Origin of the sequence: Salinivibrio proteolyticus (assembly GCF_001996165.1) — a bacterium.
Lineage (GTDB): Bacteria > Pseudomonadota > Gammaproteobacteria > Enterobacterales > Vibrionaceae > Salinivibrio > Salinivibrio proteolyticus.
Genome location: NZ_MUFP01000022.1, coordinates 1 through 46,472 on the forward strand (window position 1 = coordinate 1; position 46,472 = coordinate 46,472).

At 49.0% G+C, this 46,472-nt stretch carries 46 protein-coding genes; 25 read left to right on the forward strand and 21 right to left on the reverse strand.

Annotation, left to right across the window (positions count from 1 at the left end):
• Window positions 1-301 (forward strand): hypothetical protein (locus BZJ19_RS17140; RefSeq protein ID WP_201249201.1); only part of this gene is annotated, 301 nt, incomplete at its 5' end.
• A 105-nt stretch (window positions 302-406) separates the two neighbouring features.
• Window positions 407-1,189, forward strand: coding sequence for a hypothetical protein (locus BZJ19_RS14535; protein ID WP_077676170.1), 783 nt, complete (start codon window positions 407-409; stop codon window positions 1,187-1,189).
• A 558-nt stretch (window positions 1,190-1,747) separates the two neighbouring features.
• On the opposite strand, the gene BZJ19_RS14545 is transcribed toward BZJ19_RS14535, so the two are convergent.
• Window positions 1,748-2,647 (reverse strand): LysR family transcriptional regulator, encoded by a 900-nt coding sequence (locus tag BZJ19_RS14545; protein ID WP_077676172.1) that lies wholly within the window; start codon window positions 2,645-2,647, stop codon window positions 1,748-1,750.
• A gap of 129 nt (window positions 2,648-2,776) precedes the next feature.
• Between BZJ19_RS14545 and BZJ19_RS14550 the strand changes: the two genes are divergently transcribed.
• The 4 genes from BZJ19_RS14550 (at window position 2,777) to pcp (ending at window position 5,901) form a co-directional block, all read left to right on the forward strand.
• Window positions 2,777-3,208: a CidA/LrgA family protein gene (locus tag BZJ19_RS14550; protein ID WP_077676173.1), complete on the forward strand. Its 432-nt coding sequence runs from the start codon at window positions 2,777-2,779 to the stop codon at window positions 3,206-3,208.
• Window positions 3,209-3,214: 6 nt separating this feature from the next.
• Window positions 3,215-3,922 (forward strand): LrgB family protein, encoded by a 708-nt coding sequence (locus BZJ19_RS14555; RefSeq protein WP_077579365.1) that lies wholly within the window; start codon window positions 3,215-3,217, stop codon window positions 3,920-3,922.
• A gap of 120 nt (window positions 3,923-4,042) precedes the next feature.
• Window positions 4,043-5,182 carry a peptide-methionine (R)-S-oxide reductase MsrB gene (gene msrB / locus BZJ19_RS14560; RefSeq protein WP_077676174.1) on the forward strand — a complete coding sequence of 380 codons (1,140 nt, stop codon included), beginning with the start codon at window positions 4,043-4,045 and terminating at the stop codon, window positions 5,180-5,182.
• Window positions 5,183-5,256: 74 nt separating this feature from the next.
• Window positions 5,257-5,901, forward strand: a complete 645-nt coding sequence (gene pcp / locus BZJ19_RS14565; protein WP_077676175.1) for a pyroglutamyl-peptidase I — start codon at window positions 5,257-5,259, stop codon at window positions 5,899-5,901.
• Between the two features lie 93 nt (window positions 5,902-5,994).
• Here the strand turns inward: pcp and BZJ19_RS14570 are convergent, their stop codons facing one another.
• From BZJ19_RS14570 to BZJ19_RS14580, 3 genes are all read right to left on the reverse strand, one after another.
• Window positions 5,995-6,726 carry a glutamine amidotransferase-related protein gene (locus BZJ19_RS14570; protein WP_046075948.1) on the reverse strand — a complete coding sequence of 244 codons (732 nt, stop codon included), beginning with the start codon at window positions 6,724-6,726 and terminating at the stop codon, window positions 5,995-5,997.
• Between the two features lie 65 nt (window positions 6,727-6,791).
• Window positions 6,792-7,529 carry a lipoate--protein ligase family protein gene (locus tag BZJ19_RS14575; RefSeq protein ID WP_077676176.1) on the reverse strand — a complete coding sequence of 246 codons (738 nt, stop codon included), beginning with the start codon at window positions 7,527-7,529 and terminating at the stop codon, window positions 6,792-6,794.
• 37 nt (window positions 7,530-7,566) lie between these two features.
• Window positions 7,567-7,950, reverse strand: a complete 384-nt coding sequence (locus tag BZJ19_RS14580) for a cytochrome b562 (RefSeq protein WP_069589925.1) — start codon at window positions 7,948-7,950, stop codon at window positions 7,567-7,569.
• A gap of 166 nt (window positions 7,951-8,116) precedes the next feature.
• Here BZJ19_RS14580 and BZJ19_RS14585 point away from each other — a divergent pair, with 166 nt between their 5' ends.
• On the forward strand, window positions 8,117-8,884 hold the full coding sequence (locus BZJ19_RS14585; RefSeq protein WP_077676177.1) for a siderophore-interacting protein: 768 nt from the start codon (window positions 8,117-8,119) through the stop codon (window positions 8,882-8,884).
• A gap of 106 nt (window positions 8,885-8,990) precedes the next feature.
• Here the strand turns inward: BZJ19_RS14585 and BZJ19_RS14590 are convergent, their stop codons facing one another.
• The 8 genes from BZJ19_RS14590 to BZJ19_RS14625 all read right to left on the reverse strand — a co-directional run bounded on the left by BZJ19_RS14590 (window position 8,991) and on the right by BZJ19_RS14625 (window position 18,087).
• Window positions 8,991-11,150, reverse strand: coding sequence for a S9 family peptidase (locus BZJ19_RS14590; protein WP_077676178.1), 2,160 nt, complete (start codon window positions 11,148-11,150; stop codon window positions 8,991-8,993).
• A gap of 204 nt (window positions 11,151-11,354) precedes the next feature.
• Window positions 11,355-12,113: a DUF3307 domain-containing protein gene (locus tag BZJ19_RS14595; RefSeq protein WP_077676179.1), complete on the reverse strand. Its 759-nt coding sequence runs from the start codon at window positions 12,111-12,113 to the stop codon at window positions 11,355-11,357.
• Window positions 12,110-12,757 carry a hypothetical protein gene (locus BZJ19_RS14600; RefSeq protein WP_077676180.1) on the reverse strand — a complete coding sequence of 216 codons (648 nt, stop codon included), beginning with the start codon at window positions 12,755-12,757 and terminating at the stop codon, window positions 12,110-12,112. Before BZJ19_RS14600 ends, BZJ19_RS14595 begins: the two co-directional genes overlap by 4 nt.
• Window positions 12,758-12,890: 133 nt before the next feature.
• Window positions 12,891-14,033: an MFS transporter gene (locus BZJ19_RS14605; RefSeq protein WP_077676181.1), complete on the reverse strand. Its 1,143-nt coding sequence runs from the start codon at window positions 14,031-14,033 to the stop codon at window positions 12,891-12,893.
• On the reverse strand, window positions 14,026-15,573 hold the full coding sequence (locus BZJ19_RS14610; RefSeq protein WP_077676182.1) for an ABC-F family ATP-binding cassette domain-containing protein: 1,548 nt from the start codon (window positions 15,571-15,573) through the stop codon (window positions 14,026-14,028). Before BZJ19_RS14610 ends, BZJ19_RS14605 begins: the two co-directional genes overlap by 8 nt.
• Before the next feature lie 367 nt (window positions 15,574-15,940).
• Window positions 15,941-17,113, reverse strand: a complete 1,173-nt coding sequence (locus BZJ19_RS14615; RefSeq protein ID WP_077676183.1) for a GGDEF domain-containing protein — start codon at window positions 17,111-17,113, stop codon at window positions 15,941-15,943.
• Window positions 17,114-17,264: 151 nt separating this feature from the next.
• The gene (gene ppiC / locus BZJ19_RS14620; RefSeq protein WP_077676184.1) at window positions 17,265-17,546 is read right to left on the reverse strand and encodes a peptidylprolyl isomerase PpiC; all 282 of its coding nucleotides are present in this window, start codon (window positions 17,544-17,546) and stop codon (window positions 17,265-17,267) included.
• 73 nt (window positions 17,547-17,619) lie between these two features.
• Complete coding sequence (locus BZJ19_RS14625; RefSeq protein WP_102136145.1) at window positions 17,620-18,087, reverse strand: HIT family protein; 468 nt, start codon at window positions 18,085-18,087, stop codon at window positions 17,620-17,622.
• A 507-nt stretch (window positions 18,088-18,594) separates the two neighbouring features.
• On the opposite strand from BZJ19_RS14625, the gene BZJ19_RS14630 reads away from it, so the two are divergent.
• Genes BZJ19_RS14630 through BZJ19_RS14645 form a run of 4 tightly spaced genes read left to right on the forward strand, consistent with a single transcriptional unit; the run spans window position 18,595 to window position 22,008 of the window.
• Entirely contained in the window at window positions 18,595-19,617 is a 1,023-nt protein-coding gene (locus BZJ19_RS14630) for a TRAP transporter substrate-binding protein (protein ID WP_069588397.1), read from the forward strand.
• Window positions 19,618-19,674: 57 nt separating this feature from the next.
• Window positions 19,675-20,250 (forward strand): TRAP transporter small permease, encoded by a 576-nt coding sequence (locus BZJ19_RS14635; RefSeq protein ID WP_069588399.1) that lies wholly within the window; start codon window positions 19,675-19,677, stop codon window positions 20,248-20,250.
• Between the two features lie 12 nt (window positions 20,251-20,262).
• A complete protein-coding gene (locus BZJ19_RS14640; protein WP_069588401.1) occupies window positions 20,263-21,546 on the forward strand; it encodes a TRAP transporter large permease in 1,284 nt (427 codons plus the stop codon).
• A gap of 21 nt (window positions 21,547-21,567) precedes the next feature.
• A complete protein-coding gene (locus tag BZJ19_RS14645; RefSeq protein ID WP_077457664.1) occupies window positions 21,568-22,008 on the forward strand; it encodes a universal stress protein in 441 nt (146 codons plus the stop codon).
• Window positions 22,009-22,111: 103 nt separating this feature from the next.
• Here the strand turns inward: BZJ19_RS14645 and nhaD are convergent, their stop codons facing one another.
• A complete protein-coding gene (gene nhaD, locus BZJ19_RS14650; RefSeq protein ID WP_077676186.1) occupies window positions 22,112-23,542 on the reverse strand; it encodes a sodium:proton antiporter NhaD in 1,431 nt (476 codons plus the stop codon).
• A gap of 507 nt (window positions 23,543-24,049) precedes the next feature.
• Between nhaD and BZJ19_RS14655 the strand changes: the two genes are divergently transcribed.
• From BZJ19_RS14655 to BZJ19_RS14670, 4 genes are all read left to right on the forward strand, one after another.
• Complete coding sequence (locus tag BZJ19_RS14655; RefSeq protein WP_077676187.1) at window positions 24,050-25,018, forward strand: ABC transporter substrate binding protein; 969 nt, start codon at window positions 24,050-24,052, stop codon at window positions 25,016-25,018.
• A 25-nt stretch (window positions 25,019-25,043) separates the two neighbouring features.
• Window positions 25,044-25,955 carry an ABC transporter permease gene (locus tag BZJ19_RS14660; RefSeq protein ID WP_077676188.1) on the forward strand — a complete coding sequence of 304 codons (912 nt, stop codon included), beginning with the start codon at window positions 25,044-25,046 and terminating at the stop codon, window positions 25,953-25,955.
• A complete protein-coding gene (locus BZJ19_RS14665) occupies window positions 25,952-26,746 on the forward strand; it encodes an ABC transporter ATP-binding protein (protein WP_077676189.1) in 795 nt (264 codons plus the stop codon). The genes BZJ19_RS14660 and BZJ19_RS14665 overlap by 4 nt, the downstream gene beginning before the upstream one ends.
• A 149-nt stretch (window positions 26,747-26,895) precedes the next feature.
• Window positions 26,896-27,813: an EamA family transporter gene (locus BZJ19_RS14670; protein ID WP_077676190.1), complete on the forward strand. Its 918-nt coding sequence runs from the start codon at window positions 26,896-26,898 to the stop codon at window positions 27,811-27,813.
• Here BZJ19_RS14670 and viaA read toward each other — a convergent pair.
• Together viaA and BZJ19_RS14680 are read right to left on the reverse strand one after the other, a co-directional pair.
• Window positions 27,807-29,276: an ATPase RavA stimulator ViaA gene (gene viaA, locus BZJ19_RS14675; protein WP_077676191.1), complete on the reverse strand. Its 1,470-nt coding sequence runs from the start codon at window positions 29,274-29,276 to the stop codon at window positions 27,807-27,809. The two genes, BZJ19_RS14670 and viaA, sit on opposite strands and share 7 nt — an antisense overlap.
• A complete protein-coding gene (locus BZJ19_RS14680; protein WP_102136146.1) occupies window positions 29,269-30,942 on the reverse strand; it encodes an AAA family ATPase in 1,674 nt (557 codons plus the stop codon). Before BZJ19_RS14680 ends, viaA begins: the two co-directional genes overlap by 8 nt.
• 367 nt (window positions 30,943-31,309) lie before the next feature.
• On the opposite strand from BZJ19_RS14680, the gene BZJ19_RS14685 reads away from it, so the two are divergent.
• Window positions 31,310-32,149 carry a phosphate ABC transporter substrate-binding protein gene (locus BZJ19_RS14685; protein ID WP_077676193.1) on the forward strand — a complete coding sequence of 280 codons (840 nt, stop codon included), beginning with the start codon at window positions 31,310-31,312 and terminating at the stop codon, window positions 32,147-32,149.
• 8 nt (window positions 32,150-32,157) lie between these two features.
• Here the strand turns inward: BZJ19_RS14685 and BZJ19_RS14690 are convergent, their stop codons facing one another.
• Window positions 32,158-32,997 (reverse strand): sulfurtransferase, encoded by an 840-nt coding sequence (locus BZJ19_RS14690; protein ID WP_077676194.1) that lies wholly within the window; start codon window positions 32,995-32,997, stop codon window positions 32,158-32,160.
• 138 nt (window positions 32,998-33,135) lie between these two features.
• On the opposite strand from BZJ19_RS14690, the gene BZJ19_RS14695 reads away from it, so the two are divergent.
• Entirely contained in the window at window positions 33,136-34,110 is a 975-nt protein-coding gene (locus BZJ19_RS14695) for a lipid A deacylase LpxR family protein (protein ID WP_077676195.1), read from the forward strand.
• Here the strand turns inward: BZJ19_RS14695 and BZJ19_RS14700 are convergent.
• Complete coding sequence (locus BZJ19_RS14700; protein WP_077676196.1) at window positions 34,107-34,982, reverse strand: DMT family transporter; 876 nt, start codon at window positions 34,980-34,982, stop codon at window positions 34,107-34,109. The two genes, BZJ19_RS14695 and BZJ19_RS14700, sit on opposite strands and share 4 nt — an antisense overlap.
• Window positions 34,983-35,141: 159 nt before the next feature.
• On the opposite strand from BZJ19_RS14700, the gene BZJ19_RS14705 reads away from it, so the two are divergent.
• The 5 genes from BZJ19_RS14705 to BZJ19_RS14725 all read left to right on the forward strand — a co-directional run bounded on the left by BZJ19_RS14705 (window position 35,142) and on the right by BZJ19_RS14725 (window position 40,774).
• Window positions 35,142-35,681, forward strand: coding sequence for a hydrolase (locus BZJ19_RS14705; RefSeq protein ID WP_077676197.1), 540 nt, complete (start codon window positions 35,142-35,144; stop codon window positions 35,679-35,681).
• Between the two features lie 165 nt (window positions 35,682-35,846).
• Window positions 35,847-36,842 (forward strand): ABC transporter substrate-binding protein, encoded by a 996-nt coding sequence (locus BZJ19_RS14710; RefSeq protein ID WP_077676198.1) that lies wholly within the window; start codon window positions 35,847-35,849, stop codon window positions 36,840-36,842.
• A gap of 62 nt (window positions 36,843-36,904) precedes the next feature.
• Window positions 36,905-37,801: an ABC transporter permease gene (locus BZJ19_RS14715; RefSeq protein ID WP_077457908.1), complete on the forward strand. Its 897-nt coding sequence runs from the start codon at window positions 36,905-36,907 to the stop codon at window positions 37,799-37,801.
• Complete coding sequence (locus BZJ19_RS14720) at window positions 37,794-39,020, forward strand: quaternary amine ABC transporter ATP-binding protein (RefSeq protein ID WP_077676199.1); 1,227 nt, start codon at window positions 37,794-37,796, stop codon at window positions 39,018-39,020. The genes BZJ19_RS14715 and BZJ19_RS14720 overlap by 8 nt, the downstream gene beginning before the upstream one ends.
• 155 nt (window positions 39,021-39,175) lie before the next feature.
• Entirely contained in the window at window positions 39,176-40,774 is a 1,599-nt protein-coding gene (locus tag BZJ19_RS14725; RefSeq protein ID WP_077676200.1) for a methyl-accepting chemotaxis protein, read from the forward strand.
• Window positions 40,775-40,823: 49 nt separating this feature from the next.
• Here BZJ19_RS14725 and metC read toward each other — a convergent pair whose 3' ends face one another.
• The gene (metC, locus tag BZJ19_RS14730) at window positions 40,824-42,020 is read right to left on the reverse strand and encodes a cystathionine beta-lyase (protein WP_077676201.1); all 1,197 of its coding nucleotides are present in this window, start codon (window positions 42,018-42,020) and stop codon (window positions 40,824-40,826) included.
• Window positions 42,021-42,288: 268 nt separating this feature from the next.
• Between metC and BZJ19_RS17195 the strand changes: the two genes are divergently transcribed.
• Entirely contained in the window at window positions 42,289-42,462 is a 174-nt protein-coding gene (locus BZJ19_RS17195; RefSeq protein ID WP_167370411.1) for a hypothetical protein, read from the forward strand.
• A gap of 337 nt (window positions 42,463-42,799) precedes the next feature.
• Here BZJ19_RS17195 and BZJ19_RS14740 read toward each other — a convergent pair whose 3' ends face one another.
• Complete coding sequence (locus tag BZJ19_RS14740; RefSeq protein ID WP_077676202.1) at window positions 42,800-43,294, reverse strand: NfeD family protein; 495 nt, start codon at window positions 43,292-43,294, stop codon at window positions 42,800-42,802.
• Between the two features lies 1 nt (window position 43,295).
• Window positions 43,296-44,243 carry an SPFH domain-containing protein gene (locus BZJ19_RS14745; RefSeq protein ID WP_077676203.1) on the reverse strand — a complete coding sequence of 316 codons (948 nt, stop codon included), beginning with the start codon at window positions 44,241-44,243 and terminating at the stop codon, window positions 43,296-43,298.
• 549 nt (window positions 44,244-44,792) lie between these two features.
• On the opposite strand from BZJ19_RS14745, the gene cspE reads away from it, so the two are divergent.
• Together cspE and BZJ19_RS14755 are read left to right on the forward strand one after the other, a co-directional pair.
• Window positions 44,793-44,999, forward strand: a complete 207-nt coding sequence (gene cspE / locus BZJ19_RS14750; protein WP_069589811.1) for a transcription antiterminator/RNA stability regulator CspE — start codon at window positions 44,793-44,795, stop codon at window positions 44,997-44,999.
• A 165-nt stretch (window positions 45,000-45,164) separates the two neighbouring features.
• Window positions 45,165-46,163, forward strand: coding sequence for a response regulator (locus BZJ19_RS14755; protein ID WP_077676204.1), 999 nt, complete (start codon window positions 45,165-45,167; stop codon window positions 46,161-46,163).
• Between the two features lie 97 nt (window positions 46,164-46,260).
• Here BZJ19_RS14755 and BZJ19_RS17295 read toward each other — a convergent pair.
• The coding region (locus tag BZJ19_RS17295) for a hypothetical protein (protein ID WP_235608250.1) at window positions 46,261-46,472 on the reverse strand (212 nt) is incomplete at its 5' end.

Here is a 46,472-nt window from a genome sequence, read left to right on the forward strand (position 1 = left end):
GATCAGTGTTTTAGAGAAGGGGTTTGCAGCAGCTGCAATCAGGCGAACAATTGTGTCAAAGCACCCTCAAAAATCAAATGTGAGCCAAAAGAAACTAGTACAAGCTTTAAGAAAATCAGTAGATCTGCAAGTAAAAAGTAGAATACAGCCCATAGTTTTTGAGTTTGATGCAAATACTACAAGACTTAAAGTAGTCGATCGCTCATTCATTTTGTGGTTATCACATCAAGATAAAGATGAACTATATGAGTATGCAGACCTAACAGATGAGTTAAAAACTCAAATAGTCACCGATATATAATAAGTCGATGAACTATTAAAAATCAAATAATCTCATCGACTTGATTGATTTTAGATTATTTAATATTACCTGTTAGTCAAGCGTTAAATTACTTTAGGAGAATGAGTGAAATTTTCAATTAGCATATTGGCTATTTGTTTACTATTGTCTGTATTTAATCATCCAAACTCCCTAGAAGATTTAGAGTTTGAAATTGCTCTATATGGATTTCTATTATCGTTTGCATTAGATTATTTGGTTAAGTACTGTTCGATTTCAACTTTAGGTAAGCTAGACAATAGAAATGTCCATATTAAATATAATTTGTTATGGATATTTGTCTCTCATGGTTACTTTTTGTCACAAGTTTTCAAAGACAGTATTAGATATAGAAGCAGAGTATTTCGTGTTAAACAAGAGAAGATCGCTAGAGCGAAGTTTATACAGAAAGCCAACCTGTACAACTTGTGGACATCTTCTGTCATATTAGTTGCGATAGCATCTTTATCTATGACAGAAGTTTTTAGAGACTATGAAAGTTTTAAAGTGGTAATTACTTGGTTTGTTATCTTTCGCACTCTATCTAGAAGTATTGAAATAGTGTATGCCTTTAGCAAAGATGTTATCAAGGGAGAGGAGAAAACTTCATCAGCCCTAACAAAGTATAATCGTATCCAACTTGCGTTAAGCAGTTACATTGAAAATATTGTTAACTATGGTGTCGTATATTATTTCTTTAACATGACCTCAATAAGTAACGCAGTTCTGGTATCGATTAGTCGTTCAACAATATCCAATGTAGACCCTAGTACATGTTTATTAGATCAAGCCCTAGCATACGGGCAGGTGCTTACGACATTGAGCCTAGTTGTCTTATCACTTGCTATTTACGTTAGTCGGAAAAAGTAATTTAATGAAATGTTATTTCTTCCTGAGCACTGAGAACGAAGAATATAAAATTGTTGGCATCCTTTCTTTTAACATCTGGAGTTCACGGATTATTTTTTCTTTGATTAGAGCTATCTCGTAAAGGTATGTGATAATATAAACTCTATCTTCAAGGAGTTGGTGACAGTGCAACTTAAGAAGATAAAGACACCTCATGAAACGAAAAAGCCTCTGGGTCGTCACATCCCCTATGGTGGGAGGAGTCGCCAAAGGCCGTATGTTCTGTTCAACAATRTTGTTCTACAGCGAATGCTAGATCATTTAGTGCTTGGCTTGCAAGGAATGACAAATAATATACAGAACAGCCCAACTAATCTGTTCAGTTTTAGGGATAAGGTAAAGTAATTCAAGTGTGCAACTGGCAATTTAGTGTGAATTGCGTTGTATAACAATCAAATATGTCTTCAATCACTAAATTTTGGCGAGTTTTTCATCCCACATCACGTCGTCTCTAAGCATCGAATTTAAGATCACCACTATATTGCGCACTACGAGGCGTTGTAGATCAAAACGCTGCGTCTATCGATGCACCTCTGTCGACTGACACAACTGCATCCAAGCTTCGGCGGTGCGTGAGACATAGCGCTCGCCGTGCCAGACTAAGCCGAGTTGCCATTCAATCGCTGGGCTTATCGGTTTCACCAGCAATAACTCACTGTCTTCCAAGCTGGCGCTGAGGCGTTGGCATAAGGGCGCGGGTAAGAACGCCACCCCTGCACCACTTTTCACCAAGGCGGCTAAAAAATCCCACTGACTGCTACGCGCGGCAATGGTGGGCTGATAACCGTGCTCTTCACAGCGGGCAATAATCCGGTCGCTTAAGGTAAATTCAGCGCTATACAGATAAAACGGCTCGTCTTTGACTGCCTGCCATGTCAGGCTTTTTTGCTCGCGCCACGCGGCTTGGTTAGGCARCACTGCATAAATGGGGTGAGTTTGTAAGGGTAAGCTTTGCAAGCACTCAGGCTGGGTGTCGGTGAGCATGGTGATTGCCACATCAATCTCACCATTGATCAGGGCTTGTTCAGTGCGCCGTCCACCGTATTCGACAATACTGAGCGCCACATTTGGGTAGCGTTGTCGGTACTCACGCAACACGTTGGCATACAGCGGCCCTATCATCGGCGGCATCCCCAATCTAAGCTGCCCGCGCGCCAGTTGGTTGAGATCGTCGAGCTCGGTATTTAGCTGCTCGAACTCGGCAATAATGCTCTGCGCACGCTGATACACCACCTCACCAGCATCGGTTAACCAAAATCGCCTTCCCTCTCGGTGCAACAACGGCTGACCCACATCTTGCTCAAGATTACGCACCATTTTACTGATTGTCGGTTGCGTCACATGCAACGACGCCGATGCGGCAGTAAAGCTCTGCTTTTCCACTAAGGCAATAAAATAGCGCAACGCACGAATATCCATAAACGACCCTTAAAAGCTGTCTGTTAACCATGCCATTTTGGCATAGTTTAAATAAAAAAAAGTCACTTTATTCACTCTCTGCCAAGACGTAAACTATGAGCAATCTCACAGATTCTTGGCACGCTTTCGATGCAATTGATTAAAAACGCCTTACTTACCTTACTGCAAGTCTTTGTCTTAGCAGGCATTTGGTTCTTGTCTGATTGGTTGGTCACAACCTGTGCTATTCCACTACCGGCCAACCTCACCGGTATGTTGCTGTTGTTAGGTGCATTAATGTTGAAAATTGTCCGTGCCGATTGGTTACGTCGCGGGGCAGCGTGGCTGTTAGCGGAGATGTTGCTGTTTTTTGTGCCGGCGGTAGTGGCGGTGGTCAATTACCAAGATTTATTGCTGCAAGAAGGCGGTAAGATCATGGTTGTACTGATTTTAAGTACCGCGATGGTGATTGCGTCAACCGCTTGGGTGGTCGATAAAGTGTATCGTTTTGAGGTTAAAATGGCGCGCCGCCGCAGTAATCATCATCACACGCATCATCCTGATCTAAAACCGGAGTGCTAAGCCATGATGTCTTTACCTGCTTGGCTTCACGCCTCGTTATTAAGCGTTACCTGCTTTTTGATGACCCTTGGCTTTTATTACATGAGCAAATGGCTGTATCGCCGTCATCCTTCAATTCTGGTAATGCCATTGCTGCTCGCGCCCTTGCTGATTGTGGCAGTGGTGGTTGGGTTTAATATCCCGTATCAAGACTACATGGCGCAATCGTACTGGCTGCTGTGGCTGCTGGGCCCAGCGACTGTGGCGTTTGCGATCCCCGTGTATGATAACCGCGCGCTCATCCGCCGCCATTGGTTGTCGCTATCGATAGGCGTCACAGTGTCTGTGCTGGTCGCCATTACCAGTACCGTGGTGCTAGCGCGGGTGTTTGAGCTGTCTGAGCTGCTGCAACGCAGTTTGGCGATGCGCTCAATCACCACCCCTTTTGCTGTAGAAGCCACCAAAGCAATTGGCGGGCAAAGCGATCTCACTGCGCTGTTTGTGGTTCTCACTGGGGTGATTGGCATGGCGATTGGTGAAAGTATTCTGACCGTGATTGCGATTCGCTCGCGCTTAGGTCGCGGCGCAAGTTTAGGGGCGTCGGCACACGGAGCGGGCACCGCTAAAGCCTATCAGATAGGCCATGCCGAAGGGGTGGTGTCGAGTGTGGTAATGATGATTGCGGGCATGGTCACTGTGCTGCTTGCGCCTATATTGGGTCAGCTGCTTTGGTAGGTGATCGCTAAGGGCTTTTCTGCGCTACGTTATCTGTAACAACAGAAAAGTGGGAGTGGATGAAAGTTTCTGCTTGATGCGCAGGTCTTGATCCTCACCAACCCTAATAACGAGGCGATCATGAAACAGCACAAATCAATGTGGCGAGTTATCGCGTTCACAGCGTTCAGTTTGCTATCGATAGCAAGTTATGCGGCGGTGAAAGACACTGCCACCACATCGCAAGGCTACCAAAAAGCGACCCTTGCTGGCGGCTGCTTTTGGTGTACAGAATCTGATCTTGAAAAGCTCAACGGCGTGATTGATGTGGTGTCTGGCTACTCAGGCGGTGAGCTTGAAAATCCCACCTATAAAGAGGTCTCGTCCGGCACCAGTGGCCACATTGAGGTGATTGATGTCACCTATGACCCTAACGTCGTGGATTACGAACAGGTGCTCGATCAGTTTTTCCGTCATATCGACCCCACCGATGACCAAGGCTCGTTCGTTGACCGTGGCCCGCAATATCGTCCCGCGATCTTTTATCGCTCTGAAACACAAAAGCAAATTGCCGCGGATTTTATGGCGGAAATTGAAGCGTTAGGCGTGTTCAAAAAGCCGCTGAAAACCGAGCTGATCCCGTTCGAGAAATTCTGGCCAGCAGAAAGCTATCATCAGGATTACTACAAAAACCACAGCATTCGCTATAGCTACTACCGCTATGCCTCAGGGCGTGACCAGTATCTGGACGAGATTTTTGGTGACGATCGCAAAGACAACCCCGTCACCTTGCGTGAGATGATTGATGGGCAAAAAGCGGAAGAGATGACAGCAACGAACACCCGCTACTCGCGCCCCTCGGATGAGAAAATCCGCGCGATGTTGTCAGACATTGAATACGAAGTCACGCAAGAAGACGGTACCGAACCCGCATTCCGCAATCGATATTGGGACAACAAGCAAGCGGGGATTTATGTGGATATCGTTTCGGGCGAGCCGCTGTTCTCCTCCACTCATAAGTACAAATCCGGTACCGGCTGGCCGAGCTTCACACAGCCCATTAATGAGCAGTATGTGGTTACCAAGCCGGATAACTCCCTGTTCTACACGCGCACCGAGGTCCGCAGCAAGGTCGCCGATTCGCACCTTGGCCATGTGTTTGAGGATGGTCCCGCCCCCACCGGCTTGCGCTATTGCATGAACTCAGCCGCGATGCGCTTTGTGCCGGTCGATAAAATGGCCGAGGCGGGTTATGAGGATTATCTTTATCTGTTTGAATAACGCAACCAGTGCGTGATTGGCTTGTAAACCTGCGGTAGAGTAAAGCTCTACCGCTTTTTTACGCGAGGCATTGGATGCACACGATATTGATCACTGGATTTGAACCGTTCGGCGGCGAGAGTGACAACCCGTCTTGGCAAGTGGCAAAAGCATTAGAAGGCTGGCAGCCTAATGAGGAGTGCATCGTTAAAGCTGTGCGCCTGCCCTGCACCTTTGATGAAAGCTTACCAACGTTACACAGCGCGCTAGAATCGCTCAGTCCGGTGATGGTGATTGCTCTTGGCCAAGCCGGTGGTCGCGCTGAGATAAGCTTGGAGAAGGTAGCGATCAATTATCAGGACGCGCCTATTCCCGACAACGCCGGTAAGCAGCCGCATGGTACGCCGGTGGTGTCATCTGGGCCCAATGCCTATTTCTCTACCTTGCCGCTCAACCGTTTAGTGAACGCATTAAACGAAGCGCATCATCCAGCCAGTGTTTCTTACACCGCGGGCACCTTTGTGTGTAATCACGTGTTCTATGGCTTGATGCATGCGCTGGCTCATCACACCGAGGTACGCGCCGGCTTTATTCATATTCCCTACAGCCCAGCACAAGCGTGCAAACACCGCGCCCCGAGCATGCCGGTAAGTGATGTGATGGCAGCGATGAAGATAGCCATCGAGTTGAGTTTATTGGATGATGATGTCACCGCCGTGTGTGAAGGCATGTTGCACTAACGCGCAGTAGATGGCGCTCAGACGATGACGCTCCAACAATGGCGCTTAGTAGGTGGAGCACAGTGGCGGTTACCGTGCTCCTAACCCAGTCACTTAAAACAGCCACTCAGTGACGAGATCGTTGTCAGTTAGCACGCTATCGAGAAAGGCAAACAAGTGCGCATTCATCGGTGCCGTATCAAAGGCGCGAATGGAGGCAGGGTCTTGAATAAAGCGCTTGTTAGCGGCCTCACCCTCTGGATAGGCGGCGTGCAGTAAGCCTTCAACCGCCAGCGGCGTCAATTCAAGATGACATTGAAAGCCATACACCCGTGGTCCGTACTTCACGATCTGTCGCGGACAGCCTTCGCTGCTTGCCAATACACGACTATTTGGTGTCAGCCCCGGCATATCATTGTGCCAATGACCCACAATTTCTTGCGGCGCGAAGTGTGGAATGTGCTCGTCGATATGGCCATCTTCGCTTAACTGGATGGGGAAGTAGCCAATCTCGGGCTCAGGACTTTTCTGATACGGTGCGCCCAAGGCTTCACCAATAAGTTGCGCCCCAAGGCAAATGCCTAATACCGCACTGCCTTGTTCGATACACTGCTTAATCAGCGCTTGCTCGCGCTGGCTATCAAAATGCGGGCATTCAGATTGTGGCGTATCTGGACTTTGCGGCCCGCCGAGTACCACCAGCAGATCAATGCCTTCACCACTTTCTGGCAACGGCTCGCCCCGATACAAATGACTGGTGGTCACATGATAGGCACGCTCGTCACACCAATCTAAAATGGCACCTGGGCCTTCAAACGCCTCGTGAATAACAAGATGGACGCGCATTCCTCACTCCTTGGGATTTGTTTTACGCATGATTGTGCTAAAGCATACTATATTGAGCGTCGGCCTCAAGCCTTGCCCACCACGAGTGGCGGCCTTGCTATAAACGCTTGAGTTAGCAACTGAAACAGCTGTTCGGTTGCCGGCAGTTCATCTAGGTGCGCGGCTAATGGAGTATGCACCTTAGCCTCAATGCGATCAGGGTGACCACAAAGCTGATTACACAGCGATACAGGGGCAACAATATGTTGGCAATCCGCATCAATCAGCAGACACGCTTGCGCCAGCATTACGGTTTGTTTGGCTGAGCCTGCTCCCGTGCCTAAATGCAGAATACGCTGGGCGGTTCCCACCACTTTTTTGCCGGAAATATTGAGGTTGTAGTCACCATCACAATACGAACCGGGCGTGTCGCCTACCGTCGTTGCAATGCCTAACTGATGGAAAAAAGACTGTAAAATCGTGCAAAAATACTGGTAAGCCGTCTGGATATGATAAGGCGTGTTAGCGGGCCACACCGTCAGATAAGACACGTTAATCACCCCTGGCAATTGCGGCACCGGTGCCCCGCCTGTTCGGCGGCTCTGCACGTGCCAACCTAACGCTGATAGAGCGCGGCGCAACTCAGGCGTTTGTGGCCATTTTTGGCCCGCCGGCAGTACCAAGGTTTGCGCATCTGGCTGCCAAAGCAGTAATGCCTCGTTGAGTTCGCCCTGCTCTACTCGTTGGATCAGCGCCTGCTCTTTCTCAAATGCAGACGCCACCGACAGCGAGGGATAACGCAAAATCGTTTTTTGAGTCGCCATCGTGCACTCGCTATCGTCACGTTAACTGATTGCGCGATTAACCGAACAAACGCTGCCAAATGCTTGGGTTGCGTTTATCGTGGTACTCTTCACGCAAGGCATCAATTTGGCGCAAACCTTGTTGGGCCTTATCGAGGTCACCTTCGCTCAGCGCGGCATCAATTTCCTCTACTGTCACCGCCAGCTTATCGAACCCTTCCATGAAGGTCTCTGCTTTTTCCGGTGGATAGCTACCCGCTTTAGCTTGCGCGATCAGGGTTTCTAATTTCGCAACCGGGGCTTGCATGGCTTCGATACTTTGTGCGCTCGCCGCCTCTTTAAAGGTCATTTTCATTTCTTTCATGATCGGCTTGAGCTCAGAGGCCGAGACGTTCAACGACAGCAGCACCGCCATCGCGCCCGTGAGTATGACTTTCTTCATTTTTGCTCCATGTGATTGTTTTTTAGTAATAATAATGCGTCTCTATCTTACTCACTTCTCGGAGTATTGCCTAGCGTAGAAGCGTAAAACAATGTAAAGCACTTACACATCCCGCATCCGAATGGTATGATTAATTGTAAATGATAATGATTTTAAGTTAGATAATATGAAACAGCCGAACTATCACCTCACTCACGTTATTGATACCCAAACCGTCACACCCAATATGCAACGCTTAACCTTACAAAGCGACGCTTTCGCGGACTTCCCAACGGAGTGTGAAGGCGGCTATATCAAGTTGCTATTTGATAAAGCGGGAAGCACAGATCTGAGCGGATTAGCAGAGGGCGAGCGCCCTGTGATGCGTACCTACACCATTCGCCGTTTTATGCCTGACCAGCAGCAAATTGAAGTGGATATGGTTCGCCATCAAATCGAGCAAGCCGATTGTGGCTTTGCCGCGCGTTGGGCACTGAATGCCCAAGTAGGTGATACCATTAATATTGCCGGCCCAGGAACGATTGCGCCAATTAATCGCGACGCGGATTGGTTCTTTATGGCGGCCGACATGACTGCATTACCCGCGCTATCAGCCAAGATCAAAACCTTGCCTCGCGATGCCAAAGGTTATGCGGTGGTTCAGCTCGATGCCGAGGAAGATGCCCAACCACTCGACGCTCCCGCTGGCATGGAGATTATTTGGCTAACCACACCGACATTGGCCGAAACGGTAAAAGCACAGCCTTGGTTAGCGGGGCAAGTGTCCGTGTGGTGTGCCTGTGAATTTGAAAGTATGCGCGCACTGCGCCAATATTTCCGCAATGACCGTGATGTTGAGCGTGAGTTTATCTACATCAGCAGCTATTGGAAAAATGGCGTGACCGAAGAAGGCCACAAAGTGATCAAGCGTGAAGATGCGGAGAACAATCAGTAAACCTGACCACTTTTTACCTGCAGTGAGCGTGCTTATCGCGTCTCTACCCGTATAAAAAAGCGCCGATAACGGCGCTTTTTTCGATCTTCAACGTTTAGTCGTCAACTTAGTTACCCTGCTTGTCGAGCAAATCGAAGAAGAAGGCATACTCTAATGCATCTTCTTTAATCCGCTTAAAGCGCCCCGATGCGCCGCCGTGGCCGGCTTCCATGTCGGTTTTAAACACCAACGTATGGTTGTCGGTTTTGAACTCACGTAGTTTCGCGACCCATTTCATTGGCTCAAAGTACTGCACTTGTGAGTCATGCAGGCCTGTGGTGACCAACAAGTTGGGGTAATCTTGCGCGGTGACGTTGTCGTATGGTGAATAGCTGAGCATGTATTCATAATAGGTTTTGTCATTCGGGTTGCCCCACTCGTCATACTCGTTGGTGGTCAGTGGAATCGACTCATCCAACATGGTGGTGACGATATCGACAAACGGCACATGCGCGGCCACTCCTAGATACAACTCTGGTGCTTGGTTGATGATCGCTCCCATTAACAAGCCACCTGCTGAGCCGCCGACGGCAAACACCTTATCTTTATCGCCATAGCCTTGCGCAGTCAGCGCTTTGGTCACATCAATAAAGTCGTTAAAGGTATTCTTTTTGGTAAGCTTTTTACCATCGTCATACCAAGGGCGCCCTAGCATTTCAGAGCCACGAATATGGGCAATAGCAAAGACAAAACCGCGATCTAGCAGGCTTAAACGCGTGGTAGAGAACATGGGATCCATGGTCGCGCCGTAGGAGCCATAGCCGTATTGATAGAGCGGGTTGGTGCCATCTTTTTTGAAGCGATCTTTACGGTACACCAAAGACACAGGCACTTGCGCGCCATCGCGTGCGGTGATCATCAACCGCTCGGATTGGTAGTTGTCCGGGTTGAAATCGCCCAGCACTTGGTTTTGTTTGAGCATTTCACGCTCGCCCGACGCCAAGTCAAACTCATAATACGTGCCCGGTGTGGTTAAGCTGGTGTAATACACACGCACCGAAGAATTGTCCATTTCCGCATTACCGGTCAGGTAAGACGCATAGGCCGAGTCATTAAACCTAAGCTGATATTCCTCCCCAGTGGTGAGGTTACGCACCGTGGTACGCGGCAAGCCATTTTCGCGCTGCTCGTAGACCAAGTGGTTATCAAATAGCGTAAAATCAACCAACTGCACCTTATCGTTTGGTGCGATTACATCTTGCCATTGGCTGCGATCGTCACGCTCGCTTTGGTGTACCTTCATCAAGCGGAAGTTGACTGCTTGGTAGTTGGTATAGATGTAATACCACTCGCCACGCTTCGCCACTTCATATTCGATGCCAGTTTCTCGTGGATAAAACGCTTGGGCGGTGGCATTCGGATCATTGGCATCCACGAGCGATACGCCGCTGGTTTCAGTGCTAGAGTGCCAAATAAAGATTTGCTCACCGTCTTTGCTTTTGCTCAAGCCGGTGTAGTAGCTGGTATCCGTTTCTTCGTAAATTAACGCATCAGTGGATTGCGGGGTGCCCAAACGGTGGCGATACACCTGATACCCCAGCAAGGTTTGCGGGTCTTTTTTGATGTAGTAGAAGGCTTGGTTATCGTTCTGCCACACAATACTGCTCGAGGCGCCTTCAATCTTATCATCGAGGTACTCACCGGTGGTGAGGTCTTTGACTTGAATGGTATAAACGCGGCGGCTGAGGGTATCTTCCCCATAGGCTAATAGGTTTTCGTTTGGACTGACACTGAGTTGGCCAATGCTGTAAAACTCATGCCCTTTCGCGAGCGCATTGACATCCAAAATTACCGTTTTGTCGGTGCCGGCAAAGTCTTTCGCACGCACGTAAGTGCGGTACTCATTATCACCTTCCACTTCACTGGAATAGAAATAACTGCCCTTTTTAACCGGGACCGAGGCATCGTCCTTGACGATACGCCCCTTGATTTCATCGAATAGCTTGGCCTGCATTGGCTCAGTGTGCGCGAGCACCTGATCGGCATAGGCGTTTTCTTGATTAAGATGGGCGATCACGTCAGGATCTTGGCGTGCATCATCACGCATCCAATAGTAGTTATCCACGCGCGTGTCGCCGTGAATGGTCATTTCATGAGGGATTTTTTTCGCGACAGGCGCACTCAGTTCGCCTGGGCTGGAAGCTTTCACGTGTGACTCTCCTTGAAAACTGCACCCTGAGAGCAAAGACACCGCCAGTGCTCCGGTGAGTAAAATGTGTCGGGACATACTTTTCCTTCAGGTTTATTTAGCCATAACAGTAATTTAACAAGCAAGCATCCTATTACTGACCTGAGGGTATTAAGCAAGTTCCAATAAACAATATTCTTTTTATCGTTCGCCAAACGATTGACTGACGCATCGTTTCTTACTACCAGTCCATATTATAAGCCTAAAACAGCTAATTCTTATCTTTTAGCTATAAAAGGCTAATCATAACAAAGTGAGGCTTTGTGTGATCACAACGCCCACTAATGTCGTGATCACTACCGACAATAACGAACCAATTAAAACGTATTCGGTTAGGCTGCGATCGGCAGAACGCGTCAGCTCACCAAAGCGGAAAATCGACTTGGCTGCCAGCACAAAACCGACAGCGGTATAGCTGCCAAGCAAGGTAAAGGTCAGGATCAGAATACGCTCTAAATAGCCAATCAACGCCCCCGCAGCCACGAGACCATGATAATCGTGTTGATGATCAGAGGGTGAGTCCAACGTGACCGTAAAGCGCTGTAACACATGACCAATCAATACTGATGTCGGCTTTAAGATCAATAAATAGCCCGTGCCAATCACGACGATCTCGCTAAACAGAGGCATCTCGGTCAGCCCAACCCAAGGTGGCTGCGCCACAAAACTCAGTGCAATTAGCCCTAATACCAAAAGCTGTATGCCTTGGCTCACCGTGAAACGGGCCAGTGATGACTGCGCGACGAGTTGGCCATCAAGCACTGCCACCACACACTTGGTCACCATGCCAACCAGCAATACACCCAATAGCGGCGAAACGTGCTGGGTCCAAAACACCGCAGGCACCAGTAAACATAAACCGTAGAGGAGCGGTGCAACCACCCAATCCAGTATTCGCGCGCGTGGTGTCGATTTCGCCCACCAATTCGCAGGCTGTAGATAGAAATCATAAATAAGATGGGTCAGTAACAAGGGAACCAGCAAAGAAAGGAAGGCCATCATACTTGCGCCCCCACAGCTTGCTGAAACTCGGCCAACAATGCCTCGATAAGCCCCCAGCCCGCCGCTTTAAGGGACTTACTCACGGTTGCATTCGCGACTCCAAGTGCGGCCGCTAACTCACCATACGCAAGTGGTTGATCGCGCTGTAATAAAGGCAGCATCATTTCGCATTGACGAGATGTCGCATCGCTGAGTTGCCGGTCAAGATAACGGATCAACAACGCAAATCTGTCTTCAAGATCGGCATTGGCGCAAAAAAAGGCCAGCCGCTGGTTTTTCATTGCTTTTAAGCCGCGGCCAGATAGTACAAACGCTTGTCCCATTGACTCTGACACCGCCTCACGCAAATCCGCTTGCTCGGCAATCGCAAAGCTGATGCGACAATCAAACGGTTTTCCCAGTGCTTTGATGGCGACACGATACATCACGACATAGTGAAGCGCGTTCGCTACATCATGGATCACAGATTGAAACTCATCACCGCGTATAATGCTGTGCTGATTGGCGCAATGCGCTTGTGAAATATGGGCTTGTATGGTTTTGATTTGCGCCAGTACTCGCTCATACTCATCTCGATTTAAGGCGGTTGAATCCACCAGATCGCCACTGATAACCGCAATGGGTGCCTTGCTTTCTGTCGCCATTATTCATCCTTGTTAACCAACCCCGCCAAATTTAGCCTTTTTTGGCAAAAAATACAAATTTACCCATAAATAGCAAAAAGGTAGACAGTGAGACTGGTGTAGTACCAGCCTCACGTTGCCACATTTTAAAGAGCTATTTAAACACAGGGCGCAATGCCACGATTGCAGTTAAAAATAGGCAGGTAGACAACAGTGCCACCCAACTCGAACCATATGTATAAGCCAACCCTGCGAGGCCGGACCAAATAGCCACACCTAAATGCATCATACTCATGCCCATAGCCATCAGAGCACCCCGATGTTGAACCGATAGCTCAGCGATATAACTTTGCAACGCTGGAGAGCCTACGCCACCAGCTAGCGACCAACAAATCAATACAGGGATGAACAGCACAATATTGGCAGCAGGCAGAGAAAACACCCAGACACTACTGAGCAAACACACCACAAGTGCAGCACGCATAGATACACGTCCATTACCCAAGCGTCTAACAACTCTGGACATGAGTAAATTACCAATAACACTCACAATACCTAGGCCAGCATATGTCACTCCGACCCAAGCAATATCCAATTCAGTCGCGTCACGTAAACGTTGTCCCAGTAAGTTGAATACGCCAATACCTCCTCCCAAGCCAACTCCCATCGCGACTAACGCACCAAGCGTTCCAGGTACTTGCAGAAGATGCACAAAACCCAACGGTTCTGGGGTACTCTTACGTCTTGCATAATGGCTATGACGATGTGTACAAAGCAGACATCCAAGCACCAAAGCCATAACACCCAACGCAATGAATGCGAACCGCCACGAAATCAAGTCCGTCAATAAAGCACCAATAGCGGGACTCGTGATCATTCCTAATGTTAACCCTGCTTGCACAAAGGCAATATGCTTCATCGCTCGATCATGAGGTTGATCCCCTGCAATAGCAAAGGCGATGGGAAGCATCCCTGCGCTCGCTAATCCGGTAATTACTCGTGTTACCAAGCCGATATCGAACTGATTCACTAGCCCAGTGGAGATTGACGCTACCCCAAACAGGAAACAAGCGGGTCTCATTATGCTCATTCGACCGTATCGGTCTGAAAGTCGCCCTAGATATGGCGCAACAATTGCGATACTAACGCTATACGCCGTGACAAAAAGCGTGACACGCTCTGGTGGTACGCCCAAATCGTGTCCGATAGGCTGAAGAATAGGGCCTAGTAACAACTCATCAGCCCCGACTAAAAACGCAGTACAAAAGAGCAGTGCCAATATAAACTTACTAGCCATTGCATTTCTCCAGCTTCGCCATATCGATCACCTTATCCGGCCAATGCTCAATAAATTGTGGCTCGTGAGAAACCACAATTACGGTGCCTGCATACGCTTTAAGGGCGTGCTGCAACGCCATTTTTGCATCGGCATCAAGATGTGTAGTGGGCTCATCCAACACCAGTACATTGGTTGCCATCACGGCTAAACAACAAAGCTTTACTTTGGTTTGCTCACCCCCACTGAGTGTATGCAATGGCCGCACCGCCTTGTTACCACTAAGACCAAATTCGGCCAGCTTCTGGCGCGCGGTTTTATCTGTAAGCATTTGACCCACTCCACAAACGGCCTGAACCGGAGAGCTTTCCGGAAAGCGCCATTGTAAGCCTTGCTCAAAATATCCCCACTGTATACCGTTTGCCGTGTCAATGTGGCCCCGTAGTGCAGGGAGATCCCCCAATAAGGTTTTTAACAATGTCGATTTGCCCAAGCCATTGAAGCCAATAATCGCGACTTTTTCGCCCCGTTGAATCTGAAGTGACAACGGCGGCAAAAGCGGCGTTCGATAGCCAATCTGCAACCCCTTGGCGGCCAATACATGTTGCGACCGTAATGGTTTGTATTGGAACGCAAAGCTTACCGGCTCACGCATCTGTTTTTTTTCAATCGGCACCATTTTCGCAAGCTGTTTCTTGCGCCCTTTGGCAATACGCGCATTCACACCTGCGCCGTTCTTGCGAATATACGTGGCCAACTTATCCATTTTTTTCTGCTGAGCGACGTATTGTTTGTGCTGTGTTTCACTTTGCTGCGCCTTTTGTGCCATCGCTTGCTGATACGATCCTTTGTATTTGCGTATCTTGCTCTGGTCGATATCAACAATCGCCGTCGTGATCGAATCAAGGAAAGCCTCATCATGCGACACCACCATAAAGGTACCCGTATAGTGATTAAGGAAGTCTGCCAACCAAGCAACATGCTCAGCGTCTAGGAAGTTCGTCGGCTCGTCGAGTAACATCACTTCGGCTTGTTCAAGCAGTAATTTTGCCAACATCACTTTATGCCGTTGACCGCCACTCAACTGACCCATTGCAGTTTGCATGCCCAACGGGGCGATACCAAGCCCAGCCGCTACCTGTTCAATACGATGAGAGATACGGTAAAAATCTTGTGCCTCTAATTGGCTTTGCAGTCGTGCCGCTTTGGCAAGCACCGCGTCTGACGTGTCCGCCGACATCGATGCGTAGATAGCATTTAACGCTCGCTCAACCTCAACAAGATCGCGATATGCCAACGCCATAAAGTCATAGATAGACAGTATTGGGTCGATCGTTAAATGCTGGTCTAAATAACCGACTTGGATATTCGGTTGCCAAACAATCTCGCCACTATCCGGCAGCAGCTCCCCTTGTAGCATTTTCAACAGGGTACTTTTCCCCACACCGTTCGCACCCGTCACGCCAACATGTTCACCATGATGAAGCACCACGCTCGCACCTTGGTACAACACTTTTTCCTCAATTTGAAAACAGATGTTTTCAATCACTAATAAACTCATGTTTCTTTTCCATAAAAAAAGGCCGGTAACAAGTACCGGCCTTTCGTCATCATTAAAATGAATGCATTCTGCTGTGATTAGAATGCAAAAAGGCCGGTGATGGAGCATCACCGGCCTTACTCTCTATCGCGTCTTTACATCAGATACTGAGAACCCTACGCAGATGGCGTATGACAATACCTGATGAAGATTTGATGTTAAGCTCCGAGCAACACTTCATCGTGTATTTGCGCGAAGCCCAGCCTTCTTACGAAGTTCTTAAATAGGATATAAGCCATAATAGAGAGTCGAATATCAACATGAGCGACGAAGAGTAATAAACCGAGCAGGCGAAGTCAATCCTATACACAGCCTTGATACACTCATATCAAGCGATATTAGGTATATGTTCTGCGTCATGAGGGACGCTTTCCAGTGCCGAGACGTACACTTTAAAGGTATTTTTTCCATCATGCTTCGCCTGATAAAGCGCATCATCGGCTTGGGCCAACAAACCGTCTATATCCATCGCCTCGGAAGTCGTCGTCACTCCTATGCTGCCTGACAACCTTATTTCAAGTTCAGCGCGACTGTTTTGAACGGCGCGGAGCAATTCGGCCGATATTTGCTGCGCACGAGCACCGTCGCAGTAAGGTAGCACGACCGCAAACTCTTCTCCTCCTAAGCGTCCGACAATACCATGGTCATCAATCACTTGTTCGAACACATCAGCACACTGAATCAATACTTTATCACCAACAGAATGGCCAAATGAGTCATTAATGGTTTTAAAGTCATCCAAGTCGATCATCAATACACTGAGAGGGAAAGCGGCAGTCTCAACGCGCCGTTTCGCTTTAGCCAAAAACGCACGTCGATTTAACAGCCCCGTTAAACTGTCTCGGGTCGCCTCACGATGAAGCTTTTCGTGAACGCGCTCTAATTTATACAAGAAGATAATCAGGGTATTGATCACGCTGTAAGCGATGCCCGATAAAATCAGTCCCGCTTGCAACAGTGACGTGCCAAGCAGCTGCGTAAACAGATCAGGATAGAAGTGTGTAAACGACGCCCTGCCTATGTAAGCCACACTGAATCCGCCCATTACCATTATTAGCCAACGCTTTAAACGCTGACCGCCGGTGTTTGTACTCCTCACAATGGTTCGCGTCATCAAAGCAAGCTGCATACTGACAATTAAACTGGCGTAAACCACGCGGCTCCCGATATCATCAAGATGCGATGCCATCAATACCACCGAGAGCACGACGGGCAGCGCCAACTGCCAACGCGGTATATCGCGGGCAAAGACTTGCCCCAGCGCCCAATGGCTGCCAGAAAAGGCTACCATCACACACGCATTGTAAAAGACGATCCCCAGATAAGGGTGAAGGTGTGGTCGGGCAAATAAGAAAAGATTGCTAAACCCATGGATAAACAAAGACACCGCCCATCCATTAATCCCGGGCTCTTTACGGTTTTGCACCAACAAAAACGCGGCAAGCAACCATTGAATCGCTGTGAGCGTGATCAGTAATGTAGGTGCATCAAGTTCAAACATAAGGTGGACATTATTCAAGGCATGATTTTACTGTACCACTTTCTCAGTGGCGGCTTGGGGCAATCGATGTGCGCAATATCAATTTCTATGCGTTAACTTTTATGACAGTTTCAGTCACCTAGCGCTTATCGCAAGGGTTAACGCACAAGGATTAGTTGCGATATAACACTTTAATAATATGCCAACCAAATTTGGTTTTTATTGGCCCAAGAGGACGCAATAATTCGCCATTGAATACCGCTTTGTCGAAAGAGGGAGCCATATCGCCGCGACGAAATTCGCCCAGATCACCACCGCGTTTTCCCGATGGGCATTGCGAGTATTTTTTCGCCAACGTTTGAAAGTTCGCACCTTGTTTAAGCTGAGCGAGAATTGTTGCCGCTTGCGTTTTATCTTTCACCAGTATGTGCAACGCCGCTGCTTTCTTGGCCATGATGCCACCCTATTTGCCACAAAAGCCCGCGATTATACCGAATCCAGTCATTAAAGGGGACTGAATTTTACCTCTATGAGCCGTCCATATGCTTACCGTGCATTCGCCACCTTCGTTGCCACTCCGCTAACTGCTGAACACGTTTCTTACCACCCAATGGGTTAATAAATCGCGTCATCAGTCGCCAGTAAAAATGCAGACTGTCTCCTTTGCGTCGCGGGATCATATGAATATGAACATGAGGAATGTGTTGCCCAGCGTCGCGGCCATTATTCACCACCAAGGTGTAATCACTCACATCATCCATCACGTCAAACATCCGCTTGCCGATTTGATGCGCAAATTGAAACAACTCGGTATGTTCTTGCGCACAGAGTTGCTCAAGGTGCGAGGCGTGACTGCGGCTCAAAATCAAGATATGGCCTTCGGTGATGGGATAGATATCGAGAATTGCCTTAAATCCGTGGCGCTCTGCCACACTGAAATGTTCAAGTTGATTGCTGTGGATCTCGCACATGATGCACGACTTATTGTTTAGCAAAACTGGCTCCTGTTACGTCGTGAAGTGGCTCAACATCACGTGCATAAACCAAGCTAAAAAAACAGCACTAATTTATTAGTGCTGAAATCATTTACGTTCAAAAATCAATCTTGTCGGCAGTTATTCATTTGGCATTGCGGCTATATTTTTTGTTTGAAAAATTACCGCCACGGTATCCGCCTTACTCTCACACCACCATAAATCTCTGAATAAATCTGGTTTTCTTCGGTTATTCGCTGTGATTTTGCGCTGAAATTTTCTCTTGTAGTGTAAAAACAAGATCTCAGTCACAGTGCAAACACGCCAAAATTCATCTGACTTTAATAATTACAGCTCTGACGTTTAAGCTGGTGAAATAGTCTGCCTGATGGTCAAAAAAATCGGCAGATGCTTCCACGGGTATAGGAGAGACAGGCACAAAGTGCCAACTCGTCAAGTGAGAAAAAGAGCTTAATCACACTCTCGTTAACCACGAGTGAAAGCTAAACCACATATCGGAGGGACACGATGTCCATTTATAGCCATCTTAAGCAATTGACTGCGGTTTCATGCGTTGCTGCTGCGCTTGGCTTTTCAGCCCTAGCCAGCGCCGATACTTGGCGCTATGCGCACGAAGAGTATGAAGGTGACGTACAAGACGTGTATGCACACAAGTTTAAGGAATACATCGAAGATAACTCTGAACACTCTTTGCAAATCTATCGCTTCGGCGAGCTGGGTGAGTCTGATGACATCATGGAGCAAACCCAAGCCGGTATTCTTCAATTTGTTAACCAATCACCGGGCTTTACTGGCTCATTGATCCCAGAGGCACAAATTTTCTTCATCCCTTATCTGATGCCAACCAACATGGAAACCGTGATTGAGTTCTTCCGTCAGAGCAAGGCAGTGAATGAGGATTTCCCGAAACTGTATGAAGAGCAAGGCCTTGAGCTACTCAAGATGTACCCTGAAGGCGAAATGGTGATGACGGCGGACGAGCCTGTGACTGAGCCAGCCGATCTGAAAGGTAAGAAGATCCGCGTCATGACTAACCCATTGCTTTCATCAACCTATGAAGCCTTTGGCGCGACACCAACGCCACTGCCATGGGGTGAAGTATACGGCGCACTCCAAACCAATATGATCCAAGGCCAGGAAAACCCGATTTTCTGGATTGAATCAGGCGGCTTGTACGAAGTATCGCCGAACCTGATCTTCACACACCACGGTTGGTTTACCACTGCCTCCATGGCAAACAAAGACTTCTTTGATGGGTTGTCGAAAGACGATCAAGCCATGATCCGCGACGCAGCTGATTATGCCTTCAATGAAACGGTGAAACATATCCGTGGCCTTGCTGAGAAGTCATTGGAGAAAATTCAGGCGTCGAGTGACGACGTGACTGTCACACGCCTGACGGATGAGCAAATCGCTAAGTTCAAAGCACGTGCACCTCAGGTTGAAGAAACCTTCTATGAAATGACCGGCGAAAGCGGCAAAGCCCTTCTTAATCAATTTAAGAAAGATCTCGAAGCCGTTACTAACTAGTTGTCAGTTGTTCAGGCACCGCGCCTTGCGGTGCCTGTTTATTTTGAGGAATACGTAATGACCGATTCCGACTCTCTCACTTATCACTCAGAGCTTCCCGGCCTTCTTGGTAAATTGGACACCCTGATCTGCAAAATCGAGTCTTTTATGCTCGCCGCAGGCGTGCTCTTAATGGCGCTCAATACCTGCGTGAACGTTGTGGCGCGTTTTGGCTTTGGTCAAGGGCTGTTCTTTTCCGGTGAGATAAACCGCATTCTGATCATTCTGATCACGTTCGCGGGGATTGGCTATGCCGCTCGTCATGGTCGACATATTCGTATGTCTGCCCTTTACGATACCCTGCCGTTTAAGGGACGTAAGATCCTAATGATCACTATCGCGTTAGTAACTGGTTTGATTATGCTGGTTCTCGCATATTTTTCTTATCAATACATCGTTTCGGTATACGACCGAGGCCGTATTTTGCCCGCCCTCGGTTTTGAAATTTGGTGGATCTATATCTGGGTTCCCCTTGGATTTGTCATCACAGGGATCCAATACGGGCTAACCGTTTATAAAAATCTAACCGCTCCAGATGTTTACCTCTCCGCCGGCGTGCTTGACGGTTACGCTGAGACTGAAAGTGAAGTTTAAATAGGCACTCTTATGGCCCTGACTTTAATGTTCATCATGATCGTCTTGCTCGTGCTTGGCTTTCCGATGATGATTCCCCTTACGGCTGCCGCCTTAACTGGTTTTTACATGATGTTTGGTGGCGTCGGTCAAATGGATACCTTTATCCAACAAGTGTTAGGCGGCATCCGCCCAGCGTCTTTGATTGCTGTACCCATGTTTATCCTTGCTGCAGACATTATGACTCGTGGTCAATCGGCTTCACGCTTGATTGATATGGTCATGACGTTTATCGGCCATATTCGTGGCGGCTTAGCCATCAGTACGGCGACCTCGTGTACGCTGTTCGGCGCCGTTTCGGGTTCCACCCAAGCGACCGTGGTCGCGGTGGGTTCAGCTTTACGTCCTAAATTATTGCGCGCCGGATACAGCGACTCTTTCTCACTCGCGCTGATTATTAACTCGAGTGACATCGCCTTTTTGATCCCGCCAAGTATCGGGATGATCATCTATGGGGTGATCTCCGAAACCTCGATTGCCGAGCTATTCATCGCGGGGATTGGCCCTGGTTTGATGATTCTGTGCTTTTTCTCTTTGTACTGCCTCTATTACGCGACGGTCAATAAAGTGCCGACTGAGCCAAAGGCCACATGGAAAGAGCGTATGCAGGCTACCCGGAAAGCACTTTGGCCACTGATGTTCCCATTAATTATTGTGGGGGGGATTTATGGCGGTGTGTTTAGTCCCACCGAGGCGGCTGCCGTGTGTGTGCTGTATGCGATGATTTTGGAGTTTGGAGTATTCCGATCATTAAGCAGTCGAGATGTCTTTACCATCGCGCGCTCAACCGGCCTTATCACTGCAGTGGTTTTCATTTTGGTGGGGGTCGGTAATGGGTTCTCTTGGATTATCTCATTTGCACAAATCCCTCAAACCATTCTAGAAGCTGTCGGGATTAGCCAAATGGGCCCTATGGGTGTCCTTGCCTCAATTTCTATCGCTTTCTTCGTCGCCTGTATGTTTGTAGACCCCATTGTGGTTATCTTGGTGTTAACGCCTATATTTGCACCTGCGATAGAAGCCACTAGTCTTGATCCTGTACATGTGGGGATAGTGATCACCTTGCAAGTCGCGATTGGTTCAGCAACACCACCCTTTGGCTGCGATATTTTTACCGCGATTGCGATTTTCAAAAAACCCTATTGGGAAGTTATCCGTGGGACAGGCCCTTTTATTGCGATGCTGCTTCTCTCCGCCGCACTGCTGGTGATGTTCCCTCAGATTGCGTTATTCCTGCGTGATATCGCGTTTGGATAACCTAACAACAGGAGTAACTGGATGTTTAAACGAATACTCGTTGCGGTTGATGGCTCTTTTTCAGCCTTGAACGCATTGGATAAAGCGCTAGAAATTCAACAACTCACCGGTGCAGAGTTGTATCTTTTGTGTGTGTTTAAGCATCACAGTTTGTTTGAGGCATCGCTATCGATGGTGCGCCCTGATCGATTACAAATCCCAGATCAAACCTTAAGCGAATACGCGCGTAACATCGTCGAGCAAGCCAAACAACATGCACTTGAAAATGGCGGCGAAAATGTACGTGGTTTTGTAAAAGGCGGTCGCCCCTCTAAAACCATCATTAAGTTTGCCAAAAGCAAAGAGGTAGATTTGATTGTGATGGGGGCACACGGAACACATTCAGATAAAGACGGCATGTTCCTTGGCAGTGTGTCACATCGCGTGGCTGGACGCGCCCACTGCCCCACGATGGTCGTCTAACGCCGTGATGGCTTTTGCTTCACTACACGGCAAAATCCCTTACGCTAAACAGCAAAACGCCGCTATTGACTAGCGGCGTTTTTATATGGTGCCAACTTATCAGCTACTGAATATGAAAGTAGTGGCTATTAAGCACCAAATGCACAGCGATAGAGGCGATATACCCCAACATAATGACAGGTGCCCACTTCAAATGACCAAAGAAGGTGTATTTGCCGTGCGCTTGTCCCATCAATGCCACCCCTGCGGCTGACCCCAAGGAGAGCAAGCTGCCGCCAACACCGGCCGTTAATGTCACCAGCAACCAGTTTCCGTGCGACATTTCTGGGCTCATCGTTAATACTGCGAACATCACAGGAATATTATCGACCACCGCGGATAACACCCCAACCAAGCTATTCGCCCAGATAGGATCCCACTGCAGATACATGACGTTTGAGACCATGGTGAGGTAACCAATCAAGCTGAGTCCCCCGACACACATCACGACCCCATAGAAGAAAAGCAAGGTATCCCACTCCGCGTGCGAGATGCGACGAAACACATCAAAAGGCACCACTGAGCCTAGGCGACGTAATGCCGCTTCGTCATTCTTCGCTTCCGCAATCGCACGCTTACGTGCCAATGAGCGCGGCAGGGTACGACGCAAGTAAAAGCCAAAGAACTGTAGATACGCGAGGCCCATCATCATACCCATCACCGGTGGGAAGTGAATAAAGCCATGGAACGCAACCGCAGTGGCAATGGTGAGTAAAAACAACACCATAATACGACGCGCGCCACGTTTAAGCTCGACGTGCTCTTGCATCACATCCGGCTGAGTCCGTGGGATGAACAGTGACATAATAAAAGCGGGGATCACATAGTTGACCACAGATGGAATGAACAAGGCACCAAACTCAGTAAAGGTCACTTTGCCCGCCTGCCAAACCATCAGTGTAGTGATATCACCAAAGGGACTGAAGGCGCCCCCTGCGTTCGCAGCAACCACAATATTGATACACGCGAGGTTCACAAAGCGAGGGTTGTCACCGCCGATTTTTAGCACAATCGTACACATCAATAGTGCCGTTGTGAGGTTATCTGCAATGGGGGAGATAAAGAAGGAAAGTACCCCAGTGATCCAGAATAAGGTGCGTAAATCATAGCCTTTGCTTAAAATCCACGCTTTTAAGCCATCAAATAGGCGCCTTTCTTCCATCGCGGAAATATAGGTCATCGCCACCAGCAAGAATAGCAGTAGCTCTGCATACTCAAGGAGGTTGTGCTCAAGCGCTGCATGCGCGGGGGCCATGTCTCCCCATTGTGAGTACGCGTATCCGATTAGCAACCAGATTAACCCCGCCGCTAATAGCACGGGCTTTGACTTTCGCAAGTGAAGCTTTTCTTCTAGCATCACCAAGCTGTAAGCCACCGCAAAAATGGCTAAAGAGGCATAGCCTACCCAGTTCTGGGTTAAATCCAGTCCTTGTCCTGTCGTAGCGGCAAACGCACTCGGCGAAACTACCGCCAGTGCCGCAACCAAACGCTTCATCCTTGAGCCTCCAAGTATTGATTACCTAACTTTTCTATATTGCATAAAAAAACCGACCTAATCGGCCGTGTTGTCTAAAACCCTATATCGACGAGGGATAAATGCCAGTGAACGCCCTGTCGTGACACGATTCTCAGCCTCAAAAAAGACCTCAAACAGCGTACGCTTTTGCACTCAACGGGTTTTAATAATCGTTTGTTTTGCTCATTTGCCGAGCAGCAGCACAAAAGCAAACATAATATTAACAAATATGGCGTGAACGTCTATCTTTAAGCGAGGTGAATCGGCAAAAAAGAGATGACATTACTTACTGCCAAGCTTAATAATATCAACTTACTAGTCGGCATACGCTGTCATCGTCAGCAAAAAACGACTAAGTTTGAATAAAAAGCAAATAAATTCAATTGCTATAAAAACAAAACCAACTTTTTAACTAACAAACAACATCGCAACCCAACATCCTTGGTCGCCATCCATGGTACGCATGATTAGAAGAAGGGAGTCACCATGAAAACACCTAAAATCGCCACACTGGCCTGCGCCGCCGCGCTGTCTGTTGGCGTCTCTGTGACGGCACTGGCAGAAACCGCGACGGTTGCGGTTTCCCAGATTGTCGAGCACCCTGCGCTTGATGCCGCGCGAAACGGCTTACTCGATGGGTTAAAAGCCAAAGGATATACGCCGGGTGAAAATCTAGATTTTAAATATCAAACAGCGCAAGGTAACCCGGCTATTGCTGTTCAAATCGCTCGTCAATATGTTGGCGAACAACCTGATGTGCTGGTTGGGATTGCGACACCTTCCGCACAAGCACTGGCAGCAGCAACCAAAGATATCCCAGTTATTTTTACCGCTGTTACCGATCCTGTGGGAGCGAAGCTGGTTAAGAATATGGACGCTCCGAGTGGCAACGTAACTGGTCTGTCTGATCTCTCTCCGGTCGCTCAACACGTTGCATTGGCTAAAGAGTTACTCCCCGAGCTCACCACCATTGGGGTGGTTTACAATCCAGGGGAAGCCAATGCCGTCACCTTAGTCGAATTACTCCGTGAAGCTGCCAGTGCTCAAGGCATTAAGGTTGTGGAAGGCACAGCGCTAAAAAGTGCAGATGTTCAATCTGCTGCACAAGTTGTGGCCACCCAAGCGGATGTGATTTATGCGCCAACCGATAATACCGTTGCCAGCGCGATCGATGGTCTTGTCGCAGCGGCTAATTCTGCTGATACCCCAGTGATTGGTGGGTCAACATCGTATATCCCTAACGGCGCCGTGGTGGCGCTCGGCTTTGATTACTACTCCGTTGGTGTACAAACGTCCGATTATGTTGCCGCGATACTGGAAGGGAAACCCGTGTCTTCACTGCCGGCCAAAGTCGCGCTCGGCTCTGACTTAGCCGTTAATCGTGCAGCAGCCAATCGACTCGGCATCACGGTTCCCGACACAATTTTGGATCGTGCCGCGCGTATTCAAGACTAGTCAGTATCAGTCTTAGGAGTAGTGAATGACTGCCATTGCTTTTTTTGGCACCTTGGAAGTAGGCCTTATCTATGGCTTGGTCGCCTTAGGGGTTTATCTGACGTTCCGGGTGCTTGATTTTCCCGATCTTACCGTTGATGGCAGCTTCCCGATGGGCGCTGCGGTGGCGGCCACACTTATCGTCGCAGGCTACAACCCTTGGTTTGCTACCGCAGTAGCTATTCTGGCCGGTGGGCTCACTGGCTTGGTGACTGCGTTTTTGACGGTGAAGTGCGGCATTCTCAATCTGCTCTCGAGCATTTTGACGATGATTGCCGCTTTTTCGATCAATATTCGTATTATGGGTCGGCCGAATATCGCCTTGTTGGGTGAGGAAACCATTCTTACCCCATTCGAACAGCTGGGTATCGCACCTGTCTATCTGCGCCCGCTCGTGGTCGGTGTTTTGGTGATTATCAGTGGTTTGTTGGTGATTCGCTTACTCGCCAGTGATTTTGGTCTCGGCCTGCGCGCCACTGGGGTGAACCCTCGAATGGTTAAGGCGCAGGGCGGCAGTACCGCCATGTATACCTATTTTGGCTTAGCCTTATCCAACGCCTTTGTCGGCTTTGCTGGGGCGCTATTTGCACAAACCAATAGTTTTGCCGATGTTACCTCGGGGGTCGGCACCATTGTAGTTGGCCTTGCCGCTGTGATTTTAGGCCAAACACTGATACCGGGCCGCAAAGTGTGGGTGGCTGTGGTTGCCGTTATTGTCGGTTCGATTCTCTACCGTCTTGCCGTCGCCTTTGCGCTATCCAGTGGTATGTTTGGCTTGCAAGCCTCGGACCTCAACCTGGTTACCGCCGTACTGGTCGCCGTCGCGCTTATCGCGCCGAAAATGCGTCAGCAGTATCAAAAATCAAAACGCGCCAAGCAGGCAGAGGTGTCGGAATGATTTCATTAGCCAATATTCAAGTAACCTTTAATCCCGGTACTGTGCTTGAAAATCGCGCCTTACGTGGCGTAAGCCTGACGATTCCAGAAAAAGAGTTTGTCACCATTATCGGCTCTAATGGCGCAGGCAAATCAACACTGCTCGGAGCGGTGACGGGCGAGACGCCAATGATTGGCGGAAGCGTCAATATTGATGGCGTCGATGTGACCAAGAAAGCCGTTCATGAACGCGCTACCCTCGCTGCCCGCGTGTTTCAAGATCCGCTGGCAGGCACCTGTGCCTCGCTGACCATTGAAGAAAACCTTGCACTGGCTTATCGTCGCGGTAAAGGGCGTGGTTGGACACGTGCGCTCGGTGACAAACGCCGCAAGCTCTTTCAAGAAAGGATCGCGATTTTAGGTTTAGGCCTTGAAGACAGGTTGAGCGACAGTATTGGTTTGCTCTCCGGTGGCCAACGCCAAGCGGTCAGTTTGGTCATGGCGACCTTGTCTGAAAGCAAACTCTTGTTGCTGGATGAGCACACCGCCGCGCTCGACCCCCGCATGGCTGCGTTCGTGATTGATTTGACCAAAACCATCGTCAATGAGTTTAGCCTTACTGCGATGATGGTCACGCACTCCATGAAAGATGCCCTTGCCTGTGGCGACCGCACCGTGATGCTACACCAAGGAAACATTGTGCTTGATGTGCATGGTGATGAGCGCAAAAACATGGATGTGCCGCACCTGCTTGAGATGTTCAATAAAGTGCGCGGCGAGACACTGGCAGACGACAGTTTGCTTCTCAGTTAACTCACCTCCCAAGCCACAAGGCGCCCTCTTGGCGCCTTTTTTCGTGATGGCCCCATCAACACATCTAATTTATTGGCATAGCTGTCTAACAATTAGGGATTAAGACATTTCCATGCTAGCCTAACGCCAGTATTGCCAAGGAATTAGGTATGAACGCAAAAAGTATCGCACTCGCCCTTACCGTGGTCGTTATTTGGGGCGTGAATTTCTCTGTCATCAAAGTAGGCTTACACACACTACCGCCGATTCTTTTCTCTGGGTTGCGCTTTTTAATTGTTGCTATCCCCGCGGTATTGTTTGTTCCGCGTCCTCGCGTACCACTGTGGCAGTTATTGACCGTTGGACTCAGTCTTGGCGTGATTAAATTCAGCCTGCTCTTTGTGGCAATGGACGCCGACGCATCGGCAGGGATTGCATCTTTGCTGTTGCAAGCGCAGGTGATCTTTACCATCTTACTGAGTGCGGTGTTACTACGCGAAGTTGTCACTCGCGCGCAAGGACTGGGGCTGTGCATTGCTCTGTCTGGGTTTGCACTTTTCTTTCTTACCACCACAGGTAGCGCTACCCTCACAGGTGTAACGATGATCGTTGCTGCGGCGTTTTTCTGGGCCATTGCCAATCTGGTGATGAAACAGATGCCAGGCGTGAATCTGATGCATTTTATGGTATGGGTGAGCTTGATCCCTCCCCTACCACTCTTCGCCCTATCCTATTTACTGGAGAGCCAACATCCGCTCCAGTTGCTGCAAGCAACACCGCTATCTGGCTGGTTATCCATCGCTTACGTCGGCTACATTTCTACCTTGGTGGCCTTTGCTTTTTGGGGCTGGCTATTAAATCAACATACCTCAGCGTCGGTCACACCGTTCGCGTTATTAATCCCTATTGTGGGAATGAGTGCCGCCTCGGTAGGTCTGGGGGAGCGATTATCACCCATCGAATGGGTGGGGGCAGGATTGATCGTGGTTGGGCTAACCATTTCCGTACTTGGCGCGAGACTGTGGCGTTATCTTCGGCAGGCAAGAAAAGCATCGGCGAAAAAAGCACCGTCTGCGTCCGCTCAGTGATCGCGTTTGCCCGGCCACCATTGGTTAACTAAGCGCCCAGCTAAGGATGGCTGATAGCGCCAACAGTGATCAAACATCGCCATCAGCTCTGGATTACCGTATTTCGACAGGCTCACGGCGTGAAATCGATTTTGCTGCGCTTTTAGTGCATTCACTTTTTCGATCATCGCGTCCGATTGTTTGGGCGCGATAAAATCAGACACCACCACCAGATCAGCGTTTTGGTAACGGTCACCTGCCATTAAGTCGAGCGCTTTATCAATCACTGGCGCCATATCGGTACCACCGTGAAAACGGTATGAAAGAAAGCTCATCGCTTCTTGTAGCCCCTGTTCGCCAGTCAGCTCATAGCTAATATGGTCAGTGGAAAACAGCATCACGTAGCAGTCACGATGCTCGGTGGCGGCGATACGCATTAATACATACGCCAAGGCTTTTGCACATTGTTCCGGAAAGCCACTCATGGAGCCAGAGGCATCGACCGCAATAATAAATGGGCCTTTTATCTGCTCAGGCTTAGACTGACTTGGTGCATTGGTTTCTACCTTTTGGCGACGATGCGCCTTCCCCGACAATTGATAGTTCAGTAGCTGTTTATCCACCAATTGCTTGTAAAACACCACTTCGAGCGCAGGATCTGAAAGCAGCACCGCTTCATTAGGAAGTAAGCGGTCAACACGGTCGCTTTGACAAATACCCGTAATATCATCAGGAACGTCAACTTGTCGCTTTGGCACTGTTTTTAAGGTTTCAGTCGGTTGCTGACTGGGGCCACTGGCACTGACTTGATTCGCCATCCGTCCCAACTGCTCCGCAATCGCTTGAAGATCAGGATTTTTCTCTAAGAAAGTGACAAAACGTTTAAGTAAGGTCACGTCATGTTGTGACAAATGGCTCGCGGCCATATCCCACAACCGACCCACTTTACTGATATCACCGGATTGATCGACACCGTCCATCGTTTGGTAGGTTGCAATACGGCGGTAAAGATCGTCTAAAAGTTTCTCTTTTTGCGCTTCCAAATTTTCCGACTGCAACGCGTGGATTTCAGCCTTTAAATGCGCATGCCATTTATTACAAAAATACGATTGAAACATTGGGTCAGGATGTTCGGCCTGTTGTGACGCCAATAATGACGCTTGCGCATGAAACGAAGAGACCGGCTCCAAATCAGCAAGAAGTGTTTGAATGTCGGACTCAAAGGCACGTGCCGATTTCTCTGTCGCTTGCTCATACAGCTGAATTTCTTGCTTCAGGGCCGGTGATAACCCTTGCTGCATGAGTTTGCGCTTCGTGTGGCCGCGCCATTTATCGAGCTGTTTTTGTACCGCACGCTTGATCGCAGGGCTGCGCTCAGTGAGAAGCAATAACTGGGGATGCGACATCAACTCCGTCATTGCCGCATCAAGCAAACCGGATTCCGCCAACATCAAGCCCATGTTTAAGCTTTCTGCGCTAAGCATCGTCCGCTCCAGTAAAAAACGTATCGAGACGACGTAAACGGCGCGCTTGCTGTTCTAGTGTAGCCATGTGGGCTTTCACATCCCGCTCGGCATCCACCAAACTCGCGGACGCGACTTCCAGTAACTCTGGCTGGGCAAAAAGGTGAGGTAGGCCTGCATTTAGCTGACTACGGGCACGACGAATAAGAAACTGAGCCTGATTTAATTGTTCAAGTGCTTGATCCGTTTCCGCATGCCAAGTGTCAAGCTGCTCAGCGTCTGGATTATTCACCCCCGCCAGCGCAACCGGCACAGCACGATTGGCAATGTCTTTGACCACCAGCATGCCCTGTGCGTCCCACTCTAGAGTGAGACGACACAAATGGGTATTTTTGTTGACGTAGCCATATAGATCCGTACTGCCAGGCTTGAGCTTCTTTTCCACATCGGCCGCATCGAGGTATATCCAGCGACTATCGCCCTTTTCTTGCTCCGAGACCGACGGATTGGCAGTGAGCAGCACGCAACGTACGAGGTCGCGACTTTGATTGACGCTAAAACGTGGGGCTTTGCTGATATCAATAGTGGGCTTTCGTAAGCTCGAACTTGCGCTGTCTTGTTGATAGGCGAGCGCCTCGACCGTGCTTTGCTCTATGTCACGCAAGGCCACTTTCACGTCATCCATTAACGCTAAGGCTTCTTTCTGATCGAACAAAATCTCAGCCGCAAACCGACGCATCACCTCCTGTACCACTTCGCGCGATTCAGGGCTGTGCCACAGACAGTCTTCGAGTAGCAGTAAGTCGAGCGGTCCGACTTCATCACGCCCGTTAAAGAACGCCGCCGCCTTTAATAGGCGCACCGCTTTTTTCCAGCGCCGATCCGACACGTATAATTCGGCTGGATTAAAGTTTGGACTTTCTTCTCCCGCCTGCTCGAGCCGCTGCTTTAAGGTATAAAGCTTGTCAAAAATCGCATCAGGCAAAGCAAGGCTAGGAATAATGCTCTGCCATTGCTGATACTCCTCATGGCCAATTTTAATTTTATCTGGCACCGAGGTTTCATCTTGGCTCGGCTCAGTGAGCATCAGTTTAAAATTCTTCTTCTCTTGAATACGATTGACAAATACGCGCAGAAGCATTCGGTCATACAAAGCATCTAGCCCACTATCAGGCTCAGGAAGTTCATTTGAGGCCGTGACGAGAAGCCGCATGGGAACCGGATAAACATGCTCGCCATTGCGAAACGTACGCTCATTGACCACCGTTAATAGCGTGTTGAGGATCGCCGGACCAGCTTTCCAAATCTCATCGAGGAACACCACATCGGCGTTGGGTAGATAGCCCTCGGTGAGACGAACATATTTACCTTCATCCTTCAGCGCTTGAATTGATAACGGCCCAAAAACTTCTTCAGGGGTGGAGAAGCGGGTCATCAAATATTCAAAGAACTGACTGTTTTCAAACGCATCGATTAGGCGTTTGGCAATAAAACTCTTAGCGATGCCCGGTGGCCCCAACAAAAACACACTTTCGCCAGCAAGCGCGGCGAGCAAACACATTTTGATCGTATGTTCACGTTCATAGACGCCGCTGGACAGGGCATCAATGAGTTGAGAAATGCGCTCAGGCAATAGCGCACGACGGCTGACGGTGGCGAGGTTTTGAGACAAGTGACACTCCCGCATTCTGATTCGGTTTCAGTCTGAGCGGCCTCTCGCGGTGATAAGGCGGCTTCCTGCTTCTACTTCTACATAAAGCATGGCAAGCCCATCCAAGGCTGCCATCAACGCGCTATTCAAGCGAACAATAAATAAACTAATGTGTAAGTAAATTTTAAGTAATGTATGGATATATCATTGATGCAAATATCAAATAGTGACACAGATCACTTTAAAGTCAATATTGTGTAGTCGCTCGAAGAAGCTGATGGTTAAAACATCAGGAACACATTGATCTTGTTAACTCAGCATGGTTTTGGCTCACGTTGTCACTGGAATGACACATCATTGTCATAGAATCCGTTGCCTCTTTATCGCAACAGGACGTTAACCCATGTTTAAACACACACTTTTTTCTTTCCTCTTCCTTTGCACCAGCCAACTCGCATTTGCTGCGCCATCAGTCACCATCACGGGTTCAACGTCTGTGAGCCATGTGATGGAAGTGATTGCCGAGCGCTATCAGCGCGACCATGATGTGGTCATTCAGGTACAAGGAACAGGCTCGGCCGCGGGCATTGCTGCAGTAAAACAAGGGATTGCACCGATGGGCATGAGTTCGCGGTACTTAAAGCAAGAAGAAATTGCTCCGGATCTCACCACCGATATTCTGGCCTATGATGGTATTGCCTTGGTGGTTCATCCCAGCAATCCCGTCACAGCCCTGACCCAAGCGCAAATTCGGAAAATCTATTTGGGCGAGATTAAAAACTGGCAAGCACTCGGGGGAGCGGATCGTGAAATCGCCGCGGTGTCCCGTGAGTCAGCCTCGGGGTCACGTTTTTCGTTTGAAACCTTACTCGACCTGACCAAGGTCGTGAAAGGTGAGACAGTGTCGGGAGTGAGTCCACGCTTAATGGTGGTGAATAGCAATAGCATGGTGAAAACCCTAGTCGCCAAGAACCCTCATGCTATCGGCTATGTCTCGCTGGGCTCGGTCGATGCAGGCATCAAGCCGCTATCGGTGGATGGTCAAGCACCAACCTTGGCAGCCATCGCTGATGGGCGCTATAAGCTGGCGCGTCCTTTTGTGATCTTGCGCAAAACCGCGCCACTGTCATCCGCCGCTAACGGCTTTTATGATTACTTGCTTTCTGAGCAAGGTCAGCAAGCGTTTGCCAATGCCGGCTACGTCGCGAGTCAGTCGCAACAGATGGCACTGACAACGCCCTGAGCGGGCAATTAGGCCGTACTGGCTTCCTTAGTCACCGGCCATGCTTTATGGCTACCCCACTCTGTCCATGACCCATCGTAGACAGCAACCGGGTAGCCAAAGTAATGCTCGGCCACTGCGGCGAGAATGCAAGCCGTCACGCCAGACCCACAACTTGCAACATTAAGGCGTGTATCACTGAGTAGCGGAAGCACAAGGCGTCTGGCTTCTGTTTGATCAATCACGAAGCCTTGTTGGTCAGTAAGACTAGCAAATGGTAAGTTCTTTGCGCCCGGCATATGCCCTGCGCGCACACCGTCTCTTGGCTCTGGCACCGTCCCGTTAAACCGTGCCGCTGGACGGACATCAATCACATTCACAGCCGCCAGTTTTGCCGCCAGTGTTTCTCCATCTATATAGCGATAAGGTTTGAAGCTCGACACATACGTTGCTTCGACGCGGGGTTTCGCGGCCGACTCTTCCAAAGGCCCATCTTGTGCCAGCCAAGCCGGCAATCCACCATCTAAAATAAAGACATTTTCATGGCCCATGACTTTACACATCCACCACACGCGGGCGGCAGAAAACAGGCCTTGGGTATCATAGACCACCAAGGTATCTTGTGGCGCGATGCCGAGTTTACCCATGTGTCTCGCAAATTCCTCAGCACTGGGTAACATATGGGGTAACGGCGATTGGGTATCTTTAATAACGCCATCGAAGTCAAAGAATATGGCGCCGGGCAAACGGCGCTGCTGCCACTCTTGATAGCCATTGCGTGCTACGTCGGGCATAAACCAACTGGCATCTACGGGGACAACCGATTCTAATCGCGACTTTAACCACTGCGCACTGACAAACACTGACATCTTGACGATCCCTTTTCATTATTGATGGAGGACTTACTCATATTTCACTCGATACTGACGAGTGTGGCATAGAGTAACACTCAGTTTTTCTTCATACTGATTCTGTCGCCATCAAGATGCAACCCAACGAGGACGTTAATGACATCGCTGCCCCTTATTCGTCGAACCGCTATAGCCATGCTCGCACTTCCCACACTCGGCCATGCAGCAGGGTTTGGCGTGACGATCGAAAATGACAGTCCGCTCGGCGAAGATAATCAATATACCAGTGGCGTATATGCCCATTGGCACAGTGATTGGTCTGACGATGTCACCACCACATCGGTGGCGCCGATACGTTGGTTTGCAGAGCAATTGCCTTTAAACCCGGAGGCCCGCCAAGCTTGGAGTATGGACATCGGCCAGATGATGTGGACTCCGAATGACATCACCTTCACCACACCGCAACCTAACGAACGTCCCTACGCGGGGCTGATTTTTATCGAGCCGGGTGTGTATCAGCAAACGCCTGAACGCGTCGATAAATGGTCGGTATTGTTTGGCATCGTAGGGCCTGCCTCTTTGACCGAACAAGGACAATCTTACGTGCACAAGCTTATCGACTCACCGGACCCCAAAGGATGGGACTATCAGGTGCGAAATACGCCGGTGGCACAGTTTGCCTACGAACGCCACCAGCTTCTTCATCGGAGCGAATATCAAGAGTGGGGCGTATCTGGACGCGCAGATATTGGTAACTTTCGCAGTGAAGTATCCGCCGGGCTCAGCTATCGCATCGGGCTAGACTTAGCGAATTCCTATGGTGGGATCAGTTTTGAGCCCGGTCGCCACCTTGACAGCCGAATGTTTGATGCCAGCACCCAAGGCGCATTTTTTTACACCGCTGTGCAAGGTCGGTACCGTGCCAATGACATCACCATTAATGGCGATAAGCCCCCCGAAAACGCAGACATTGATATGACCCATTGGCAAGCCAGTGCCGCGGCCGGTTTCGCTTATTACCAACCGCGCTGGGGCACTGACGTGAGCGTTGCGCTGCACAGTAAGGACTATCAACAAGCGACTGACGACACCTACAGTTACGTATCATGGACAGTCCACTATCGTTATTAACGGTTAACTGGCAGAGGCTCTACGGCTTGTTTCACCACAGGTCGAGCGCCTCGATCAGACCATTTCATCCATACCAAGGAGGTAAGGATCAATCCAATACCGACCCACTGCATGGGTTGAAGTGTTTCATTAACCCACAAGACCCCGAGGGTGACAGCAGTCAGTGGGTTCAAAAACATAATGATCGACTGGCGATTGGGGCCTAATACGGTAATCGAGCGTATATAAGCCCAGTAACCTACCGCAGTATTCAACACAATTACCCAGATCAAACCCGGAACGGCATGGAGGCTGATTGCCTGTGGAGGTCCTGCCAGTAACCACGCAAACGGGATTAACATCACGCCACCAATGACCAACTGCCACGCGGTTAAACCAAAGATATCTTTGGCCTCCCAGCGCTTCATCCACAAGGTCGACTGCGCGACAAAGACGGTGGCGGCTAACATCGCCCCTGCACCAACCCAATCAATGTCGGTAGAAGGGTTAAGGAGTAGCCCCACCCCAGCCAAACCGAGCAGTGCCAACATCAACATCTTTAACTGAGGGCGTTTCCCTTCTGTTAACCACTGCAACAACATCAATACGAGCGGTAAGGTCGCTCCTAATGTCCCGGCAACCGCACCCGGTAAACGATAAGCGGCCACAAATAACAACAAAAAGAACGCTGCGATATTAAAAAAGCTCACCGCGAGCATGCGCGGCACGCTCAACGGTAAGCCGCGACGACTAATCAATAGCATCAGCAAGCCTGCTGGTAATGCGCGCCACACAGCCATCCAATAGGGAGACAGATCCGCCAAGAATAGTGCCACAGCGGAGTAAGTGCTCCCCCAAAAAATCGGTGCCAATACCGCAATCAAATAATGCATACCTTGCCCTCACTTATCTTAATGTGAAGATATATTAGTGCTCCAGTTGATTTATATCAAGTATCTTTATGTGATGATAATAACTTGTGCGATGGGCCTCGGCGAAGAAAAAACCGTCCTGCTACGCTTATTACTCCCTGAAAACAAAAGGATAGTGTCATGATTAATACAGAAAATGCTGTCGTCATTCTGATTGACGTACAAGGAAAACTGGCGCAGAAAGTGGTAAATAGCGATGCGCTACACCAAAAGACCGCGCAACTGCTACGCGCCTGTCAGCATTTTGATGTACCCGTTATTTGGATGGAGCAACTGCCGGATAAACTCGGCCCAACTTCTCCATCGCTCGCCGCGCTGTTGCCCGAGAACACCCCCATCGCTAAGCAAACTTTCAGCGCTTACGCCCACCCCGAAGTGCAGCAAAAGCTAAAAACGCTCAACCGTAAACAAGTGATTTTATGTGGCATCGAAACGCACATTTGTGTCTACCAAACCGCTTGCGACCTCCTTCGTGCTCATTATCATGTCCACGTGGCAGTCGACGCGACGTCCTCGTGCCATACCAATCACCATCAAGTAGGTCTGAGCATGATGCAACAACATGGTGCATGGATAACCGTGGTTGAATCTTTGTTATTCGAGTGGCAACAACAAGCCGGTGGTGGCGACTTTAAACGCTTTTTATCGTTGATCAAATAAGCGCAGGTCGGCGCCATGCAAAGCCTTCTACTTCTTAGATAGATGCTTGTAGTAATTTCGACGAGCCCGCGGCACATCGTGATCCATCTGGCGTGCCATGCACTAACAATTTGGTTAGTGGTCTAATATTATTGTGAATGCGTGAAAAAGAAGAAGGGAAGCACTATGTACAAGCGAATCATTGCCGCCAGCCTGTTAGCGGTAGGCGCACTGCCCGTGAATGCGGATGATCACACCTGCGGCAAAGTGACCATTGCCGATATGAATTGGAACTCTGCAAGCTTAATTGCCAATATCGACCGTTTTATTCTCGAGCATGGTTACGGATGTGATGCAGAGCTGGTGCCGGGTGACACCATGCCGACCGGTACCTCGATGGTCGAAAAAGGAGAGCCCGATATTGCGCCGGAATTTTGGAGCAACTCAATGCGTGAAGGACTGCAACGTGGTATCGACGAGGGCCGGATTCGCTATGCAGGAAAAGCCTTGATTGACGGCGGTGAAGAAGGATTCTGGGTGCCGCAATATCTCGTCGATGACTACCCTGAGCTGAAAACCATTTCGGGGGTTAAAGCGAATGCCAAACTATTTACTCACCCTGAAGACCCCTCTAAATCTGCATTCTATGGCTGCCCCGCCGGTTGGAATTGCCAGATCACGTCAACCAACCTCTTTCGCGCCCTCAACCTTGCCGATAGCGGCTTTGAAATGGTTGACCCTGGCTCTGGTGCTGGCTTAGCCGGTTCAATCGCCAAAGCTTATGAACGTAAAGAACCTTGGTTCGGGTATTACTGGGCGCCCACGGCCGTGCTCGGCAAATATGACATGGTCAAAATAGACTTTGAATCCGGCACCGATATTGATCACTACAAACAATGTGTGACCGCGAATGACTGTCTCAACCCAAGGGTCACTATGTATCCCGCGGCTGATGTTGATACCGTGATCACCGAACGATTCGCAAAGCGTGCACCAGACGCCGTGGCTTATCTCGAAACACGAGGCTTTACTAACGATCAAATGAATACACTGCTTGCCTGGATGGAAGAAAATCAGGCCGATGGCGAATATGCCATGACACACTTTTTAATTGAGCACCCTGAGATCTGGACATCATGGGTGTCCGATGATGTCGCCGATAAAATCAACAATGCACTTTAACCTCACTCAGCGCAGTCTTTGGCTGCGCTGCGCTTTCCCCGCAGTAAAGGAACCCCCTGAAAATGGCAAATTCATGGCTAACTGATGTGCCTGAAATGAGCAGACGAGATCTGCTTGAAATACGTAAAACCCTCGACGGTGCCTATCGCAGCTTCTCCCGTGAATACGGCGAATCTATCGAGTCTTTTTTTGACCCCTTACTTAACTTTCTGGTTTGGTTCGAAGATTTGTTGCTGTCGACACCGTGGTGGTTAGTGATCGCGATTCTGGCCGGTATTGCCTATCTGGCCAGCCGCTCGTGGAAACTGCCTCTGGCCGTGGTGGTCGCATTCACGGCCATCGGCTATCTAGGAATGTGGGAAGACACCATGAGCACCATGAGTATTATTCTCGTCTGTACCCTGCTCGCGATTGGTGTCGGTGTACCGATTGGGATAGCCATGTCAAAGTCAGACCGTACCCAAGCGATTGTCACGCCACTTTTGGATGTTATGCAAACCATGCCGGCATTCGTCTATCTGATTCCAGTGGTTATGTTGCTTGGGATCGGGAAAATTCCCGGTGTCATTGCCGTGGTGATTTATGCCATTCCGCCGGTGATCCGATTAACCAATTTAGGCATCCGATTGGTCGATAAAGATGTTCTCGAAGCAGCTACCGCCTACGGTGCCAGCGGCATGCAGCGGCTTTTCCAAGTTCAGCTACCCTTGGCAATGCCCACCATTATGGCCGGTATTAACCAAACCATCATGATGGCCTTGGCCATGGTTGTTATCGCATCCATGATTGGTGTGGCAGGCTTGGGACAACCCGTTCTCAAATCCATTACTAACCAATACTTTACCCTAGGTCTTCTGAACGGTTTAGCCATTGTGGCGCTCGCCATCATTTTTGACCGCGTTTCACAAAGCTACGCCAAACGTGCGCAGCAGCATTTAAAAGGAAGTGAGCATGACTGAGCCAACCCATGACACGCTGATTGAAATTGAAGGCCTGTACAAGGTGTTTGGTAAACACCCTCACAAAGTGATGGCCAGTGTGAAAGACGGAAAAAGCAAAGATGACTTGCTTCAACAAACTGGGCATACCATTGGGTTAAGTGATATCAACCTCTCGATTCGACGCGGTGAAGTCTTCGTGATCATGGGACTATCGGGGTCAGGGAAGTCTACCCTTATCCGTCACTTTAACCGTCTGATTGATCCTACCGAAGGTGCGATTCGCATTGAGGGCACGGATATTATGCAGTTTTCTCAACAAGAGTTGCAGCAATTCCGCCGTCATAAAATGTCGATGGTATTTCAACGATTTGGCTTATTACCGCACCGTACCGTTAAAGAAAATGTCGCGTTTGGGTTGCACATTCAAGGCGTGGCCAAAAAGGAACGCGACGCCACAGCCCAACAGTGGTTATCAACCGTTGGTTTGGAGGGGTACGCGGACCAATACCCTGCGCAATTGTCAGGGGGCCAGCAGCAACGGGTAGGACTCGCGCGTGCCTTGTGTACCGATGCCGATATTTTGCTCATGGACGAAGCCTTCTCTGCGCTGGACCCGCTTATTCGCAGCGAGATGCAAGATCAATTGATTGAGTTACAAGAGAAGTTACATAAGACCATCGTGTTTATTACGCATGATCTGGATGAAGCCTTACGCTTGGGCGATCGCATTGCGATTTTGCGCGATGGTAAACTCGTACAGGTTGGTGAGCCCGTCGATATTCTATTGCGTCCAGCAGATGACTATGTGGAAGCCTTTGTCAAAGATGTGAATCGCGCCCGCGCACTAACGGTGGAGACGGTGATGCAGCCGCAGATTTGTCGCATAAGCGCCAATACCATTGGCGATGCCATCACGCAAATGCGCCAACAGAAAGCCAGCTATGGCTATTATGTCACCGAAGATGGCTACCAAGGCACACTAAGTGAAAAAGCACTCAGCAAAGCTGATCCCAGTACACAAATTGATGCCAGTATGATTGAAGATGTGCCTGCTATCGACCAAGACTCCTTGCTTGAACAAGTGATCCCAGACACGCTGGCATCGAAGTGGCCGCTCCCTGTTTTTGACAAAGAAGGGGAATTGATTGGCCACCTTTCACGCCAAACGGTTGCCACGATTCTCAGCGAGAAAGCCGCCTCCACAAAGGATCCCGACGCTCCCGCGATTGCGAGCTAACAGGTGACAGCGGCTATTTTATTAGCCGCTGTGTTCATCAAACTAAACAGTGATATTAGTCGCAAATCACACTATTGAGACAGGTGTCATTCCCCTGCAACAGTCGCTGCCTAACCTGCCCCTCATCCGAACATGAGTAGTTGGTAGGAAACAACATGAGTGTACGACAGCGACTGTTAATCGCATTTTCCCTCTTTATTGCATCCACGATTGGGCTAGGAAGCTTATCGCTGTGGATTTCATCCCGCTCTGCGCAAGCCTCTTCAGAATATGTCAATCAACAGCTGCCTGAAGTCTGGGCGTTGCTCGCGCTGGAACGCGATCACCGCAACTTGGTCAACTTATCGCAAAAAATCAAAGCACAGTTATTGTTCTGGAATGAAATTCAGCCGCAGTTTGAACAACTTCATCAAGACTATCAGCAAAGCTGGCAAGCACTCTCTCGCTCTCCGTCGCTCGCAACCTGGCGCGCGAAACATCAAGCCGATAAACAGGCATTCGATGACTATCTCGTCCAGCTAGAAAAAACCATCGCTGCCAAAAGCTTCTATGATGCGGGGAGGTTAGTCGACTTTGATATGTATCCGGCCGTTGATCCTATGCTGCTCGCTATCAACGAGAAGCTGGCCGAAAGGCAATCTCATGCGAAACACTCTGCAAGCGGGCTGATCACCTTTCTAAACCAACAAGCGCATACCGTGTATATTGGTTGTGGCGCCACCTTACTCTTGGCATTGGTATTGATGACATGGTTGCGCAAAACTGTGGTGGTTCGCTTGGATCATATCGCTAATGCCTTAACAGATATTGACCAGCGTTCCGATCTGAGTACCCGCCTCACCGATCGGTACAGTGATGAGGTCAGTGCAGTCGCGCGGGCCTCTAATAACTTACTCGACAAGTTCTCGCATTTTGTCACTGACATTCAATCGCGAACGGCCGAATTAGATGGTCAATCTGACACGCTCGATACCCAAAGCAAACAAGTCGCACAGATTAACCAGCAGACCCGTCGTCAAGTCGACGACGTTGCCCAATCTCTCACCGTCATGGAAAGTGCCACCACAAACATTGCCAGTGCCATTCATGATACGCGCGAGTACATTAGCAAAGTGTCGCACGATAACGACGAGATCCAGCAACAAATGCGGACTACCGACGCCGCTATCGCACACAGTGTGGGTATCGTGGAGAAGGTATCGTCAACCATGGCAACACTGAAACAAACCAGTGAGCAAATTGCAGGGGTCATGGATGTGATTGAAGGGATTGCGGAGCAAACTAACCTACTAGCATTAAATGCAGCCATTGAGGCCGCGCGTGCCGGCGAGCATGGCCGAGGGTTTGCGGTCGTTGCCGATGAGGTCCGAGGGCTGTCACAGCGTACGGCACAATCGACCGGTGATATTCGCAATTGGATTAACGATCTCTTAGGACAAGTTGATACCGCCAGTTCACTGCTCACAGAAACACAAACGGCCAGTGCCTCCAACCAGCAAGCTAGCGTTCGTCTTCAAGGCTTTCTCAGTGATATGCATGCCACATTCCAAGGCTTAGAACAATTGAGCGCCGAGGTAGAAGCCGCATTGGCCTCACAGCACAAGGAAATTGAACATCTCACTGCTGGCCGACGTGCGCTCAAGCAAGGCAGCCAATCGCTCACTGAAGCCATCAATACAACCAGCGACGTCAGTGCCCAGTTGAGTCATCAATCGAGTGCACTCACCACGCTAACCGACCAATTTCAGACTTAAACCGACATCAAAAAGCCACCTTCATTAACTTAAGGTGGCTTATCAGCTTTTACTGGGCCGCTTTAATGCGTTCAAAGCCTGCTGCTAAGTCAGTGATCAAATCCTCTACCGCTTCTAAACCAATGTGCACGCGGACTAAGGTGCCACTGAAACTCACCTTACCGGCAGGACGAATACGGTTGAGTTGTTCAGGTTGATTGGTCAACAGCAACGACTCAAACCCGCCCCATGAGTACGCCATGCTAAAGTGCTGTAAATGATCACAGAACGCTTCCAGCTGTGCATCGGTAAGTCTTTGGTCAAACACAAACGAAAACAAGCCATTACTCCCAGAAAAGTCTCGCTCAAAAAAGACATGTCCGGGGCAATCAGAAAATGCAGGGTGAAGGACATGCGCGACTTCCGGCTGCTCTTTTAGCCATTGCGCAATCTGTAGAGCACTTTGTTGATGTTGCTTCAGACGCACCCCTAGGGTACGCAACCCTCTTGCCGCTTGATACGCCGTCTCGGCATCAATGGTTTGTCCCATCAAATAGGCACGTTCTCGTAGCTGCGGCCAACAGCGACGATTTGCCACCGCGGTGCCGAGCATATGATCAGAGTGGCCAATAATATACTTGGTGCCGGATTGAATCGAAATATCGACCCCATGTGTTAAAGGCTGATATAAAACGCCAGCAGCCCAGGTGTTATCCATCATAATGATTGCCTCTGGCGCTTTGGCGCGAATCGCTTGCACCATGGCTGGCGTATCATGGACTTCCATGGTGTACGACCCAGGCGACTCGAGAAACACAATCCGGGTATTAGGCCGAATACGCTCAGCGATTTGGGCTCCTTCAAGCGGATCGAAAAACTCAGTCTCGATCTGCATATCGGCAAGGATAGTTTGGCAAAAGTCTTGTGTGGGCTCGTAAGCCGAGCCAGTCACCAGAATATGGTCGCCCGKTTTCACAAATGCCAAGATACTGTTGGCAATGGCGGCAGCGCCACACGGAAACAACGCACATCCTTCACCTTGTTCGAGCTCTGTCATCGCATCTTGCAGGGCAAAATGCGTCTGGGTGCCACGGCGGCCGTAAAACAAGGTGTGCTGGTGTCGATGCGCAATTGCATGTTTTTTGTCGGCGAGCGTGTCAAAAACAATGGAGGAAGCACGCTGGATCACAGGGTTCACACCTTGTTGGGTATAACGTTTATCGCGCCCCACGTGAATCAATTTCGTGCTCAGGTATTTTTTTTCCATAATTCCTTACCCAAATATTTGCTCCATGGATACCTTACCCTAAGCATTATTTCTTTAGCAGTAAAGACATTTAGCCATCTATTTAAATAGATTCAATCGCACGTCTCCTTGTTATTTATGGCATGGATGACGAAACCCCGCGGCTACAATGTCGAGTTGTATGAAAATAACTATTTAGATCACTAAACAGATCACAAATTAAGCACGCCAGATGGAAAAGCGTAGAAAGTGTATATACATTGTATATCCAAACGATAGGCAAATGCAGATGACAAAAAAAGAAAAAAGCAAAAAAGACAGTCAGTTACTCATTCGAATTAATAGTGAGCAACGCGATGCCTTCTTGTCAAAATGCGAGGATCTCGACACGTCAGCTGCTAGAGAGATCCGTCGATTTATTAAACAATTTTTAAAAGAACACGAAGAAAAAAAGAGCTCATAATCACAGTTCTAGGTGCAACTTGCCGGCACCTGTCCACGGCATTGAAGCCGTATTGCGGTGGCGAAAACACCGGCAATGACAACGAAAGGAGAAAACCGATGGCTAAAGCATCAAAGAAAGATCTGAAAAAATCGATCAAAAAGACCAAAGCAAAAGTTGCTAAGCAAGAAAGCAAACTGAAAAAGCTGAAAAAACAGCTGAAAAAAGCCTAAATACATCGCCTCTACTTATCGAGGCACTCGGTTAGCTAGGCATAGCGCGTATAACGCAAAAAAGCTCGGGACATGGTGCCCGAGCTTTTTATTTGGCTCAATTAAACCAGAATGGCAAACAACGCCTAGTGGCTCGACTCCGCTTCGCTGACTGGCTCGACCGTAAAGCGACCGACATCAACACCGACCACTCGTACTTTGTCGCCTGCTTGCAAGCCAGCATCATGACAGCTGCCACTAAGCACTAACTGCCACGCCACACCCGAATACTTAATTGTCGCTGGATGTGCCGACGTTAACGGCTCAGTCAATGTCAGCGTCAAACCAATAAAGTCACTGTGCGTATTGTCAGGACTACGTGCACCACGTTGTAGCCGCTTTAGCGGCTGCCACAGCGCGGCGGTTAACAATCCAGCGCCAATCCCGGTTGCGCTAAACATCACGGTCACAGTTTCCGGCAGCACGCCGAGCATCGCCAAAAGACCCGCCAGTACCGCAGCAACCCCTGTTGCCAGCAATACGATGGTTGATAAGCCAAGCAACCACACTTCGACGACGAGCAGTAACAGCCCGATAACCATCGTCATCTCAGCTAGATGGGTGGTAAACCAGTTGTGCATATTAGCCTTTCACTTTGTTCAGTGTTTGAATGATGGTCATCGCTTCAGCAACCGTACTCGCCGCACCGGTCCCCGACTCTGGAAGCAATACGACAGAAGACTCTTTCGCGATCGCTTCTTTCGCACTGATGGCTTTTTCTGCCAAGTCTAATTGGATGGCTTTCTGGCCCTCTTCCGTGATCGCTCGTGAACCGACAATTTCAAGCGCTTCAGCTTGTGCTTCCGCGACCGCGATAATCGCTTTCGCTTCACCTTCCGCTTTCAAGATCTGCTCAGACTTTTCCGCTTCTGCAGCAAGTACCCGTGCTTGTTTTTGCCCTTCTGCAACGTTGATATCCGACTGACGTGCCCCTTCTGACTCAAGGATCACCGCACGCTTTTCACGTTCGGCTTTCATTTGACGCTCCATCGCATCCAATACGGAACGCGGCGGATCAATATCCTTAATTTCATAGCGGAGGACTTGTACTCCCCAAGGCTGAGCGGCTTCGTTAATCGCCGAGACGATTGCCGTATTAAGGCTTTCACGTTCCTCGAAGGTCTTATCCAATTCCATCTTACCCACTTCACTACGCATTGTGGTTTGCGCAAGTTGGGTCACGGAGTAGATATAGTCATCGACACCGTAGCAGGCTTTGTAAGGATCCAGCACTTTGATGTAAAGCACGCCATCGACTACTAGAGAGATGTTGTCTCGGGTAATAGCCGACTGACTCGGCACATCGAACGCTTGCTCTTTTAGCGTACGTTCATAGGCTAGACGGTCGATAAAAGGCACAATAAAATTCAAACCCGCTTCCATCGTTTTGTAATATTTACCAAAACGCTCAACCACATAGGCGGTGTTTTGCGGAACAAACTTTACCGAGCCACGCAAGAAAACAATCACTAGGATTGCGAGTACAATCCAAACGCTAAACGCGCTAGTAAGAGAGAGCATTTCGTTCATTGGGGTTCCTATCAGTAGAGGATCGACAAACAGCAACACGCTGCTACTCGTAGAAAGCATTAAGAGTACGTCAATGTCGATGAAAAAAGACAGCGCCCGATAGCATCTTTGACATCCGTCCCAATACAGGACGCGATTTTCGCCTTTGATTTGCTTGACCCTGACAAAAATCTCGGCGCTTGATCTCACTTTCAATCATTCACTCAAAATAAACCGGATATAAAGTGCGAAAAGAGATTTACCTCACATTCTTTTGCGTGTATTCTCGCTACTGTTCAACCGTGTTGGTTGACGTTACTGAAAGCTGAAAGGCGACCATCGTCACAGCCAACAGTAAACTGACGCGCAAATTACGCGTAGTCCTCTTGGAGCTGTTAAGCGGCTTCGCTAATCGGAAATTTATGCAGCAATTGAATATAGAAACATCGAAACACCCTACCGTTTGGCTGGAAAGTTAGTTGTCCTGAAGATATTCGCTACATTTGCCCATAGAACGATTAATGGCACTCGCGTCACTGCTACACCTAGTTAATATATTCAGGAGACATCATGTCTAAAGCTAATGGTACCGTTAAGTGGTTTAACGAAGAAAAAGGTTTCGGTTTTATCCAGCAAGAGAACGGTCCAGACGTATTCGTTCACTTCCGCGCCATCGTTGGTGAAGGCTTCCGCACTCTAGCTGAAGGCCAACAGGTTGAGTTCGATATCGAGCAAGGTCAAAAAGGCCCACAGGCAGCGAACGTAACTCGCCTGTAAGCTAAACCAGATTTAAGAAGAAAAGGCGCCTTTTAGGCGCCTTTTTTTGTATGCGTAATCTCTCACTCCCCGCAAAAACGTATAAAAAATTCTACAAATCACTCAGCAGCAAAACTCGCCGTTTACTACGCTTTTAGGACGGTTAGCGCTTTAGCAGGAGGGAGTATGCTATCTCGGTGTTTAGTAGTAGATGATCATGAGATGATTCGAGATACCATAGGCTTGATGGCACAAGCGCTAGGGATCAAATCCGTTATCACGGCGGCCGATGGCGCTGAGGCCATATCACGAGCCTTTCACGAACAACCTAGCCTAATTATCACCGACCTACAGATGGAGCCTATCGATGGTTTGGAGATGCTAAGGCTGATCCGTAGCGGTCGCTACCACCTACAGCACGATGTACCGATCATCATTCTCACCGCTAATGCCTCTCAGTCAGTGATTAGCGAATGCATCCGTTATGATGTTGACGCATTCATGGTCAAGCCAGTTAGAAAACAAGACCTCGAAAATCGCGTTCAACAACTAGCCAAAGATACCAAGTCCAAAAAACCACCAAAATACTACTTTGAGATGTATCAGGCCGATCCAGCTAAATCGACCGATTTTGAGCATAACGGTGCTGTTGTCTTCACTGAAGAAGAGCAGGAGAAAATCGAAAGAATTACGGACACAAGCCCGACAATTGATACAACCGTACCGAATGTTACCCCTGAACAGCCAACAGCAGAGAGCAAAGACAGAAAGTTCATTCGTTGGCAGGACAAATACTCTGTGGGGCACTCAGAACTCGATGCCAGCAACAAGCAATTGCTGGCTATCATCAATGACACCTATGAGGCTATCGCGTACCACCATGCCGATGGTGAAAAAGGAGATTTTGATGATCTCGCCCAGCGGTTTCGAGACTACATTGTGTCCCACTTCCAACTAGAAGAAGACATTCTTCACGATCTCGCCTATCCCAAATACAAAGAACATGCGGCCATCCATGAGCGTTTATCACGGCAAGCGCATTATGTGTTGCTTCAGTGCCAGGCGGATCCTGAACTGTACTCTTCAGAGTTTTTCAAGTTTTTGCGTTACTGGTGGGTACACCRCGTCGTAAAAGAAGACAGACAATATCGTGAATTCCTTAGCCAATCGCCTCAATCCGCCTAGTCACCCATTGAGTCCATAAGCAGCAAAAGTGACTAGGCTTTTTTGTCTAGCAAAATCCATTTTTCGTCTGTTTTTCTATCCAATCTTTTTATTTCATTCAACCCCAAATGAGGCGAAGACCAACCCGTCTCCCCTTCTTTGTGGCATGAGTCACACCAGATTGAGAACCGTCAATACATTTAGGCCAGTAAATGTTACGCATCAAAGCATTATGATTAATAAAAAATTTAACATTAACAAATTCCATAAATATCATATGTTTATGCTGTAGTGACAAACCGATTAGCGTAATTCGGGGTTGATAAACAA

What these genes read in the sequence shown, in the direction of transcription:
- BZJ19_RS14555 (WP_077579365.1), top strand. Translation starts at nt 3,215, where the DNA reads ATGTCTTTACCTGCTTGGCTTCACGCCTCGTTATTAAGCGTTACCTGC.
- BZJ19_RS14575 (WP_077676176.1), bottom strand. Translation starts at nt 7,529, where the DNA reads ATGGCGACTCAAAAAACGATTTTGCGTTATCCCTCGCTGTCGGTGGCG.
- BZJ19_RS14705 (WP_077676197.1), top strand. Translation starts at nt 35,142, where the DNA reads ATGATTAATACAGAAAATGCTGTCGTCATTCTGATTGACGTACAAGGA.
- msrB (WP_077676174.1), top strand. Translation starts at nt 4,043, where the DNA reads ATGAAACAGCACAAATCAATGTGGCGAGTTATCGCGTTCACAGCGTTC.
- BZJ19_RS14550 (WP_077676173.1), top strand. Translation starts at nt 2,777, where the DNA reads ATGCAATTGATTAAAAACGCCTTACTTACCTTACTGCAAGTCTTTGTC.
- BZJ19_RS14615 (WP_077676183.1), bottom strand. Translation starts at nt 17,113, where the DNA reads ATGTTTGAACTTGATGCACCTACATTACTGATCACGCTCACAGCGATT.
- BZJ19_RS14570 (WP_046075948.1), bottom strand. Translation starts at nt 6,726, where the DNA reads ATGCGCGTCCATCTTGTTATTCACGAGGCGTTTGAAGGCCCAGGTGCC.
- cspE (WP_069589811.1), top strand. Translation starts at nt 44,793, where the DNA reads ATGTCTAAAGCTAATGGTACCGTTAAGTGGTTTAACGAAGAAAAAGGT.
- BZJ19_RS14725 (WP_077676200.1), top strand. Translation starts at nt 39,176, where the DNA reads ATGAGTGTACGACAGCGACTGTTAATCGCATTTTCCCTCTTTATTGCA.
- BZJ19_RS14710 (WP_077676198.1), top strand. Translation starts at nt 35,847, where the DNA reads ATGTACAAGCGAATCATTGCCGCCAGCCTGTTAGCGGTAGGCGCACTG.
- BZJ19_RS14745 (WP_077676203.1), bottom strand. Translation starts at nt 44,243, where the DNA reads ATGAACGAAATGCTCTCTCTTACTAGCGCGTTTAGCGTTTGGATTGTA.
- pcp (WP_077676175.1), top strand. Translation starts at nt 5,257, where the DNA reads ATGCACACGATATTGATCACTGGATTTGAACCGTTCGGCGGCGAGAGT.
- BZJ19_RS14715 (WP_077457908.1), top strand. Translation starts at nt 36,905, where the DNA reads ATGGCAAATTCATGGCTAACTGATGTGCCTGAAATGAGCAGACGAGAT.
- BZJ19_RS14670 (WP_077676190.1), top strand. Translation starts at nt 26,896, where the DNA reads ATGAACGCAAAAAGTATCGCACTCGCCCTTACCGTGGTCGTTATTTGG.
- ppiC (WP_077676184.1), bottom strand. Translation starts at nt 17,546, where the DNA reads ATGGCCAAGAAAGCAGCGGCGTTGCACATACTGGTGAAAGATAAAACG.
- BZJ19_RS14695 (WP_077676195.1), top strand. Translation starts at nt 33,136, where the DNA reads ATGACATCGCTGCCCCTTATTCGTCGAACCGCTATAGCCATGCTCGCA.
- BZJ19_RS14640 (WP_069588401.1), top strand. Translation starts at nt 20,263, where the DNA reads ATGGCCCTGACTTTAATGTTCATCATGATCGTCTTGCTCGTGCTTGGC.
- viaA (WP_077676191.1), bottom strand. Translation starts at nt 29,276, where the DNA reads ATGCTTAGCGCAGAAAGCTTAAACATGGGCTTGATGTTGGCGGAATCC.
- BZJ19_RS14660 (WP_077676188.1), top strand. Translation starts at nt 25,044, where the DNA reads ATGACTGCCATTGCTTTTTTTGGCACCTTGGAAGTAGGCCTTATCTAT.
- BZJ19_RS14680 (WP_102136146.1), bottom strand. Translation starts at nt 30,942, where the DNA reads ATGCGGGAGTGTCACTTGTCTCAAAACCTCGCCACCGTCAGCCGTCGT.
- nhaD (WP_077676186.1), bottom strand. Translation starts at nt 23,542, where the DNA reads ATGAAGCGTTTGGTTGCGGCACTGGCGGTAGTTTCGCCGAGTGCGTTT.
- BZJ19_RS17195 (WP_167370411.1), top strand. Translation starts at nt 42,289, where the DNA reads ATGACAAAAAAAGAAAAAAGCAAAAAAGACAGTCAGTTACTCATTCGA.
- BZJ19_RS14740 (WP_077676202.1), bottom strand. Translation starts at nt 43,294, where the DNA reads ATGCACAACTGGTTTACCACCCATCTAGCTGAGATGACGATGGTTATC.
- BZJ19_RS14585 (WP_077676177.1), top strand. Translation starts at nt 8,117, where the DNA reads ATGAAACAGCCGAACTATCACCTCACTCACGTTATTGATACCCAAACC.
- BZJ19_RS14595 (WP_077676179.1), bottom strand. Translation starts at nt 12,113, where the DNA reads ATGATGGCCTTCCTTTCTTTGCTGGTTCCCTTGTTACTGACCCATCTT.
- BZJ19_RS14635 (WP_069588399.1), top strand. Translation starts at nt 19,675, where the DNA reads ATGACCGATTCCGACTCTCTCACTTATCACTCAGAGCTTCCCGGCCTT.
- BZJ19_RS14630 (WP_069588397.1), top strand. Translation starts at nt 18,595, where the DNA reads ATGTCCATTTATAGCCATCTTAAGCAATTGACTGCGGTTTCATGCGTT.
- BZJ19_RS14600 (WP_077676180.1), bottom strand. Translation starts at nt 12,757, where the DNA reads ATGGCGACAGAAAGCAAGGCACCCATTGCGGTTATCAGTGGCGATCTG.
- BZJ19_RS14665 (WP_077676189.1), top strand. Translation starts at nt 25,952, where the DNA reads ATGATTTCATTAGCCAATATTCAAGTAACCTTTAATCCCGGTACTGTG.
- BZJ19_RS14610 (WP_077676182.1), bottom strand. Translation starts at nt 15,573, where the DNA reads ATGAGTTTATTAGTGATTGAAAACATCTGTTTTCAAATTGAGGAAAAA.
- BZJ19_RS14720 (WP_077676199.1), top strand. Translation starts at nt 37,794, where the DNA reads ATGACTGAGCCAACCCATGACACGCTGATTGAAATTGAAGGCCTGTAC.
- BZJ19_RS14655 (WP_077676187.1), top strand. Translation starts at nt 24,050, where the DNA reads ATGAAAACACCTAAAATCGCCACACTGGCCTGCGCCGCCGCGCTGTCT.
- BZJ19_RS14590 (WP_077676178.1), bottom strand. Translation starts at nt 11,150, where the DNA reads ATGTCCCGACACATTTTACTCACCGGAGCACTGGCGGTGTCTTTGCTC.
- BZJ19_RS14690 (WP_077676194.1), bottom strand. Translation starts at nt 32,997, where the DNA reads ATGTCAGTGTTTGTCAGTGCGCAGTGGTTAAAGTCGCGATTAGAATCG.
- BZJ19_RS14685 (WP_077676193.1), top strand. Translation starts at nt 31,310, where the DNA reads ATGTTTAAACACACACTTTTTTCTTTCCTCTTCCTTTGCACCAGCCAA.
- BZJ19_RS14580 (WP_069589925.1), bottom strand. Translation starts at nt 7,950, where the DNA reads ATGAAGAAAGTCATACTCACGGGCGCGATGGCGGTGCTGCTGTCGTTG.
- BZJ19_RS14645 (WP_077457664.1), top strand. Translation starts at nt 21,568, where the DNA reads ATGTTTAAACGAATACTCGTTGCGGTTGATGGCTCTTTTTCAGCCTTG.
- BZJ19_RS14700 (WP_077676196.1), bottom strand. Translation starts at nt 34,982, where the DNA reads ATGCATTATTTGATTGCGGTATTGGCACCGATTTTTTGGGGGAGCACT.
- BZJ19_RS14605 (WP_077676181.1), bottom strand. Translation starts at nt 14,033, where the DNA reads ATGGCTAGTAAGTTTATATTGGCACTGCTCTTTTGTACTGCGTTTTTA.